This is a genomic window from Anaerolineae bacterium, from assembly GCA_035529315.1.
Lineage (GTDB): Bacteria > Desulfobacterota > Desulfobacteria > Desulfobacterales > ETH-SRB1 > Desulfaltia.
Map to the genome: position 1 here is coordinate 57,672 of DATKWZ010000001.1, position 54,013 is coordinate 111,684.

44 protein-coding genes, 1 tRNA gene, 1 other RNA gene, 2 pseudogenes and 1 riboswitch (1 of these 49 running past the window's edge) are annotated in these 54,013 nt (G+C 42.5%); of the genes and pseudogenes, 34 read left to right on the plus strand and 14 right to left on the minus strand.

Annotated features, from left to right (window positions below; genetic code table 11):
• The 9 genes from infB to VMW78_00340 all read left to right on the plus strand — a co-directional run.
• A protein-coding gene (gene infB, locus VMW78_00300; protein HUV49454.1) for a translation initiation factor IF-2 crosses the window boundary here: on the plus strand, nt 1–781 show its 3' portion. The gene continues 1,793 nt to the left of window position 1, outside the view; 781 of the gene's 2,574 nt are visible here — the last part of the coding sequence; its start codon lies off the left edge, out of view; its stop codon occupies nt 779–781.
• 82 nt (nt 782–863) lie between these two features.
• The gene (locus VMW78_00305; protein HUV49455.1) at nt 864–1,151 is read left to right on the plus strand and encodes a DUF503 domain-containing protein; all 288 of its coding nucleotides are present in this window, start codon (nt 864–866) and stop codon (nt 1,149–1,151) included.
• A complete protein-coding gene (gene rbfA, locus VMW78_00310) occupies nt 1,148–1,498 on the plus strand; it encodes a 30S ribosome-binding factor RbfA (protein HUV49456.1) in 351 nt (116 codons plus the stop codon). Before VMW78_00305 ends, rbfA begins: the two co-directional genes overlap by 4 nt.
• Complete coding sequence (locus VMW78_00315; protein ID HUV49457.1) at nt 1,491–2,459, plus strand: bifunctional oligoribonuclease/PAP phosphatase NrnA; 969 nt, start codon at nt 1,491–1,493, stop codon at nt 2,457–2,459. The genes rbfA and VMW78_00315 overlap by 8 nt, the downstream gene beginning before the upstream one ends.
• A complete protein-coding gene (gene truB / locus VMW78_00320) occupies nt 2,459–3,370 on the plus strand; it encodes a tRNA pseudouridine(55) synthase TruB (GenBank protein HUV49458.1) in 912 nt (303 codons plus the stop codon). Before VMW78_00315 ends, truB begins: the two co-directional genes overlap by 1 nt.
• Before the next feature lie 40 nt (nt 3,371–3,410).
• Complete coding sequence (gene rpsO / locus VMW78_00325) at nt 3,411–3,680, plus strand: 30S ribosomal protein S15 (protein ID HUV49459.1); 270 nt, start codon at nt 3,411–3,413, stop codon at nt 3,678–3,680.
• Nucleotides 3,681–3,853: 173 nt separating this feature from the next.
• The gene (gene pnp / locus VMW78_00330) at nt 3,854–5,941 is read left to right on the plus strand and encodes a polyribonucleotide nucleotidyltransferase (GenBank protein HUV49460.1); all 2,088 of its coding nucleotides are present in this window, start codon (nt 3,854–3,856) and stop codon (nt 5,939–5,941) included.
• Nucleotides 5,942–5,951: 10 nt separating this feature from the next.
• On the plus strand, nt 5,952–6,410 hold the full coding sequence (gene dut, locus VMW78_00335) for a dUTP diphosphatase (GenBank protein ID HUV49461.1): 459 nt from the start codon (nt 5,952–5,954) through the stop codon (nt 6,408–6,410).
• A 44-nt stretch (nt 6,411–6,454) separates the two neighbouring features.
• The gene (locus tag VMW78_00340; GenBank protein ID HUV49462.1) at nt 6,455–7,243 is read left to right on the plus strand and encodes an MBL fold metallo-hydrolase; all 789 of its coding nucleotides are present in this window, start codon (nt 6,455–6,457) and stop codon (nt 7,241–7,243) included.
• A 6-nt stretch (nt 7,244–7,249) separates the two neighbouring features.
• Here VMW78_00340 and VMW78_00345 read toward each other — a convergent pair whose 3' ends face one another.
• From VMW78_00345 to VMW78_00355, 3 genes are all read right to left on the minus strand, one after another.
• A complete protein-coding gene (locus VMW78_00345; protein ID HUV49463.1) occupies nt 7,250–9,061 on the minus strand; it encodes a chloride channel protein in 1,812 nt (603 codons plus the stop codon).
• Nucleotides 9,061–10,377 (minus strand): aminotransferase class I/II-fold pyridoxal phosphate-dependent enzyme, encoded by a 1,317-nt coding sequence (locus VMW78_00350; GenBank protein ID HUV49464.1) that lies wholly within the window; start codon nt 10,375–10,377, stop codon nt 9,061–9,063. The genes VMW78_00345 and VMW78_00350 overlap by 1 nt, the downstream gene beginning before the upstream one ends.
• A gap of 130 nt (nt 10,378–10,507) precedes the next feature.
• Nucleotides 10,508–10,786, minus strand: a complete 279-nt coding sequence (locus tag VMW78_00355) for a PxxKW family cysteine-rich protein (protein HUV49465.1) — start codon at nt 10,784–10,786, stop codon at nt 10,508–10,510.
• Between the two features lie 222 nt (nt 10,787–11,008).
• Here VMW78_00355 and VMW78_00360 point away from each other — a divergent pair, with 222 nt between their 5' ends.
• The 6 genes and pseudogenes from VMW78_00360 (at nt 11,009) to VMW78_00385 (ending at nt 15,154) form a co-directional block, all read left to right on the plus strand.
• Nucleotides 11,009–11,746 (plus strand): hypothetical protein, encoded by a 738-nt coding sequence (locus VMW78_00360; GenBank protein ID HUV49466.1) that lies wholly within the window; start codon nt 11,009–11,011, stop codon nt 11,744–11,746.
• On the plus strand, nt 11,730–12,500 hold the full coding sequence (locus VMW78_00365) for a TPM domain-containing protein (protein HUV49467.1): 771 nt from the start codon (nt 11,730–11,732) through the stop codon (nt 12,498–12,500). Before VMW78_00360 ends, VMW78_00365 begins: the two co-directional genes overlap by 17 nt.
• Before the next feature lie 46 nt (nt 12,501–12,546).
• On the plus strand, nt 12,547–13,122 hold the full coding sequence (locus VMW78_00370; protein ID HUV49468.1) for a LemA family protein: 576 nt from the start codon (nt 12,547–12,549) through the stop codon (nt 13,120–13,122).
• A 77-nt stretch (nt 13,123–13,199) separates the two neighbouring features.
• On the plus strand, nt 13,200–14,744 hold the full coding sequence (locus tag VMW78_00375) for an MFS transporter (GenBank protein ID HUV49469.1): 1,545 nt from the start codon (nt 13,200–13,202) through the stop codon (nt 14,742–14,744).
• Nucleotides 14,745–14,796: 52 nt separating this feature from the next.
• Nucleotides 14,797–14,913, plus strand: a pseudogene (locus tag VMW78_00380) (IS3 family transposase).
• 34 nt (nt 14,914–14,947) lie between these two features.
• A pseudogene (locus tag VMW78_00385) lies at nt 14,948–15,154 on the plus strand (M48 family metallopeptidase).
• 48 nt (nt 15,155–15,202) lie between these two features.
• Here the strand turns inward: VMW78_00385 and fliD are convergent.
• Together fliD and VMW78_00395 are read right to left on the minus strand one after the other, a co-directional pair.
• On the minus strand, nt 15,203–16,477 hold the full coding sequence (fliD, locus tag VMW78_00390; GenBank protein ID HUV49470.1) for a flagellar filament capping protein FliD: 1,275 nt from the start codon (nt 16,475–16,477) through the stop codon (nt 15,203–15,205).
• A gap of 73 nt (nt 16,478–16,550) precedes the next feature.
• A riboswitch (cyclic di-GMP riboswitch) is annotated at nt 16,551–16,640 on the minus strand.
• Between the two features lie 302 nt (nt 16,641–16,942).
• Entirely contained in the window at nt 16,943–19,531 is a 2,589-nt protein-coding gene (locus VMW78_00395; GenBank protein HUV49471.1) for a PEP/pyruvate-binding domain-containing protein, read from the minus strand.
• Between the two features lie 609 nt (nt 19,532–20,140).
• Between VMW78_00395 and VMW78_00400 the strand changes: the two genes are divergently transcribed.
• From VMW78_00400 to VMW78_00420, 5 genes are all read left to right on the plus strand, one after another.
• Entirely contained in the window at nt 20,141–21,451 is a 1,311-nt protein-coding gene (locus VMW78_00400) for a KamA family radical SAM protein (protein ID HUV49472.1), read from the plus strand.
• Nucleotides 21,452–21,534: 83 nt separating this feature from the next.
• The gene (locus tag VMW78_00405; protein ID HUV49473.1) at nt 21,535–22,533 is read left to right on the plus strand and encodes a D-alanine--D-alanine ligase; all 999 of its coding nucleotides are present in this window, start codon (nt 21,535–21,537) and stop codon (nt 22,531–22,533) included.
• A 10-nt stretch (nt 22,534–22,543) separates the two neighbouring features.
• The gene (locus VMW78_00410; protein ID HUV49474.1) at nt 22,544–24,172 is read left to right on the plus strand and encodes a GNAT family N-acetyltransferase; all 1,629 of its coding nucleotides are present in this window, start codon (nt 22,544–22,546) and stop codon (nt 24,170–24,172) included.
• A 214-nt stretch (nt 24,173–24,386) separates the two neighbouring features.
• On the plus strand, nt 24,387–25,361 hold the full coding sequence (locus VMW78_00415) for a KpsF/GutQ family sugar-phosphate isomerase (GenBank protein ID HUV49475.1): 975 nt from the start codon (nt 24,387–24,389) through the stop codon (nt 25,359–25,361).
• An 18-nt stretch (nt 25,362–25,379) separates the two neighbouring features.
• Nucleotides 25,380–26,714: an ATP-dependent 6-phosphofructokinase gene (locus tag VMW78_00420; protein ID HUV49476.1), complete on the plus strand. Its 1,335-nt coding sequence runs from the start codon at nt 25,380–25,382 to the stop codon at nt 26,712–26,714.
• On the opposite strand, the gene VMW78_00425 is transcribed toward VMW78_00420, so the two are convergent.
• Genes VMW78_00425 through VMW78_00435 form a run of 3 tightly spaced genes read right to left on the minus strand, consistent with a single transcriptional unit; the run spans nt 26,668 to nt 30,372 of the window.
• Nucleotides 26,668–28,020: a 3-deoxy-D-manno-octulosonic acid transferase gene (locus VMW78_00425; GenBank protein ID HUV49477.1), complete on the minus strand. Its 1,353-nt coding sequence runs from the start codon at nt 28,018–28,020 to the stop codon at nt 26,668–26,670. The genes VMW78_00420 and VMW78_00425 overlap by 47 nt on opposite strands.
• Before the next feature lie 15 nt (nt 28,021–28,035).
• Nucleotides 28,036–29,985, minus strand: a complete 1,950-nt coding sequence (locus tag VMW78_00430; protein HUV49478.1) for a penicillin-binding protein activator — start codon at nt 29,983–29,985, stop codon at nt 28,036–28,038.
• 45 nt (nt 29,986–30,030) lie between these two features.
• Complete coding sequence (locus VMW78_00435) at nt 30,031–30,372, minus strand: PilZ domain-containing protein (protein HUV49479.1); 342 nt, start codon at nt 30,370–30,372, stop codon at nt 30,031–30,033.
• A 207-nt stretch (nt 30,373–30,579) separates the two neighbouring features.
• Between VMW78_00435 and VMW78_00440 the strand changes: the two genes are divergently transcribed.
• The 5 genes from VMW78_00440 to VMW78_00460 all read left to right on the plus strand — a co-directional run bounded on the left by VMW78_00440 (nt 30,580) and on the right by VMW78_00460 (nt 39,006).
• On the plus strand, nt 30,580–31,131 hold the full coding sequence (locus VMW78_00440) for a DJ-1 family glyoxalase III (GenBank protein ID HUV49480.1): 552 nt from the start codon (nt 30,580–30,582) through the stop codon (nt 31,129–31,131).
• 113 nt (nt 31,132–31,244) lie between these two features.
• Entirely contained in the window at nt 31,245–34,649 is a 3,405-nt protein-coding gene (locus VMW78_00445; GenBank protein HUV49481.1) for a response regulator, read from the plus strand.
• Nucleotides 34,650–34,666: 17 nt separating this feature from the next.
• The gene (locus tag VMW78_00450; protein HUV49482.1) at nt 34,667–36,238 is read left to right on the plus strand and encodes a SpoIIE family protein phosphatase; all 1,572 of its coding nucleotides are present in this window, start codon (nt 34,667–34,669) and stop codon (nt 36,236–36,238) included.
• Between the two features lie 131 nt (nt 36,239–36,369).
• On the plus strand, nt 36,370–36,705 hold the full coding sequence (locus VMW78_00455; GenBank protein ID HUV49483.1) for an STAS domain-containing protein: 336 nt from the start codon (nt 36,370–36,372) through the stop codon (nt 36,703–36,705).
• A 57-nt stretch (nt 36,706–36,762) separates the two neighbouring features.
• A complete protein-coding gene (locus tag VMW78_00460; GenBank protein HUV49484.1) occupies nt 36,763–39,006 on the plus strand; it encodes an ATP-binding protein in 2,244 nt (747 codons plus the stop codon).
• Between the two features lie 76 nt (nt 39,007–39,082).
• On the opposite strand, the gene VMW78_00465 is transcribed toward VMW78_00460, so the two are convergent.
• On the minus strand, nt 39,083–40,357 hold the full coding sequence (locus tag VMW78_00465) for a glycosyltransferase family 4 protein (GenBank protein ID HUV49485.1): 1,275 nt from the start codon (nt 40,355–40,357) through the stop codon (nt 39,083–39,085).
• A 33-nt stretch (nt 40,358–40,390) separates the two neighbouring features.
• Nucleotides 40,391–40,573: a twin-arginine translocase TatA/TatE family subunit gene (tatA, locus tag VMW78_00470; protein HUV49486.1), complete on the minus strand. Its 183-nt coding sequence runs from the start codon at nt 40,571–40,573 to the stop codon at nt 40,391–40,393.
• Between the two features lie 405 nt (nt 40,574–40,978).
• Between tatA and ssrA the strand changes: the two genes are divergently transcribed.
• Both ssrA and VMW78_00480 read left to right on the plus strand, forming a co-directional pair.
• Nucleotides 40,979–41,327, plus strand: a transfer-messenger RNA (tmRNA) gene (ssrA, locus tag VMW78_00475).
• 136 nt (nt 41,328–41,463) lie between these two features.
• Entirely contained in the window at nt 41,464–41,793 is a 330-nt protein-coding gene (locus VMW78_00480) for a hypothetical protein (protein HUV49487.1), read from the plus strand.
• On the opposite strand, the gene ettA is transcribed toward VMW78_00480, so the two are convergent.
• From ettA to VMW78_00500, 4 genes are all read right to left on the minus strand, one after another.
• A complete protein-coding gene (gene ettA / locus VMW78_00485) occupies nt 41,765–43,450 on the minus strand; it encodes an energy-dependent translational throttle protein EttA (protein HUV49488.1) in 1,686 nt (561 codons plus the stop codon). The genes VMW78_00480 and ettA overlap by 29 nt on opposite strands.
• Nucleotides 43,451–43,674: 224 nt before the next feature.
• A complete protein-coding gene (locus VMW78_00490) occupies nt 43,675–44,868 on the minus strand; it encodes an anaerobic nitric oxide reductase flavorubredoxin (protein ID HUV49489.1) in 1,194 nt (397 codons plus the stop codon).
• A gap of 372 nt (nt 44,869–45,240) precedes the next feature.
• Nucleotides 45,241–46,407, minus strand: coding sequence for a Fic family protein (locus VMW78_00495; GenBank protein ID HUV49490.1), 1,167 nt, complete (start codon nt 46,405–46,407; stop codon nt 45,241–45,243).
• 265 nt (nt 46,408–46,672) lie between these two features.
• A tRNA-Leu gene (locus tag VMW78_00500) sits at nt 46,673–46,759 on the minus strand.
• Nucleotides 46,760–46,911: 152 nt separating this feature from the next.
• Here VMW78_00500 and VMW78_00505 point away from each other — a divergent pair.
• The 7 genes from VMW78_00505 to VMW78_00535 all read left to right on the plus strand — a co-directional run.
• Nucleotides 46,912–47,844, plus strand: a complete 933-nt coding sequence (locus VMW78_00505) for a bifunctional riboflavin kinase/FAD synthetase (GenBank protein HUV49491.1) — start codon at nt 46,912–46,914, stop codon at nt 47,842–47,844.
• A gap of 13 nt (nt 47,845–47,857) precedes the next feature.
• Entirely contained in the window at nt 47,858–48,949 is a 1,092-nt protein-coding gene (locus tag VMW78_00510) for a lysylphosphatidylglycerol synthase transmembrane domain-containing protein (protein HUV49492.1), read from the plus strand.
• Complete coding sequence (gene def, locus VMW78_00515; GenBank protein ID HUV49493.1) at nt 48,936–49,445, plus strand: peptide deformylase; 510 nt, start codon at nt 48,936–48,938, stop codon at nt 49,443–49,445. Before VMW78_00510 ends, def begins: the two co-directional genes overlap by 14 nt.
• A 14-nt stretch (nt 49,446–49,459) precedes the next feature.
• The gene (fmt, locus tag VMW78_00520) at nt 49,460–50,416 is read left to right on the plus strand and encodes a methionyl-tRNA formyltransferase (GenBank protein ID HUV49494.1); all 957 of its coding nucleotides are present in this window, start codon (nt 49,460–49,462) and stop codon (nt 50,414–50,416) included.
• Nucleotides 50,417–50,516: 100 nt separating this feature from the next.
• A complete protein-coding gene (gene rsmB, locus VMW78_00525) occupies nt 50,517–51,953 on the plus strand; it encodes a 16S rRNA (cytosine(967)-C(5))-methyltransferase RsmB (protein HUV49495.1) in 1,437 nt (478 codons plus the stop codon).
• A complete protein-coding gene (locus tag VMW78_00530) occupies nt 51,950–52,882 on the plus strand; it encodes a tetratricopeptide repeat protein (protein ID HUV49496.1) in 933 nt (310 codons plus the stop codon). The genes rsmB and VMW78_00530 overlap by 4 nt, the downstream gene beginning before the upstream one ends.
• The coding region (locus tag VMW78_00535) for a TraB/GumN family protein (GenBank protein HUV49497.1) at nt 52,863–54,013 on the plus strand (1,151 nt) is incomplete at its 3' end. The genes VMW78_00530 and VMW78_00535, both read left to right, overlap by 20 nt.

Consider the following 54,013-nt stretch of genomic DNA (forward strand, 5'->3'; position numbering starts at 1 on the left):
GCCTGATGCCGGAGACGATTTTATTGCTCTTTCCGATGATAAAAAAGCAAAGCAGGTCAGCCTGCATCGTATTCAGGAGCAGCGATCCAGAGAACTGGCAAAAACAGGCAGATTAAGCCTGAGCCTTGAAAAACTTTATGAGAGCATGCAGGAAGGCGAAACTAAGGAGTTGAATCTTATAATAAAGACAGATGTGCAAGGCTCTATCGAGGCGCTTGCGGATTCTCTCACAAAACTTTCCAATGATGAAGTTAAAATAAATGTCATCCATTCAGCTACCGGAACTATAAGCGAATCGGATATTTCTCTGGCAGCGGTATCAAAAGCGATAATTATCGGCTTTAATGTACGCTCAAACCCAAAGGTTCAGGCGTATGCAAATGAGGAAAATGTCGATATACGTTATCATAAGATTATCTATAATGTTATCAAGGAGATAAAGGATGCTATCCTTGGCATGATGTCTTCTGCTTTTGAAGAACGGATTTTGGGCAGAGCCGAAATTCGCGAAGTTTTTCATATCCCCAAAATCGGCAAGGTCGGCGGTTGTTATGTGACCGATGGGAAGGTTGAGCGAGGAAGATCCGCGCGTGTTCTTAGAGACGGCGTCATCTGTTATGACGGCAAGATTTCTTCACTGCACCGTTTTAAAGACGATGCCAAGGAGGTCCAGAGCGGCTATGAATGCGGAATCGGCATTGAAAAATACAACGATATTAAGGTCGGCGATATAATTGAATGCTACTACCTGGAAGAGATTAAACCTAAGATGGAAGAATAAACCATTATTTGCTAAGGCAGGTAGATTTGTCGGGACTAAAAAGCAAAGGATTTAAAACCGGCGAATAAAAAAATAAGAAACTATGGTTGTCGGTTCAGGGATTATTGTATTCAGGCTGCATGACTGTCGTTCTTTAAAAGGCAAAAGAACGATTGTCAAATCGATTATCAGCCGGTTGCGAAACAATTTTAATGCTTCGGTTGCCGAGGTTGGCTCAAATGATATCCATCAAAGAGCTGAAATAGGTTTTGTTCTGGTCGGCAACAACAAGGCAGTGATTAATTCTAAGATTGACAAAATATTCAACATGGCAGACGAGTTGGGGCTGGCCGAGATAATTGATAGCAAAATGGAGATTGTCAATTTATGAAATGCTTTTCACGATCCGATAGAGTAAGCGGCCAGATACAAAAAAATCTGTCGGAACTGCTGAAAAAAAGCATTAAAGATCCTCGCCTTGAGATGGTTACGATTACCAGTGTAAAGATGTCTCAAGACTTAAGGATTGCCCGTGTATACTTTGTTTCTTCAGGAGATAAAACAAGCAGAAAACAGGCAGTCCAAGGTTTTAAGAGCGCTCTTGGATATGTAAAACGGATTCTTGCCGCTAAACTGGGCTTGCGTTACATGCCTGATCTGCATTTTTTTTATGATGAATCTTTTGATTATGGATCGCACATAGACCATATGTTAAAATTAATAAAAACTGATGATTAATCAGATAATACAACACTTGAAAAACAGTAATAATATTTTTCTTTGTTCCCATATTAATCCGGATGGAGATGCGATAGCCTCTATGATTGCCATGGGGCTTTCACTTGCTTTATGGCAAAAAAAAATAACCCTTTATAACGAAAGCCCAATTCCTGCTGTTTATAGTTTTTTGCCTTCAGTCAAACGTATTGTGCGGCACATTGACAGACAAACCATATATGATACCGCAATTGTTCTTGATTGTGGCGATTTGCATCGTGTGGGGAAGGCAGCTTCATTTGTAAGCCGTATTCCGGTCCTCATCAATATTGACCATCACCTTTCCAATAACAGCTTTGGCGATTTTCAGTTAATAGATTTTTCTGCATGCGCCAGCGTTGAAATCATATATCGTCTTTTAGGGGAAATGGGGTTGCCAATCAGCAAGGATATTGCTACCCTGATATATACTGGGATTTTAACCGATACAGGTTCGTTCCGTTTTTCAAATACGAACAAATCTGCTTTTACAATTTGCAGGGAAATGATAAATATTGGTGTTGATCCCTATTATATTGCCAGGAATATATATGAAACTTTATCTCCGGGTTACATTAAACTTTTACATAAGGCGCTTGGCTCTATAGAGATATCAAAAAACGGTAAACTATCAATGATAACGCTTACGAAGGAGATGTTAGATAAAACCGGAGCTCGGCCTGAAGAGGTAAACGGTCTGATAGATTACGCAAAGGCTATAAAAAATGTTAAGATAGCGGTTCTTATTCACGGTATATCTGACACGAGAGAAGAAGCGCATGGCCGATTTCGTGTCAGTCTCCGTTCCGATGGAACCGTTGATGTCGCTGCATTTGCCTCATCTTTTGGCGGTGGTGGGCATTACAGTGCGTCAGGATTTGCTATTGAATCTTCAATTATTGATTTAAAAAACCTGATTTTTAATTTTGCCGAAAAAATTTGATGCAGCATCGATTAAACGGGATTTTAGTTGTAGATAAATCGCCAGATATGACTTCCGCCAAAGTTGTAGCCCATGTTAAAAAACTGCTTGGTGCAGAAAAAGTCGGACATGCCGGCACCCTTGATCCGTTTGCAACAGGTGTATTGGTCTGCTGCCTCAATGATGCTACAAAGCTTTGCAGGTTTTTATTGCACGACAAAAAAAAATATGTGGCGGTTATTCATCTTGGGGTTGAAACAGATACGCAGGATTTTACAGGAAATATAATTTCAACATCCGATAAAACGACATTTACGGATAAGAAGTTACGTCTAACATTTAAGCAATTTGAAGGGGCTATCAAACAATGGCCTCCGGTTTATTCGGCGTTAAAACATAAAGGGGTTCCATTATACAAGCTTGCGCGAAGAGGCAAGCCTGTTCAGAAAGAGGCAAGGAGTGTTTTTCTTTCATATATTAAAATACTTGAGATAAGTTTACCTTTGATACGTTTTGAGGTGTCCTGCTCTGCGGGAACATATATCAGGACGCTATGCGCAGATATTGGGGCGGCTCTTGGATGCGGAGGGTGCCTTGAAGAGCTAAGAAGGATTGAAAGCAGTGGATTTACAATCAGCCAGGCTTTAACACTGCCGGAAATGGAGGATCTTCATTTATCGCATAAGCTTTCAGATCGGTTAATAAGTATGTCAGACGTGTTGCAATATATGCCCAGGCATATCGCCGATAATCTTTTGACTGATAAGTTAAAACATGGCAGCATAATTACCAGGCAGGATATTATTTTACAACAAACGGATATTTATGAAGATTTCATCAAGATTATGGACACTGATGATAATCTTATAGCAATATTAAATCTGGAAAAAGATAGCGACAAATATCATTATTGCTGTGTTTTCCCAAAATAATATAATATAAAATATTTATTAAAAGGAGGAGGCAAATAAAGTGGTTCAGACATCGGAAATTAAAAAAGATCTTATTAATCAATATAAATTGCATGAAACCGATACAGGTTCACCCGAGGTTCAGATCGGGCTTCTGACACATCGTATCGTATATCTTACTGAACACTTGAAGGTTCACAAAAAGGATCATCATTCCAGAAGAGGTTTGCTGGTTTTGGTTGGAAGGCGACGCAGACTTTTAAATTACGTTAAAAACAATGATGTGAAGCGATATCGCTTGATCATTCAAAACATGGGGCTGAGAAGATAACATATTTATTCAGCCGCCTTTTTTTATTGATGAATTCGTAACAAGTCATTTTTTTACCACTGAGCCCACAGAGAACATATTGATATTTTAAATGGTGTTTCCGTGTTCTTTGCGGCAAATTTGTTTTTTGCGAAGCCGTCATTATCAGTTATTAGTCTTTATAAGGAGACAAAATGGAAAATATATATAAAGCCGAAGTAGGGGGAAGAACCCTAAGCATAAGTTCGGGCAAAATTGCAAAACAGGCTTCAGGTTCGGTTGTAGTCCAATACGGAGAAACCATTGTGATGGTTTCTGTTGTATCATCCAGAGAGGAACGGGAGGTAGCTTTTTTGCCTCTTTCAGTAGAATATCAGGAAAAGATATATGCAGCAGGCCGGATACCCGGTAATTATTTCAGGCGTGAACTCGGACGCCCAAGTGAAAAAGAGACATTAACAGCCCGGCTGATCGACCGCCCCATCAGGCCTCTTTTCCCAAAAGGCTACTGCAGCGAAACACAGATTATCGCTCTTGTTCTTTCCATGGATCAGGAGAATGATCCCGATATTCTGGCAATGATAGGTGCCTCCGCAGCTCTTGAAATATCTGACATCCCTTTTGCCGGACCTATTGCATCTGTTCGAGTCGGCAGAATAGACGGCAAGCTTTTAATCAACCCTTCAATAAGTGAATACGAACTCTGCGATATCAATATTATTGTAGCTGGTTCTGAAACCGGAATTGTAATGGTAGAAGGCGGTGGTAACGTAGTCAATGAAGCAGATATGCTGGAGGCTATATTTTACGGGCATGAGGCATTAAAACCGATAGTTGATATGCAAAAGAAGCTAAAATCAAGCAATGGAGTTCAAAAACGTTTATTTGTCCTTCCTGAAAAAGACAAGGATCTTGTCAATAAAATCGTTCCTGAAGCATCCTCGCAGCTACTTGATATCCTTATGATTCCCGGCAAACAAGACCGCAACAAATCTCTTAGCGTTTTCAAGTCTGATAGCTTTGCAAAACTCGGCGATGATTTTACTGAACGCAAGGATGAAGTATATGAGATATATAATGACTTAATTAAATCAATTATGCGAGATCTTATCCTTAAGGAAGGGCGCAGGATAGACAACAGAAGATTTGATGAAATAAGGTCTGTTTCCTGTGAAGTCGGAGTGCTGCCCAGGCCTCACGGAAGCGCCCTGTTTACCAGGGGGGAAACTCAGGTATTAGGAGTGTTAACCCTTGGTTCGGGTCGTGATGAGCAGCGGGTGGAAACTTTAAGCGGGGAAGAATCCAGACCGTTTATGCTTCATTACAATTTTCCCCCTTATTCAGTTGGAGAGGCAAAACGCTTTATGGGCCCAAGCCGTAGAGATATAGGCCATGGCGGGCTGTCAACAAGAGCTATTGAAAAGGTTTTGCCGCCCAAGGAAGAATTTGATTATACTATTCGAATTGTTTCAGAGGTGATGGAGTCTAACGGCTCTTCATCCATGGGGACCGTATGTGCGGGTATTCTGGCCCTGATGGATGGCGGGGTTCCCATAAAGGCCCCGGTTGCAGGCATTGCAATGGGCCTTGTAAAGGATGGAGATAATGTGGTTATACTGTCCGACATTCTTGGGGATGAAGATCATGCCGGTGATATGGATTTTAAGGTGGCCGGCACATCTGAAGGCATAACCGCACTTCAAATGGATATTAAAATTCATGAGCTGTCAAAGAATATATTGGAAAAGGCTCTTGAACAAGCCCGTTTGGGGAGGCTTTTTATTCTTGACAGGATGCTGGAAGCATTGGAAAAGCCCAGGGACAACACCTCTCCCTATGCCCCCAGAATAATAACTATAAATATCAATCCTGATAAAATCCGGGATCTCATAGGGCCGGGCGGGAAAATGATCAGGGCGATTCAGAGTGAAACAAACACGCAAGTTGAGGTAGATGATACCGGTCTTGTTAAAATCGCTGCTTTTTCTCGGGAAGAATCGGATGCAGCTTTACAAGCGATAAAAGCTATTACAATGGAACCGGAGGTAGGGGCAATTTACGAAGGCAAAGTAGTGAAAATCATGGATTTTGGCGCATTTGTCCAGATAATGCCCGGCTGTGACGGTCTTGTACATATTTCACAACTTGCCACGCAGAGGGTTGCAAAGGTTTCAGACATTGTTAAGGAAGGCGACATAATTAAAGTCAAGGTTCTCGAAGTTTCAAATGACGGGAAGATACGCCTGAGCCGCAAGGCTGTTCTGGAAGAAGAACAGGTTTAAGGTCTGTAACATGAACCACGCCCCTATAATTAAAATACTCTGGTTAAGGCAGGACCTGCTTGAGGATATTCCTCTTCCCTGCTATATGACACCCCAGTCAGCAGGGATGGATATATGCGCAGCTGTAGAAAAAGAGATCATTGTTGAAACAGGAGGGATTGCCCTGATACCCACCGGGTTTGCCATGGCCATCCCTACTGGGTTTGAAGCACAGATCCGCCCGAGAAGCGGGCTGGCTGTAAAGCATGGCATAGGGCTCATTAATTCACCAGGCACGATAGATGCTGACTATCGTGGCGAGGTGATGATTCCGGTTATTAATTTAGGTAAAAAGGATTACACTATTTATAGAGGCGACAGGATTGCCCAGATGGTCATTAAAAGGGTATATCAGGCCTGCTTGCAGGTTGTTGAGCACTTGGACGAAACAATCCGCAACAACGGAGGCTTCGGTCATACTGGATTGTAAAAGAAATTAAATGAGCCACCTCCTCCGGGGGTGATAATTTGACTATGTATGGTAACGGCCATAACCTTTCAGCATGTATGCTGGCGAGCGGCAGCAAGGGCAACGCAATATTTGTTTCCGACGGTTCCACCTCTATACTTATTGATGCCGGCCTTTCAGGAATAGAAATCGAACGCAGGTTAAAATCAAAAGGGCTTTGCCCTGACGATCTTGATGCTATTCTGGTATCCCATGAACATGCCGACCACATAAATGGTGTGGGGGTTCTTTCGCGCCGATTTGATTTACCCGTTTTTATCAGCAAGCAAACCTGTAAGGCCGCTTCATCACAAATAGGGAATGTCCGGGACATTGTAAACTTTGAAAGCGGCATATCCTTTTTGATAAACACACTGACAATCCATCCCTTTTCAATATCACACGATGCAGAGGATCCCGTTGGTTTTACTATAAACCGTGACAAAACAAAAATCGGGATCGCAACCGACCTCGGGATAGCAACCTCAATGGTTAAAGAGCATCTAAGAGACTGCTCATTATTAATCCTCGAAGCCAATCATGATACAGACATGCTGATAAACGGCCCTTATCCATGGGAATTAAAACAACGGATTAAAAACAGAACCGGTCACCTTTCCAACGAAGAGTCTAAAAATCTTTTAAAGGAGGTGCGGCACGACAAACTTCAACATGTGATTTTAGCCCATATAAGCGAAACAAATAATACCTCTGAAAAAGCCTTAAATGCTGTAGGGCCGGCGCTGACAAATTACAACAGCCGGATTAGCGCTGCAACCCAGCATGAGTCAGGAGCTCTTATACATCTCAAGTAGTTTCTTCTATTTTTTAGCTTTGTTTTTCATTTTTTGTATCAGCTCGTTGTAAAATGAAATAACCTCTCTCCTGTTCAGCATTCCGATAAGAATTTGATGATCATCATCTTTAACCACGGGAAGGCTATCGATATTTTTTGTGGTAAATTTTTGAAGCACTGTGTTTAAATCATCAGATTGAGTGGCTACGATGATATCGGAGTTGCCGATATCTTTCATCAGCACAAGATGCTCAATGTCCCTGGAAAAGAGTATGCCCCTGATATCGGTGCTGGAAAATATCCCGATAAGTCTTTCATTCTGATCAATAACCGGGAAATAATGCTGCTTTGTTTCTGAAAAGTACTTTTTAAAATCTAAAAAGGTCATATCCTGGGGTATTAGCTCGACCTTTTTTACAAGATGCATTAGCTCCTTGACCTTGATGGTCTGTAGAATATCTACAAAAAACTCGCCGGCATGAGCAGGAGAGTCGATTTTCTCTTTAACCTGCTTTTTGTAAATAGTCCATTTCTGAGCTGTCAGGTATGACAGGGAACATACAAGGAGGCTTGGCAGAAGCAGATGATATGAATTGGTCATTTCACTGACAAATATAATTGTTGAAATCGGTGTGTTTGAAACAGCGGTGAAAAAACCTGCCATGCCGACTATGACAAAAGCGCCCGGCTGTGTTACAATATTCGGCATGATTTGATGAAACAGATTTCCGACAGCGCCGCCCATGGCCCCGCCTATAACGATCGACGGGCCGAACACCCCTCCGCTTCCGCCTGATCCTATTGAAAATGATGTGGTAATTATCTTGCCAAAGGCAAGCAGTAACAGGAAGGGGATGGTTAGTTCATTATTAATGGCTTGCTGAGCAAAGCCATAACCAAAGGCCAGTGTCTGGGGTAAAAAGAAACCCACTATGCCGGTACAGAGCCCCCCTATGGCGGGCTTTATATGATTTGGGATCTTAAAGGACTTAAACAGATCGGTTACGCCGTAAAACAATTTAATATATAATATTCCTGTGCCTACAAGAACAAAGGCAAGAATAATATAAGGCCCAAGCTCCAATGGATTGCGAAACTGAAAATCAGGGGATTCAAATAAAGAGCCCCATCCAAAAACCAGGCAATACAGGCAGTAAGCCACCACCGAAGAGATTCCGGCAGGTATGATAACCTCGGATTCAAACTCGGGATCCCTGTAGAGCACTTCCGCGGCAAAGAGGGCGCCGGCCAGGGGCGCCCTGAAGATACTGCCTACACCCGCGCCGATTCCCGCGGCCATCATTATCCTTCGTTGTCTGTTTGAAAGCTTTAACTTTGTTGCCAGAAATGATCCAAAGCCAGCCCCTATTTGGGCTATTGGTCCTTCTCTTCCTCCGGAACCACCGGTTGTAAGGGTAATAGCGGATGCTATTGTTTTGATTATCGGGACTCTGCCCCGAATAAATCCTCCTTTTCTATGATATGCATCAATTGCGGCATCTGTTCCGTGCCCTTCGGCTTCCGGCGCAAAGGTATATACCAGCCATCCACTTAATAATCCTCCAAAAGCAGGCAGGAATAAAAGAGTATAACGGCTGAAAGAAGTGTTTGTCGGCGTGAGCAGATGATGTTCTCCGGCAGGGGAGGGAGGCCGGTAGCCAGCTATAAAATCCATGAAATAATGGAGCCCAAGCTGGCAGAGGTAATTAAAAACAATCGAGCCTAATCCTGCGATAATACCTATTAAAACAAAATAGAGGGTCCATTTGCCTGCATGGGCTATGTTGACAGAGTGGTTTTTTATGATAGTTGCTTCAAACCATTTTTTCAATCTCATCACTTTGTATTTTCCAGATCTTCTATTCCCCGCAGTATAATATCAAACAGTTCGGGGATATCCTCTTCTTCGAGGCATGAAAAGGCAATTCTTAAATTCCTGTTACCAATGGAAATAAGGCCTACTCCATATTTATCTAAAAGATGAAGCCTCAAGGTTTCGGCATCTGTTGATTTTAATTTTATACACATAAAATAGCCGGAATTAAACGGATAAACATCCCAGGCATCTTTATATTTCGGATCAGCCAGAACAGCTTTAACGCACTTTGCTCTGCTTTTAAGTATTTCAAACTTTTCCTTTTTTTCCGCGGGATAATTTTTATGCTGCATGGATCTTAACACAATGGATTGACCAAGATGGGAAGCGTTTGATATGGAACCCCTTACACTGCCCGCTGTCTTTTTTTCCAGGGCATCATATACCGGAGCAGGATCGCCATTGACTTTACAACCATAGGTAATAAAACCGACCCTTAAACCCCACACATAATTTTCCTTGGTGGCGCCGTCCATCTTTACGGCAAGCAGTCTGGGGTGTTTATCGCAAAGCCTGGCAAAAAGCGATTCTTTTATGGTTTTTTCTTCGTAAAAGAGTCCAAAATAGGCGTCATCTGCAACAGCAATAATGTTTGTGCCCTTGTCGGCCAGATCTGTTAGAATCTTAACAATGCTATTTCCTTCTTCCTCTGTTACTGTATAGCCGGTTGGATTATGCGGAAAGTTGAGCAAAACAATTATCTTGTCATGTTTTTTTGCTTCATCAGTGACCTTTTCCTCAAATGCCTTAAGATTAAATCGGCCATCATCCGAAAACATGGAATACTTGCTTATGTTTCCATCTTTTCTTATGTTTATAATCATGTTGTAGTTGCCCCACATCATGTCAGGCAATATGATCACGTCCCCTGGGTTTATCCAGAGATCTGCAAATACACTTACAGCATGAGTTATGCCGCAGGTAACAACAGGGGTGCTTATATGTTTATTTGCAAGGGAAGGGTTTTTCTCAAATATTGAATTTTGCCATACCTGCCTTAAATCGGTAATCCCAAATGATGGGGCATAGGTTAATGATTCCTTTGCCCGTATACCGGTAATTGCGGCCATAACCGAATTAAAACGCATGGTTTTACCCTGTTCCTTTGCAATTCCTATTGTTGCATTTAATCTAAACGCTTTTTCCTTTGCCTCTGCGCTCTGGCTTAAAATCCCTTTTGGGAAAAAGAGTTTTTTGCCGAGATCAGACAACATTTCCATGAGATGAGGATTGCCAGCAGTGATTGTGCTGTTAAGCTGTTTTGCAATGGGATTCATAGATATGATCTCCTTGAAAGCCGGGAAGAAAACAAAAATCTTAAAAATTTTATACAAAAATCTTATTTTTTACAATAAAAAAACCCCGCCACATAATTGGACGGGGTTTACCGGTAGATCGAAAACCGCATTACCTGTTCCCTCTCTTGGATGCCTTGAGTGGATTTATCTTTGTTTTTTTCGCAGCAGGAGCTGCGGAAAGATGAGAGGCAAAGTTGCAGGCCCCATTTCTCCATTTTAATGAAGGATCAGGACATGCAGTGCAGTACCAGCCGGATAAAAACTCAGCGCCGCGATTGCAGCCATTGCACTGGTCCACGATCTTATGGCAAATCCCGCCATTGTAAGAGCAGCCTTTTTTTGTCATAAAAGCACACTCTGCACCCTTCTTGAGCGTTGTACAAACCATTGGAATCACCCCCTTTACGAGTTAGTATAATATAAAACCTTCAAAATATAATCAAAGAGGTATTTATTGTCAATTGAAATTTTAAAAACGGGTCTGTCTTGCAAAAATCAATTATTATGAATATAGTAAATAAATTAGTTTGTTTCGCTCACAATTTGGATGTAACCCTAAACGGTGAACCCTGAACCTGTAAACAGTTGCCTGTAAAATTTAGGAGGTTTTATGAATGACCTGAGCATGAACGAGGAGGCTGCGGCTAAATTTAAACCGTTTCTGGATCTTATATTAAATAATTACAAAGACCAGCTCCATTCAATTCACATTACAGGCAGCGCTTTGACTGAAGATTTTAATCCCAAGACTTCGGATGTCAATTCCGTTCTTGTTCTTAATAAAATGGATTTGAAATTTCTTGAAAATTTTGCGCCTCTTGGGAAGAAATTCGGGAAAAAACAGGTTGCCTCCCCTCTTATTATGATTCCGGAATATATCTTTAGCTCTCTTGATGTTTTCCCTGTTGAATTTCTGACAATAAAAACACTTCATAAAACCGTTTTCGGCAAGGACATCTTCAGCGATCTTGAAATTAAAAGGGCTGATCTCAGGCGCCAGTGCGAACGGGAGCTGAAAGCCAAATTAATAGGAATCAGGCAGGGATACCTTTCCTCTTCAGGAAACAGAAAATTCCTTTCAGACCTGTTTATCGGTTCTTTTTCAGGATATATTCCACTTTTCAGGGGCATTATTGTTCTTTTTGAAAAACCAGCGCCAAGAGAAAATGAAGAAATACTGTCAACCCTGCAGGAAGTGTCCGGCGTTAGCGTAGATGTATTCAGAACAATTTTAAAGGCCGGAAAAGATAAAACTAAATTTTCTATTGAAGTTCTTAACTCAATTTTTGAAGATTATTATAAGACCATTGAAAAGCTGGGGGATATTACAGATGAAATTAAAGTATAATCTAATAACTTTTCTTTCAATCCTGTGCCTGTTTTTCCTGACGGGTTCCTTTTCACAGGCTGTAAGCATACCTGAAACCCCAGGCAATTATGTTGTTGATCTTGCGGGCATCATCGATAACTCTATTGAGGCCAAACTCAATCAATATCTAAAAGAGCTCGAACAAAAAACAACTGCGCAGCTTGCCATTCTTACCGTCAATAGCCTTGAAGGAGAATCGATTGAAGATTTTTCAATAACAATAGCACACAGTAAGTGGAAACTCGGCCAAAAAGGAAAAGATAACGGTCTGTTGCTGGTGGTGTCTCTCAAGGACAGAAAATATAGAATTGAAGTCGGTTACGGCCTCGAAGGCGTAATCCCAGACAGCCTTGTCGGAAGCATCGACCGCGATTATCTTGTGCCTTTTTTTAGAAAAGGGGACTATTCAAACGGCATTTTTGCCGCATCTACAGTGCTGGCTAATGTAATTGCCGAAGAGTCCGGGGTAAAAATAACCGGAATGCCGGAATTGAGACGCGCGGTTTCCCAGACAGGGAAAAATCAATCCCCCGGTATTTTTGGCAGTATGATTTTGCTGTTTTTTGTTGTAATTATGGTTATCCTGTTTATAAAAAATCCAAGACTCTTCCTTATGCTTCTTCTCCTGTCATCAATGGGCGGAAGGCGTGGCTCTTGGGGCGGCGGAGGCGGCGGCGGTTTCGGCGGAGGCGGCGGCGGTTTCGGCGGAGGTGGCGCTTCCGGCGGCTGGTAGCTAATTAATCATAAAACATATAGAAGCTGTTTTTATGGAGGGCATTATGTCAAAATCATTAAAAACCATTCTTATAATTACAGGTGTTGTTTTACTTGTCGGTATCCTTGTAACAGGAAAGCTTGTCAGTGGTTACAATGCAGTCGTTGCCATGGATGAAAATGTCAAAGGAAAGTGGGCTCAGGTTGAAAACCAGCTCAAGCGAAGATATGACCTTATTCCGAATCTGATTGAAACAGTTAAGGGTTATGCAAAACACGAAAAAGAGCTGTTTGAAAATATTGCGGAGGCCAGAACAAAATACTTCCAGGCAAAAACCGTAAAAGACAAAGTCGAAAGCGCAAACCGTCTTGAAGGCGTACTCTCAAAACTTCTTTTTCTTCAGGAGAGATACCCGGTACTTAAAGCAAACCAGTCGTTTCTGAAGCTTCAGGATAGCCTGGAAGGAACTGAAAATAGAATTGCGGTTGAACGTAAAAGATATAATGATGCAGTTCAGATTTTAAACACATATATCCGGACATTTTTTGGAAGGTTCTATGCTGCAATTGCCGATGTCTCTAAGGCCGAATACTATGAAATTCCAGAAGCAGAAAAAGCAGTGCCAACAGTAAAATTCTAATTTATCGAACCAAAAGATATTTCAATACACGAAAACTGAGACATGACAGTCTAAAGGAGATAGGCCGCCGGTTTCAGATGGAAAAACATAGCGTTGTAAGCAGCATCATAGAAAGAATGAAGAGGCAGATGCTGAAGCATAGAAACTTAAAGAAATGTGCGGACAGTATGGCTGACATGGTTAACAATAGCCAAGAGCAGGCTCCGATTCTTCCCAGGCAGCCTGACAAATGGCTGGTTTTTTCATTGGTGGCTGTAGGTGTGTTCATGTCCACACTGGACAGCAGCATTGTCAATATTGCCCTGCCGGTGATCATGGATGATTTTCAGGTCTCTTTATCCGTCATCGAGTGGGTTCCGGTGATTTACCTGCTGACTATTTCTTCTCTCCTTTTGACCTTCGGGCGTCTGAGCGACATAGAGGGGAAAAAGCTTGTCTACTGTCTGGGCTTCATCTTTTTTTCATTGGGATCTTTATTGTGCGGTCTGGCTGCCAGTGCTGAATGGCTGATTGCCGCCCGCTCTTTTCAGGGTGTCGGAGCTGCGATGATCATGGCATGCTCGCCGGCATTGGTGGTTGACACTTTCCCTGTAAAGGAAAGGGGCAGGGCACTCGGCATGGTGGGCACGGTGGTGGCCGCAGGGCTGACCACCGGCCCGGCCCTTGGAGGATTGATTCTCGAACATTTTTCGTGGCCTGTCATTTTTTTCATTAATATTCCCATTGGTGCGGCAGCGACGATCGCCGCTTCAATTATATTAAAACAGGTTGGGGAGAATCGATCAAAGGAACCGCATGACTGCACAGGGGCTGTCCTGCTGGTCGTGTGCCTCGGCTCGCTTTTGACAGGACTGACCCATATTTACGACTGGGGCTCCCTGTCATCCGGGACCGTCATCTGTTTTACCGTGTTTATCGCTACCGGTCTATTACTGGTCAGGATCGAAACCCGCACCACCTATCCTATTTTTGATCCATCACTCTTGAAAATCCGCCTGTTCTCGCTGCCGGTTCTATCAGCAATCATTATGTTTGACAGCCTTTTTACAATGACTTTTCTCATGCCGTTTTATCTGGTCCACCCCATGGGATTTCCCATGGACCGTGTCGGCGGTGTGTTGATGATTCCGTTTCTTTTTCTTTTTTTTGTGTCCCCGATCTCAGGAGCCCTATCAGACAGGATCGGCTCCCGGCTGCTTTGCACCCTGGGAATGGCGGCGATGAGTGCAAGTCTTTTCATGCTGTCTTGTCTCTCATCTTCCGCTACAATAATGGATATTGCCTGGCGTCTGGCCCTTGCCGGCATCGCCATCGGCATTTTTATTTCTCCCAACAGTGCCGTGGCCATGAGCGCAGTGCCGGCCCACAGAAGAGGCATTGCCTCGGGCAGTGTCGCCACGGCGCGCAATCTGGGTATGGTCATCGGGGTGGCGCTTTCCGGGCTGATTTTTAACAGTGTTTTTCGCAGCCTCAGCGGAGGGCTCGATTTGAAGGTCTATCGACCTGAGATGGAACCCTGTTTTATGGCGGCTTTTCAAACCGCCATGCGTGTCGGCGCCGGGGTGGCCGCTATCGGGGTTGTGGTGGCGTATTTGAGGGGAAATGAGCGGAAACAGGAATAGGGTCAAACGTAAATTTGACCCCTTATTTCCCGGGGAAAACTGACCTCTGTCGTCAATAGCGGAATATATTGAAATATTTTATAATCGGCAACGGTTACAGGCCCGGCTCGGCTACCTGTCTCCGGTCATCTTTGAGAAGCAGTTTTACGCGTTGCAAAAAGCTGCATGAAGAAGGGTTTGGTGTCTACTATTGACGACAGAGGTCAAAAAGTATCCAGCTGAATTTAGAGCTTGCCAAAAAACCACCCGAATGTCTGGAATATATTGTTGTGCATGAAATGGTTCATCTGTTGGAAAGAAACCACAATGACGGATTCATTGCGTTAATGACTAAGTTTATACCAAGGGGGCGATTTCATAAAGATGGATTGAATCGATTGCCAGTAAGTCATATAGGTTGGAATTACTAACTCGAAGAAAAAAGATTTTACTTTGACCCGAGATGAGATTATGAGGATTTATGCAAAGGTATTCAGTAAAGAACCTGTCAGCGCCTGCTGCAACATTCCTGCTGAAGCGCCATAGATATAATCGGCAAACTCCTTGCTTATGTTTTCGGCTTCTTTGGCATAATTGAGAGGGGAGTCGGTCGATATGCCGGAGGCATAGCTGTTAACCTGCACGGCCAAACCGTCAAGACCACCAAACAGATTTTTAATATTGTCCTTATCCTGGTCTGCTGCCTCGGATAACTGATCGTCATCTATCTCAAGATTTCCGTTTTCCCCCTGAGTGATACCAATAGATTCCAGGCCGGTTTTATTGTCCTTGATAAAAGAATTAACAGATGAAAGAACCTCATCCTTTATGTAATTACTATTTTTCCCCAGATTATCAATAAACGAATTCAACTCGGATACAAGATCAGTTATGGCATTTTTGACATTATCTTCATCAGGGGAGATTTTTAAAATCGATTCGCCTTCCCCTTTCAGATTGGCCGTAACCATGCCTTCATCAAGATAAATAGTGTTGGAGGTAGAGGTATTGCCGATTCCATTAACGCTGTATTCAGCATTCCGGGCTGTACTGGACACGTTAGCCGCACCTGTCTTAGCTATTGCGGTTCCTGATATATCAGAAATTGTGAAAGAGTTTCCCGCTCCGGTATTATTGGATGTCAGGGTTAATTTTCTGGTTCCTTCTTCACTGCCGTCAATGACTTTGGCGCTGACTCCTATATTCGACTCATTGATGGAAAAGGCTATTTTTTGCAGCGCTTCTTCATTGGTATCACCTTCTGCCACAGTAACGCTGAGTTCGTGGTCCTGACCTTCTATATTGACATTAAATGTATCGGTTCCAACATCAACGACGCTGGAAGTATCTTTATCCAGTGCCAAACCTTTATTTTCCTGAGCCTGAGCGATCTGTGCAACCGAAATGTCATAAGTGGCTTCGGTTGCCCCTGAATTAGCGGAAAAGGCGTTTATGGCCGTGGCCGTAAGCACACCTGCATTCGAAGAAGAAGCTGTACGGTCATTGAAAACAGAATTATAATCATCGAGTGTTAATTTTTTTGCTTTAGCAGTCAGATCCGATACATCACTGTAAATTTGATTGAGAGCTGCCTGTGAATCTTTGGTGAATATTTGCGCGTCGATTTTGTCCTGGAGATTTCCTACGGCTGATACAAAGACCTGCATTACCAAATCACCGGAACCTTTCACACCCATAGGCGCTAAAAGATTGGTCATTGTCAGATAATTGCTATAGGAACCGGTTATTTGCATGGTATTATCTCCTTTCCTCTAAATAACAAAATCCGCTTCTGAATTACAGAAAGGCGGATATGTATAGTAACTTCTCAGTAACCCCGCTACCCTATCCTCACCGTGAGGACTTGGGCCGGAAGTTTTGCGTCCCTGCCTTTCGAAAGGTTTGCCTTTTCAAAACTATGTATAAATTTTATCGGTATAAAAGCAAAAATACTTTAGACTTATTTTCTGGTAAACACAACTTTTGATGAACTCGTAAAAAGTCAAAAAGTTTTCTTTCCCGTCATTCCGGTAGATCCCGGATCAGGTCCGGGAGGAATCCAGTAAATTCAATGCGTTCTGGATGCCGGATCAAGTCCGGCATGACGATTTCGAGACTTTTTACGAAGCCGTCAACTTTTAATTATATCTCAAAAAATAAGGGTATCAAAATGACTATCGGGTTGCCTTGTTTTATGAGATATTCATGATGAATACGTGTTAACCGCCGGCAGCGAAAGTATAATTTTCTTTAAAAAACTCTTTCTCATACCATTCAAGTTGGCCGTCATCAGAAAGCACCATGTCCAGAAGGCGGACAGATCCGAGCAACCTGCCTATCATGTCCAGTTTTTCCTCAATAAGAGCCTGATCAAACTTTTTTAATTCGCCTCTTACCATATCCCCTTTTTGCTCTACCTTGAACAACAGCTTTTTGAGAATTAATGTAATGAGAGTTGCCCTTCTGGACCTCCTGCCTATGTCGGCAGCTCCTCCTTTAAAATAGAAGGTGATGTAGTTATCATTTACTACAGGTCCGCAATATGTATCGATTGTTGCGAAGTGATATCCCAGACGTGAATTGAAATTTAGGTATTCATTTGAAATAACAGCATAATTTGGTCCTCCCATGCGGCCTTCTTTTAATGGATCCCGAAAAACAGATTCTGCAACAATAGAAGTAAACCCCCGCCAGTTTATTCCTATATCGCCGGACCACTCTATGCCTTTGTGAGTCATTCCATTTAGCAATGCTTTGAAGGGCACGGAAATTACATCTTCTTTTTGCGCCTCGATCGCTTTATTATCAATCGAAAGGCCGCCCCCCAGGTCAATTACGTAAATGCTTAGCGGTAGAGAGGTATAAAGCCGGACAGCGATATTTTCTTTAGATTTAATATCATCGCTGATCCAGAACATTTTACGCATTGACATCTCATGCGCAAAACGGATTATGTCGTGAATTGTCTGACAGGAATCCGGATTAAAATTATCCTGTTTGGGGTCTAAAAGATTTAAGGGCGCAATCTTTTTCAGGGCAACCTGCGCGGCCTTGTATGTAGGGCTTCCCTTCATTGGATTTATAGCTTTTTTTTCCTTTAAAAGCTTTTCCACGCGGCCCTTATAAACAATCCTGTTGGTAGCGTCTACTGTAATCTCATCGCTATGTTCAATTAAAGAGGTGGCATTTTGTGTCCCTACGAGAGTTGGGATTTGAAATTCTCTGGCCACAGAAGCCATGTGCCCTGCAACACTTCCCACATCGGTAACGATTGCGCTGATACGTCCCATTACAGGAACATAGCGGGGTGATGTTTGATGGGCTATCAAAATGGCGCCCTTGGGTATATCATGAAGATTGTGATCTGATTTCAAAACATAGGCAAGACCCGAGGCGGTCCCCTCTGAAGCTGAAGCGCCGCCTTTAATCAGGACAGCGTGATCAGCAAGCTCCTTTTCAAAGGCATCTGGAGATGTTGTAGGCGTTTCCGCAGGAATAAACTTTAATGACTTCTTCAAGGGCCGTGCCTGTAATATGTAAAGCCTGTTTTGCTTGTCTATGGCCCACTCGATGTCCAGAGCAGCACCATAGTGACTTTCCAGTTTTAAACCATAGTCAAATAGAGCCTTTATCTGTTCAGGCTCAAGACACGCCTTGTCCTTCAAGTCATCGGATACAGCTTCATCCTTTGTTCCCCCTTCTACATCGATTTTGCAAACGGTTCCTTTTGTGGCGATTTCTGATTTTTCAATCAGTCCATTCTGTTTGTTTACCTGGTAAAAGTCGGTGTCAGTTGAGCCATCCACTGCGCTGATCCCTAATCCCCATACGGCACTGATCATAACGACTGCATGGCGGCTGTCATTCGGGTCAATAGTGTACATGACCCCGCTGGCCTGCGCATCTACCATTATTATACAGGCAACGCTCATTATTACATCCTGATCCATGTAGCCCTTTCTTCGGCGGTAGAAAAGAGCCCTTGGGTTAAAGGTGCTTGACACAACTTCTTTGTAAGCATGGACGAGATTTTTTTCGGTTACGTTTAAAACTGTGGAGTGCTGGCCGGCAAAACTGGCCTCAGAATCTTCACTGGTTGCGCTGCTTCTGACAGCAAGCCTGATATCTGATCCTGATTTATTTTTCAATTCAAGGGCTGCTTCATGCAGCCCTCTTTCCAGGTCAGCCGGCAGTTCGCAGTTCAATATAATGGATTGTATTTCTGCGCTGACCTTCATAAGTGTTTCAGTATCATTGACATCCAGTCCCCTTAATTTGCTGTCTATCAATTTTGAAAGATCGTTATGATCGAGAAAGTGCTGGCAAGCATAAGCTGTCACCGCAAAACCCTGCGGCACTGGAAGGCCGACTCTGTTATATACTTCGCCTAAATTGGCTGCCTTGCCTCCGACTTCAGCTATGTTCTCCCGGCTTAACATTACGAGTGGAATAACCAGGTTTGTTTTATCAAGTTTTTTCTTTTGCTCTAAATCTTTAAGGATGTTAGCGCCTATTTTTTCAACAGCATCAAAAAGCCGGGGATATTCTCCCCCTGACAGTGCATTAAGGTCTTCTACAATACTGAAAACCTCGCCTATTAATATTTCAGACTGGACAAGCACATAGGCCATGGTAAAAGGCTTGTCCCTGTAAAAGACATGCTCAAGATCGGTGATTATTTCAAGAGCCCGATTGTTTGAAATCAGTAGTCTTCTAAAATATTCATACTTTCGTTTAAATATGCTTTCGTCGGGCGAAATGCGGTCACTGATCTTACTCTTTTTGAACAGATCAAATAATTTGAACATAAAAAATCCTTTTATAGCTGGGGAAAAGGTACTCCGCGTTAATTTAATGTAGGGCCCTTTTTGTTATAAAATATTCAGCCAAACTACACCTGAATTGAGCGATTTTTTTACTCGACTTGCACCAATCTCTTGCGTATCAAGGACTTGCGAAAAGTCTCGACATGTTTATTTTAATGAAACCACATCAAAAGGTCAAAACATTTCTAAAATCAGATAAGCGAATTCTGGGTGATAGTGATTTTGTTGAACAGGTGCTTTCAGAAACCAAAGAACAAATGGATAAAAAGCACACAGGTTGCTTGACAAGGGTTATAATCTTGACAAAATTGCTTTAACGTGTTTGCTGTTAATGCAGCTTAAACCACCTGAGATCCGGGCACAAGGCAAGGAATGAAAACAGGTTAATGCACCATCTGGTTGTGGCAAGAAGCTTCATCATCGCTTTTTTATTATGGCCTGATATCTTTAATAATTCTAATGGATTATGTTTTTTTATTTTTTTTTCAATTCAACAAAAAAAAACTTGATATGCCTTTTTAAAAAGAATATTGTGTTTCACTTTTTATGGTGGCGACTTTCAAAACAAACCTAAATAATTAAGGAGAAAAAATGCAATCATCGTTAAGTTTAGATGTTAAGCAAAGCCAGGATATGGAAGATAAGGATGACGAACCACCAAGTGGTTATTTCCCTCTCATCGAAAATGCTTATCCCCCATCGGTTAGTTCTTTTATTAATCTATCAACTGCTTTAATTTCTTCAATTATCTCTAAAAAAACCAAATCAAAAATACTCCCGGTTACCTCCAGTTTTAGAAAATTTTTTTTTCCAACAATTTCAATAAAGAAATGGAATGATTGGCATTGGCAAATCAGCAACAGGATTTGCAGTTTAGAGCAATTAAAACGTTTTATTAAAGTTTCTCCAGAAGAAGAAAGCATTTTTAAACAACTTAATTCAAGATTACCGGTCAGCATTACACCGTATTACATGAGTCTTTTGTCACCAGATAAACCAGAACACCCGTTACGTCGAACAGTAGTTCCAACAATACATGAACTTTTTAAATCGCCTGAAGAGAAAGATGACCCGCTGGGAGAAGAACATCAAAGCCCTGTACCCGGACTCGTTCATCGTTATCCTGATCGGGTGCTTTTTCTAATTCTTGATTTTTGTTCTACTTACTGTCGCTATTGCACACGTTCTCGTGTCGTCGGCCAAGGATCAATTCTTCCTGCACGATCTCGTTTGGAAAAGGCAATTGAATACATAAAGAAAAATCCTTCAATTCGTGATGTTCTTATTTCAGGGGGGGATCCGCTTACCTTGAGCGATAACAGACTGGAATGGCTTCTTATACGTTTAAGAGAAATCCCGCATGTTGAAATCATACGTATTGGAACCAAGGTTCCGGCGGTATTACCCCAGAGAATTACACCTAACCTGGTAAAAATGTTACGAAAATACCATCCATTGTGGATGAGCTTGCATTTTACTCATCCTGAAGAATGTACCCCGGAAGCATATCGTGCCTGCAATATGCTTGCTAATGCCGGCATTCCTTTGGGTTCTCAAACAGTGCTGCTCAAAGGCATCAATGATGATGTGCCAACAATGAAAAACCTTATGCATCACCTCCTTAAAATGCGAGTAAGGCCTTACTATCTTTATCAGTGTGATCTTATCACAGGCTCAAGTCATTTTAGAACATCTATTGATAAAGGTTTGGAAATCATTCAAGGGTTAAGAGGACATACTAGCGGATATGCCATTCCACATTATGTTATAGATGCTCCTGGTGGTGGTGGTAAAATACCGTTAACGCCTGATTACCTTATGAGAAGAGAAGGACACGATTTATTACTCAAAAACTATGAAGACCGGATTTTCCGATATGCTGATACAGTAAGTTGTTGTTAGAGTTGTTAATATGATTGTAGCCGTTCACGGCTTGAAACTTGAAACTTGAAATTGGAAAATAGAAATTAGGAAGAAATTAAAACATGAATATTGGATTAACTTACGATTTGCGTTCAGATTATTTGGCTTTAGGATACACTGAAGAAGAAACTGCCGAATTTGACCATGACGATACAATTACAGCAATTGAAAGCGCCTTGCAAGTTCTCGGTTATAAAACCGAACGCATAGGAAATGCACGAAAGCTAACCGAGTATCTTGTAAAAGGAAAAAGATGGCCGCTTGTATTTAACATTGCAGAAGGATTAAATGGTATTGCACGTGAAGCTCAAGTGCCTGCTATTCTTGATCTTTATGATATTCGTTATACCTTTTCCGATCCTTTAATAATGAGTCTTGCGCTTCACAAGGGAATAACAAAAAAGGTGGTTTGCTACAGTGGTTTTTCGACACCGGATTTCTATCTTGTTGAGGACAAGGCCGATGCTTTAAAAATTTCTTTTGATCCTCCTTTTTTTGTAAAACCGGTTGCAGAAGGAACTGGAAAAGGAATTACTCAAAATTCCGTTGTCTGGGAACGAGAAAATCTTCAAAGCATATGTAAAGAACTTCTTTATCAATATCATCAACCTGTGCTTGTAGAAAAATATCTTTCCGGGCGCGAATTTACAGTCGGCATTGTTGGTACCGGCAAAAACGCGAAAGTACTTGGAACACTTGAAGTTTTACTGCTTGATGGTGCTGAAAAAAATGTTTACTCATATTTTAATAAGGAACATTATGAAAAATTTGTGGAATATCATCTTGTTTTTCCGGAAAATGACAACGCAGTCCAGGAAGCTGAAAATTTGGCGCTTAAAATATGGCGGGTTTTAGGATGCAGAGATGGTGGCAGAGTGGATTTGCGCTGTGATGAACATGGGAAACCGTTTTTTTTGGAAGTAAATCCACTTCCAGGCCTACATCCTGAGCGTTCTGATTTGCCCATTCTTTGTTATAAACTTGGCATTTCTTATGTTGAGTTAATTAATCAAATTGTCACTTCTGCTATTAGTCGGGTTCCTGTGAAAAAGGCATGGTAAAAAGAAAATTATGCTTAAAGTAGCAATTATACACAATCTGGTAACAAACGATAGTACACTTGATGAAGGTGATGTAATTATTCAAGCTCAAGCCGTTGCCGATGCATTAATTGAGCTGGGTCATCAGCCTGTTTCTGTTATGTGCGATTTAGACTTAAAGCAGCTCAAGAAAAGACTTGGTGAAATTCAACCCGATGTGGTTTTCAACCTGGTAGAGTCATTGGACGGATATGGAAATCTGATCCATTTGGTTCCATGTTTGCTTTATTCTATGGGAATTCCTTATACAGGTTCGCCATCTGAATCAATATTTTTAAGTTCACATAAGTTAATGGCTAAAGAACGAATGCAGACGGTAAATTTGCCGACACCTGCCTGGATTGGTCCTTATCCACAAGATGTTTCATCATGGTTTAGGGATGACTTTCCCCCTGAAAAAAAGGAAAAAACTACCTGGATTATTAAATCAGTTTGGGAACACGGTTCTATTGGATTAGACAACCAGGCAATATTTGACGAGAAAACTGACAATAAGAGTGTAAAAGAATATTTGCATGAACGAGCCTTACAATTAGAGGATATGTGTTTTGCCGAGCAATATATTGAAGGCAGAGAATTTAATATTTCGCTTTTGTCCGGGCCGGGAGGTCCTGAAGTCCTGCCACATGCTGAAATTTTGTTTGATGGATATGATGATAATAGCAGGTTTCGGATTGTAGATTATGCCGCCAAATGGGATGATAAATCTTATGAATATCATCATACACCCAGATGCTTTGATTTTCCTGCCATGGACAAACCTTTGTTAACAGAACTTTCAACAATAGCAATTCAGTGTTGGCAAGTTTTTGGGCTGGAAGGATATGCACGCGTTGACTTCCGGGTTGATGATAATAAAATGCCCTGGATACTCGAGGTTAATACAAATCCCTGCCTTTCTTCAGACGCAGGCTTTGCTGCCGCAGCGGAATATGCAGGCCTGTCTTTTGTAGATGTGGTAAAGCGAATTCTCGATAATGCAATCAGCAGAAAATCACCTGGCAGCCTCAGGTGTTTATTAGACAGGGAAAAACATATCATTGAACCGCAAAAACGAGCACATTCGCCGCTGCTTGCGGCGGGGTTAAAGTTATCTGATCCAAAAATAGTTTTTCGTTACAACCCTCTTCAAAAGGATATTGAAGATGTGCGACAATTAATTAGCGCAACCGGTTTCTTCAACCCTGCAGAAGTAGATGTGGCTGTTGAACTTGTTGCGGAACGATTAACAAAAGGTGAAAAAAGTGATTATCATTTTGTTTTTATAGAACAGGATAATCGATTGATCGGCTATTCCTGTTTCGGCCTGATCCCCTGCACTGTTTCCAGTCATGATATTTACTGGATTGCTATTCATCCGGATTTTAAAAGAAAGGGATTAGGGCGAATGGTATTAAATGAAACCGAACGTTTAATTTATGAATCCGGTGGAACACATATTTATATCGATACATCTCAGCAGTCACATTATTCTGGTACTCGTTCTTTTTATGAACAATGTGGTTATAATGTGGCATCAATACTTAAAGACTTTTATGCATTAGGGGACGGAAAGGTTATTTACAGTAAGACTATTGCTGACAAAAGAGCCCTTTTGTAAACGGGCTGTTGCCCAAAAGCAATTCTCCGGCATTTCGCTACTATATCGCATTATAACAAGAACCCGACTTATTGATTGAGATATAATCAAAAATTGTGTTTAATGGTTATCTTTGCAAAGCAAATCAAATAATTGACAAATTACATAATATTACCTATTTATTATAATCTTTGGTGCCTTAACTCTTACGATAAAACAAGGAAACAGATTGCAGATGATTATACAGGAAGCCATTGATGTCCTTAAAATAGAGGCGGCAGGGATACTTGAATTAACAAAGCGTATTGATGATAATTTCTCCAAAATGGTTGAAATTATATGCGATTCCAGCGGACGCCTTGTAGTTTCAGGTATCGGAAAATCAGGGATAGTAGGGCGAAAGATAGTAGCGACCTTAAACAGCACAGGAACAAGATCTGTGTTTTTGCATCCTGTTGAAGCCATGCATGGAGACCTGGGTATTGTGGGTCGTGATGATGTGTTTCTCGCCCTTTCAAACAGCGGTAAAACCGATGAACTTAATATGCTGATACCAAGCATCCGCAGGATAGGGTGTAAAATTGTAGCCTTTACAGGTGATAAAAATTCCCCGCTGGCAAAACAAAGCGATATTGTGATCGATGTCGGCGTGGAAAGGGAGGCATGCCCTTTAGGCCTTGCCCCTACTGCAAGCACAACCGCTCTGCTCGCCATGGGAGACGCTCTTGCCGTGGTATTAATTAATAAAAAGCATTTTAACTCAAGCGATTTTAAAAAGGTTCATCCCGGAGGCATGTTGGGCGGGCGCCTGACCGGCAAAGTTAAAGATATTATGTTAACAGGCAAAGCCATACCTTATGTTTTTGCCGGCTCATCCATGGAGGATGCTATTAACAAAATTGAGCGTCTTGAACTGGGAGTTACTTTTGTTTTAAAACCGGATTTCACACTTGCCGGCATAATAACCGATGGCGATATAAGGCGTTGTATTGTTAAGAAAAAGCCTATTTATGAATTAAAGGTCGAAGATGTCATGACAAAAAATCCGCGAACTATAACTTTGGATTCTCCGGCCTATGATGCTCTGAATATGATGGAGCTCTACCAGATTACAGTCCTTCCGATAACAGACTCTTTTGGTAAGGTTCAGGGGATTTTACATCTTCACGACATATTGGGCAAAGGTGAATTTAAGTTTAATGGAAGGTAAAGGTATTCATAGGGGATTATGAACTATAATAATATGGACACAAAAATACCGACTCTGGGAAAGTCAAAAATAACCTCTCCGATCCAGCAAACAGACAGAGGCTCATACGACCAGAACTTTATTTCCGATAACGACAGGGTATTAATCGACGTAAATTTATCTAATGTCACAAAGATGATTAAGGACGGCAAAAAGCTTTCCGCCTTTGAACTGGCCGGTCCCAGAAAAAAAATATACTTTGATCCGAGTAAGCTGCGGTGCGCACTTGTAGCTTGCGGCGGACTTTGTCCCGGTCTTAACGGAATAATTCGATCAATAGTTCTGGAGCTTTATTATGGATATGGAGTCCGGAATATCTATGGTATTAAGTATGGACTGCAAGGCTTTATCTCAGGATATGGCCATGATATCTTAGCCCTTACGCCTGAAACGGTTGAGAAAATTATTAGAAAGGGAGGATCCTTTCTTGGATCTTCCAGGGGCCCCCAGGATATTAATGAGATCGTCGATTGCATGGAACGGATGAATATCGGGGCGCTTTTTATGATCGGTGGCGACGGGACACTGCTGGCTGCATCAAAAATAAATGATGCCTTAAAAAAAAGAGGCCTTAAAATCAGCATCATAGGGATACCAAAGACCATTGACAATGATATTTATATGGTATCAAGGTCTTTTGGCTTTGATACCGCGGTTGACATTGCTACCCAGGCGATCAGGGCTGCGCATAATGAAGCAGAGGGATATCCCAACGGCATCGGTCTTATAAAACTGATGGGCAGGCATTCCGGCTTTATTGCGGCAACAGCCGCATTGGCACAGCAGGATGTGAATTTTGTTCTTATACCGGAGGTGGATATCGACCTTAAAGGGCCCGGCGGCTTTCTTGCAACCCTTGAAAAACGCCTTGAAATCAGAAGCCATGCGGTAATAGTCGTGGCGGAAGGGGCAGGCCAGAACCTGTTCACAACCGGTAAAAACAAAAAAAGGATGTACGATGAATCGGGAAATATCAGGCTGCATGATATCGGTCTGTTTCTAAGGGATGCAATCGCAACCTATTTCAAAGAAAAAAATATTTCCATAACCCTTAAATATATCGATCCCAGCTATATAATCAGGAGTCTGCCGGCCAATTCCAACGATCATGTGTTTTGTAGTTTTTTAGGACGTGATGCTGTCCATGCAGCCATGACCGGCAGGACAAATATGCTTATCGGCCACTGGAACGATCATTTTGTGCATATCCCCATCAGCCTGTCGGCAGGAAAGCGAAAACAGGTTGATCCTCACGGAAAGCTTTGGCTCAATGTTCTTGAAGCAACAGGGCAGGGCTCATTGAAGAATAATTAAGCAGCCGATATATTACATCTGCATGCTTGTCGGCGGCTCCTTTATGCGACATCACGGCTTGAGCCGCTAATTTGCCGACAGCAACTGCTTTGTCTGGATTGGCAAGATAGTATATCGCTTTTTCAGTTAGTTCCTGACCATCCTTTACCTGAATGCCACCGCCTGTTTTGTCGAGAAGATCCTTGGCATCAAGAAAATCCTCCATTGAAGGGCCATAGAAAACAGGTTTACCCCATACCGCGGCTTCCAGTATGTTTTGTCCCCCAAGCGGCACCAGGCTGCCCCCGCAAAATACTATTGAGGCGATGCTGTATGTGTTCATAAGCTCTCCGATCGTGTCCACTATAACTATGGGAGCTGTCCTTAAACAGTTTTGTTCATCAAGATCGCTTTTTAGCTGACACGCAAAACCTTGGTTTTTAACCAGCTTTTTTATGTGATGCACCCTTTCAACATGCCTTGGCGCGAGAATCAAAAGGGTTTCAGGGAAAGATTTAATGATTCTCCCATAAACATCAAGAATGATTTTTTCCTCAGACCTTCGGGTGCTTCCTGCCACAAAAACAGGTTTGTCTCCTTTAATATTATAGATGCTTTCCATTTTTGCTTTAATTTTTGCATCAGTCTGGTTTAACAAAAGATCATATTTCGCGTTTCCGTTTATTTCTATCCTTTTTCCTGGCGCGCCGATCATTTCTATGCGATGAGCATCAGCCTTGTTTATCATGCTAAAGGCGTCAACAAGGTTTAATATTGCCTTCATTAACGGCCTGATTTTTAAGTACCCCTTAATTGTTCTAACGGAAATTCTGCCGTTAACAAGGGCTGTTTTGATGCCAAGCCTCTGGGCCTCAACCAGCCAGTTCGGCCATATTTCAGTTTCAAGACATACCAGGACGTCCGGTTTCAGGATAGATAAAGCCTTGCGGGCAGATAGAATAAAATCAACCGGGGCATAAATACAGGTCGCCAGTGGTCGGTGCTCATGGGCGCTCAGTTTGTTTTTGGCAAAGGCCTGCCCATGTTCTGTTGTGGTCGAAAGTATAACAGCACAATCCGGCATTAAAGCTTTGAGTGATTTGATAATGGCTATTGCCGAGCTCACCTCTCCTACTGAAACCGCATGTATCCATATTCGCGGCGATCCGGAAATAGTCCGAACAAGCCGATCAGGGTATAATCCGATACGCTGGCTTATGCTTTGGCTATATCTGCCGGTTATGCGTGAATAAAACCAGAAAGGCGGGAAAAGTAATAGAAAAAGGGATGTGCTAAGAAATTTGTATGCTGTATATGCAATATTCATCTTCTTACAAAGCCATCAATATTCGAGTTCAACAAATTTTTCGCCCTTTACGCGAAGAAGATACAGCCTTTTTTTGATTTCTCCGTTATTATCAAACGATGTAAGGCCTGTTGCGCCCTGAAAATTGTTAAGATTAATTAATGCGTTTTTGATGGAGCTTCTGTATCGAATATCAGGCCTGCTTACAATCTGGAATAATATCATTGCCGAGTCATAAGCTACAGCCTCTATAAATCCCGGTTTCTCTTTAAAGGTTTGTTCAAAAACAGCCACAAAATCACCGACCTGTTTTAAAGAGCTTTCCGCAAAAAAAATATCAGGCATAATTGCGTTCTGAACATAACGCCGCGCCATTTTAATCAAACCGTCACAATGCCACAGATTGGTGCCTAAAAGATACACATTCTCAACATCATAAAATGCCAGCTGGGGTATAATTAATCCTGCCCGTTCCGGCGCATCGGGAATGAAGATAGCATCAAAATCGACAACTGCTTGAGGTTCTTGTTCCTCTTTGTCTTTGCTTATATTATCTTTTTTGCCTGCTTCTTCATCTATTTTTAGATCTTCAGGGACTTCATAATAAAGACCGACCAGTTTTTTGATGGGATCGGCAAAATCCGTATGTTCGATATTATATGATTCAACACCGACAACCTTTCCACCATAAGCTGTAACTTCATCCCAGAATAGATTCATAAATGTTGTTCCATAATTATCATCAGGATAAAGGATCGCGAAACTGCCAAGCCCCAGCTTTTCAATTACATAAGATACAAGAGTATGAACCTGCATCATGGGAGTGAAGAAATTCCTGAAAACATAGTCTCCAACATCGGCAATATTATTCTTTTGGGTTATGGTAATGATCGGAATGCTTTTGTCCTGCGCTACCAGGGCGGCGGATTCCGCTGTAAAAATCGGGCCGATAATTGCCGCAACATGCTCCTCGAATAATTCCTTTACAGCCTCGGCAGCCTTATTTGCATCGGACTCCGTATCTTTTATAATCAGCTTTACGGCAGGTTGAATGCCCTGTGAGCAAAATTGATTCATAGCCAGTTCAATGCCTTTTAATGCCATGCGGCCGAAACTTTCGTAAGGACCGCTTAGCGGGAGCAAACATCCTATTGTGTATTTACTGTATGCAGCCTTTTTTTTAATATTCTCTACCAGTTTTTGAGCCGTTGATGCGTTTTCGTGCCTTGGAAACCTTTCTATAAATTGCGACAATATCTTTTCAGCATCATCATATTTTTCTTTTTCAGCTTTGTCTTGCCCTAACCGGTACATAAGATAACCAGCCGGTGCTTTATCTTCCAGCTGATTTAAAAAAGATATGATATCGGCTGTGCCAAGCGGCCCGGCAGCTTCATTTATTTTTGCAATTATCGCCTCTTTTGCGGGGCCCTTTGCTTTGTTAAGCGCTAAGATATAGAAATTAACGGCATCTTTCGGGGAGCTTGTCGCAAGATGAGCATCGCCAAGAAGAACATATGTTCTGATAATATTAATCCCTGCAATATTGCTTTCTATTATATCGTTTGCCTGCTTGATTGCCTCATTGTATTTGCCCTGGTTGTACAGCTCAACAAGAATTTCGACCATGGTATCAGGAACAAAAGGACTTTTCGGATAATCGGCGATTAAACGATTATAATAATTGAGCGCTTTTGCATTATTGCCAAGACCAGACCAGATAATCCCTGTTTTCATCAGAGCTGCATCGGCCAGGCGCCCCTTTGGAAACACGGAAAGATATTCAGTGTACTTGATTATGGCTTTTTCATACGATTTTGCCTGAAACAGATCTTCAGCCTGTGCAAACAGGATGTCTCCTGGGCCAACATACACAGGCCTGGCGGGTTGAAGCTGTTTTGGCGCGCATGCCGCAAAGAAAAAGGTCGCGATAAGAAGTATAATCAGGAGGCCTTTGCAAAACCGAGCATTTTTTAAAGGTCGCATTGGGTTTTTTAAGCTCATATTAAACTATGTTGATTTTGTTCGTAGTTACTCAATTATGGACAAACCGACAAGACAATGCCCTTTGAATCTTCCCTGATCATCCTTTGTGATATGTTTTATTTTTGTTTTAAGCTCGTTAGGCTGGCTCGATTGTTCCTCTGTATAGTATTTCATATCCAGAATATCACCGACCTTTAATGATTTCAGAACATCAGAGCCTTCTTTAATCAGAATACACATTCCTTTTGAAGATATATCCCGTAGCTTAAAAGTGTAAAAATGGGTTAGCCCGCTCTTTGAGAATTCAACCCTGAAATATTTATCTGCCATTTTTCTGGGGTCATATCTTTTTTCAACACAGCCATTTTTGTTAAAAACATCCTGCATAGTCATATCTCCTTTTATGAGAGCATTGAAATTGACCGGTTTGAGGGGAGCTATGCAAAAATATTTAACTCCCCCAAATTTACTGCATGTCAATATAGAAGGATATTTTTGTAAAATCAACATGAAAGCTATTTAGATGTTGCAGAAATGGTTCAATTTGGTATTTTAAAACCATAAAGAAAAAATAACAAATGCAAGGAGAGATATATGTCTAAAAAAGTCCTTGTGCCGATAGCAGACGGCATCGAAGAAATTGAAGCAATGTGTATTATTGATGTTTTGAGAAGGGCCGGCGCTTATGTGACTGTTGCATCCGTGGACAAATTACAGGTTACCGCGGCCCATGGAGTAAAACTGGTCGCAGACAAACTTATTTCTGACTGCACGGAGATTGTGTATGACTTAATTGCTTTGCCGGGCGGTATGCCCGGAGCTGAGCACCTGCGTGACTCGAAAGAATTGGAGCTGATTTTAAAACGTCAGCAGCGCGAAGGAGGATTGTATGCGGCCATCTGCGCCTCTCCCGCGGTTGTTTTTCAGCACCATGGATTAATAGGCCTGAGAAAAGCGACCTGTTATCCTGCCTTTGTAAAGCAACTTGATAATATCGATGCAGTTGAAGACAGGGTAGTTGTTGATGATGAATGTATTACAAGTCAGGGGCCGGGCACGGCTCTGGAATTTGCAATAAAATTGGTAGAGCTGCTTTACGGCAGGCAAAAAGCAAAAGATGTAGCCTTGCCTATGCTGGCCATATAGCCAGTTCGTTTGAAAAAAGCGTGAGCTGTAAACCGACAACCGTCAACTGTTACATAAAACGTAGCTGTTAACGTTCCGTGAATGCTTACCATAAAACCGATGAGGTGAGACTTGTGAAAATTAAACATTTTTCAAGGCTCTCAGTATCTATAGCCTGCCTGATTGTAGCTTTATTCTTTACCTTGACGGCAGCGTGCATTGCTCTGGCAAATAACGATCAGGTAAAAATCGGAGTTCTTGCCAAAAGAGGATTTGAGCGATGCCTGGAAAACTGGTCGCCTACCGCAAAATATCTTACAGCCAGGATCCCCGGCAAAACCTTTGTTATTATACCCCTTGATCATGAACAAATTTACTCTTCTGTTGAAAAAGAGGAGGTCGATTTTATTCTGGCCAACTCATCCTTTTATGTAGAACTGGAACACCGGTATGGAGCAAACCGTATCGCTACATTGAAAAACCGGTGTCTCGATAGCTTTTATACCAAATACTGGGGGGTGATTTTCTGGAAGGCGGAGCGGAGCGACATGCGGCAGCTCAAGGATATCAAAGGCAAAACCTTCGCGGCCACAGCAGAAGGCTCTTTTGGGGGCTGGAGAATGGCTTGGCGGGAATTTAAGGAAAAAGGGATTGATCCGTACAGGGATTTCAAAGATCTTAAATTTATTGGCACACAAGATGCCGTTGTTTACGCGGTCAGAGACGGCGAGGTCGATGCCGGAACAGTAAGGGCCGATACATTCATAAGAATGCACGCTGAAGGAAAGATCAATCTTCAAAACTTTTATGTGGTTCATGAGCACGGCGGGAAGACAGTGGATTCCCCGCCATTTCCTCACTCAACCCGAGGATATCCTGAATGGCCAATGGCGGAACTCAAACACACTCCGAATGAATTGGCGGAAAAAGTTGCAATAGCGCTTCTTGAAATGCCTGCGGACTCCCCTGCGGCCATAGCAGCAGAATGCGGGGGATGGACCATACCCATGAACTATCAACCGATACATGAGTGTTTAAAGTATCTAAAGGTTGGGCCTTACAAGGATTTTGGCAAAATAACCCTGGCAGATGTTATTAAAAAATACTGGTACTGGTTTTTATTTGCAGCGATTATATTTGTTATTATGTCGGGTTTTATCATTGAAATCCTGAATCTAAACAGGGGGCTTTCAGTATCCCGTATCAGACTTGAGAAAGAGGTCTCCTTTCGTGAGCGGGCAGAGAAAGACCTGATTAAAGCAAAAAAAGCCGCGGAATCGGCCACTGAAGCAAAAAGTGTGTTCTTGGCCAACATGAGCCATGAGATCAGGACTCCGATGAACGGAGTAATCGCCGCCGCCGACCTGGCGCTGAGTGAAGATTTGCCTCCCAGAGTTAATCACTATCTGGAGATCATACAATCTTCAGCCTATTCTTTACTGGAACTCATCAATGATATTCTTGACTTTTCAAAGGTTGAAGCCGGCAGGATTGAGCTGGAATCACGGCCTTTTATGCTTGACGTGGTGCTGGATAGAGTAACCGATATGTTCATCAAAAAGAGCTCCGATAAAAACATCGAACTTCTTGTTGATATCGATCTGGAAACGCCAAGGGCTTTTACCGGTGATTCGTTCCGTCTCCAGCAAATTATCAAGAATCTGGTGGACAACGCAATTAAGTTCACCCCCAAAGGCGGCATTATCCTTGTGGGAGTAAAGGCTTTGGAGAAAACATCAGACCAGGCAACACTTGCATTTTTTGTAAAAGACACCGGTATCGGGATAGCGCCTGAATATGTCAGCAAACTTTTTAAACCTTTCAGCCAGGCTGATGTGTCCACTACGCGAAAATATGCCGGGACCGGATTGGGGCTTAGTATCTGCAAACAGCTTGTGGAGTTGATGCACGGTGACATCCGGGTCGAAAGTGAGTTGGGCAAGGGAAGCACTTTCCATTTTACGGTAACTTTCAAATGCCGGGCCAAAGAGTGCAAACGCAGGTTAATACCGCCGCCTGATATCCAGGGTTTAAAAGTATTGGTTGTTGACGATTGCCCTGACAGCAGAACTATTTTGCAAAGGATTTTAGAGTCTTTTGGTTTCAGGCCGGAATTGGTCTCATCAGGTAAAGAGGCGCTTGACGTGCTTCAAGAAAACCAGACCATGAAAGAACCGTTTGATCTGGTGATTATTGATTGGCGCATGCCGGAGATGGATGGAATTGAGGCTGCAAGAATAATCAGGGAAGATTTGAAGCTGAATATTCCGATAATCATGATGACCGCCTTTGGAAGAGAAGCCGAAAAGCTGGAGGCTAAAAAGGCAGGGATCAACGCTTTTCTGACCAAACCCATATTCCAATCAACTCTTTTTAATGCTATAATGGATGCATTTGGAAAGGAATCGAGGGAAACAAGACCCGGCAGAGAAATCACAACAAAGGCATCAATATACAAGAAACACCTGAAAGGGCTTAGGATCCTTGTGGCAGAGGATAACCCAACGAACCAGGAAATTGCAAAGGCAATACTGGAGGGAGCAGAAATTGTTGTCGAAATCGTCAATAATGGGGAGGCGGCGGTCAAGGCGGCAAGGAAAGGCCGGTTTGATGCCGTACTAATGGACATCCAGATGCCGAAAATGGATGGGTATGAAGCGACAGCCGGTATTCGAAAAATCCCGGAATTGAAATCGCTTCCGATAATTGCAATGACAGCCCATGCCATGAAGGGGGATGAGGAAAAATGTCTGGAGGCCGGAATGGATGGCTACATTAGCAAACCCATAAATCAGGACAGATTATTCCAGACAATATGGAGAACGATAAAATCACAAAAAGGGCTGCCGTACGACAAAGAAGCTGAAACAGTTGTCCCGGAAGAGGCTGTGGATACCCCTGTTATCGCAACCCAGGTTCTTCCGGCTAAACTGCCGGGGATAAACATACAGGATGCCTTGAAAGCGCTGGATATCGGCTCAGATGTTTTTAAACGTATACTGATGGGATTCCTCAGGAACAATAAGGATGTTCCCAGCAACATAAAGGATCTATTTGATAAGAAAGACTGGGAATCACTTGTGCATTTGGCTCACAGCCTCAAAGGGAGCGCCGGCAATATCGGAGCTGTTGATTTGCAAGAGGCGGCCTTTCAGCTTGAGAAAGCAAGCAGAAAAGGAGCTGTAAATCCACCAGGGGAAAACCTGGCAGATAATATGGTGGCGGCGCTGAACCGGGTACTGAAATCTTTGCAGACCCTTGCTGATACGGAAAAAAGTCCTGTCCGCGTGCAACTCACAGGCAGGGAGCCGTTGGATGTTAAAGTCGGCGCTGTTGATCCGGCAAAGGTCATACCCTTGTTGAAACAGCTTGCCGATGACCTTGAACTTGCCGATCCTGAAGAAATTAAGATGCATTTTAATGGCGTAAAGGAACATATTGACAAATCCATAATAGAAAAACTTGAAAATCAAATAAATAATTATGACTATGATAATGCTCTGAAAACACTCAAGGGGATTAAGGGACTGAGGGATTGAGGGATTGGGTGACAACCATGAAAAAAGTTAAGCCTTTAGTTTTAATTGTTGATGATAATTCGATCAATATCGACCTGCTGGTGAATACATTGAAAAATGATTACCGGTTGGGAATCGCCAAAAACGGGGCAAAAGCGCTTGAATACGCAGACAAATACCTGCCTGACCTGATCCTTCTGGACATTATGATGCCTGAAATGAACGGATATGAGGTATGCACCCGGCTGAAAGCTGCTACAAAGACCAAAGATATCCCGATAATTTTCATTACTGCAATGAGTGAAGAGGGGCACAAAACCAGAGGATTTGAAGTGGGTGCGCTGGATTATATCACCAAACCGTTTCATGCAGCTGAAGTAAAAGCAAGGGTTAAGACACATCTGGCTCTTAAAGAAGCGCGTGATCAGGAAATATATATAGCCTCCAGAATTCAGCAAACCCTTCTGATCGGCCAATCTCCACATAATATCCAGGGGATTCAGATAGCCCATTTAACAGCTGCTTCACAAAAGATCGACGGTGATTTTTATGATTTCTTTAAACACAGCGACCTGTGTTTTGACATTGTGGTTGGAGATGTTATGGGCAAGGGAATCCCTGCAGCTCTTTTGGGTGCGGCATTAAAGAGCCATCTTTTGCGTGTTCTGAATGAACTAAGCCTTTTAATCAACAAAGATAATCCGCCTGAGCCGGCTCAAATTATTTCATCTGTACACACACAAGTGATCGATCAGCTCGAAGATTTGGAAACCTTTGCAACCCTGTGTTATGCGAGATTCGATATGGCCCAATATATGTACAGCTTTGTTGATTGCGGGCATATGAGGACTATTCATTTTCACAATGATACAAACAACTGCAGTTTGCTCCGCGGGGTTAATATGCCGCTTGGTTTTCCGGAAAAGGAGCCATTCAGGCAGAAAACCGTTCGGTTCAAACCAGGAGATCTTTTTGTGTTCTATTCAGACGGCTTGACAGAATCCAAAGATCGGGATGGCAATCTTTATGGAGAGAAACGTCTGGTCGATTTTGTGCAGATAAACGCAAAAATCGAGCTGGAAAATCTTATAAACAGTATCTGGAACGATATTATCGCATTTTCAGAATCTGAAACCTTTGATGATGATGTTACCTGCGTTTTAGTCAAGATCGGCAAGAGGGCATCACGCCCCGCGCTGTCAACTGAATCAGAACTTGAGATAATAAGCGACCTGAAAGAGCTGGAGCGGGTCAGAGCCTTTGCCAGAGAGTTTTGTGCCCGGGTAAAGGATTATTCGCTGGATGCAAAGCGTATAAGCATGATCGAACTGGCTGTTACCGAAGTTACGGTAAATATAATTAAGCATGCATATAAAAGCCGCGGCAATGAAACGATTCAGATCAATGCCAAAGCATCGGCTGACGAAATTGAGATTCGGTTTTACGACCGGGGTGAAAAGTTCGAACTGAAATCGGTTCCACAGCCGGTATTTGACGGATCACGTGAAAATGGATTCGGTCTTCACATAATTGCTCATACTGTGGATGAAGTGGTATATTCTCGGGATGATCAAGGTAAAAATTGCACCTGTTTGAAAATTAAACTATAGACTTTCAGATAAATAATTTCACCGCGTTATCGGTCGGACTTCTCGACGACGTACTGACATGTACGCCTTAAAGCCTCCCTTTAGCCTTGTGAAATGAATTATCTGAAAGTCTATAACCGGAGGTAATTAAGATGGAATTAAGCACGGAAGAAATTAGTGACATTACTGTTGTAACGGTTCTAACAGAGGTTCTTGACGCCGGCAATACTGATGAATTCAAGACAGGCTTTGCTTCTATACTTAATGAAAGCAATAAAGTGATATTTGAAATGAGCCATGTTAAATTTATCGACAGTTCCGGGTGCGGAACACTGCTGTTTTGTCAAAAACAATTAAGTAAGCTGGGAGGCAACCTCAAGCTGTGCGGAGTGCAGGAGCCGGTTCGTTCACTGTTTGAGCTTGTCCGGATGGATAGAGTAATTGATATTTTTAACTCAAAAGAAGAGGCCATTAAGTCATTTCAATAAAATTGCCTGCGCTATTAACCCGGCCTGCAAGTTCCCGTTGATCCGGAGGTTAAGTTGATGAGAAACCTGATTAATAAACCTTTGAAAAGCATGAGAATGCGAACCAAGATGTTTATAGTCACCGTTGTTCTTGTGGGTTTCTTTATGGGTCTTAGTCTCTATCAGAGTCTTGTAATACATAAAAGGACCGCTATGGACCAGGTAGCGCACTTTTCGGACAGCCTCATGGAAAATATTTACAGCGCCATCAGGTTTCCCATGTCCATAGGGGACGAAAAAACAATAAGGGAACAGATGAAGGATGTCAAAGAGCGTATAGGCAATATCCAGGTCTATATTCTGGACTTTCGCAGGGGAATCTCTTATGCGTCAGAAAAGGAACGCGTTAACAGCAGCATGGAAAAGTACCTCAATGGGAACGATTCGCGCAAGGCTTTGGCTCAAGTGCTGGCAACCGGCAAAGCCCCTGGAGAATCATTTGCCGACATAGAGAACGAAAAATCTTTTCTGGTAACCATTAAGCCGATCCTTAATGAATCATCCTGCCGCCACTGTCATGGAGCCAGCAGAAAGGTCCTTGGTGCAATGGTTATTAAACAGCATGTAGGGGATGTGCTTGCGGCAATAGTTCAGACTAGAAACAGACTTATTATCTATTTTGCGACCGCTCTTATAGGCCTGGTGCTCTTCATCAATTTTTTCTTTTCCAGGATGGTTTCACAGCGTATCCGCCTGCTTGGGGAAAAAACCGGCCAGGTGGCTGCGGGTGATGTTACTGTAAAAGTTGTCGATGATCATCAAGACTCGATCGGAGCATTGTCTCACAACTTCAACCAAATGGTAAAAAGCATACGAGACAGGATGGAATATGCCAACAGCCTCAAGCTCGGGATTTCCGATCCCTTCTTCACGGTCGATCCGGAGATGAATGTGGCATTTATTAATGAGGCTGCAGCACGTCTGGCAGGCCTGTCACGCGAAGAGGCAATTGGAATGCCATGTTGCGAAGTGTTTAATAGTTCAATCTGCAAAGACGGATGTCCAGTAGAAAAGGCTCTGGAAACCGATGAGGCTACAGTGGGCCAACGGGCAACCATAAAAAATCGAAAAGGCCGCGAGATTCCAATAATGGCCAGTTCCGCTCTCCTGAAGGATTCTTCAGGAAAAGTTCTGGGAGGATTCGAGATCCTCCGTGATTTGACCGCCGAGGTGAAAGCAGAAAAGAGGCTTCAGAACGCGTACCTTCGGGAAGGGAAGGCTAAACGGGACGCCGAAGCCGCCACCAGAGCCAAGAGCGACTTTTTGGCCAATATGAGCCATGAAATTCGGACACCCATGAACGGGGTCATTGCCGCCACCGACCTGGCGCTGAGCGAGGATTCCCCTCCCAAAGTGAAGCATTATCTGGGAATAATTCAATCGTCAGCTTATTCCCTGCTGGGAATCATCAATGACATCCTCGATTTTTCAAAGATCGAAGCTGATAAGCTCGACATAGAAACACACCCCTTTTTGTTAGACGAGGTAATAGATAGAGTAACGGACGCGTTTATGACTAAGGCTGTTGAGAAGGGGGTCGAGCTTCATGTTAATATTGATTCTGAAGCGCCAAATGCTCTTGTCGGCGATTCTTTGCGTCTTCAGCAAATTATCACGAATCTGGTGGACAATGCAATAAAGTTCACAAAAAAGGGCGGCATCATCCTTGTGGGAGTAAAGGCTTTGGAGAAAACCTCAGACCGGACAACACTTGCATTTTTTGTAAAAGACACCGGTATCGGGATAACGCCTGAATACGTCGACAAACTTTTTAAACCTTTCACCCAGGCTGATACCTCCACCACGCGAAAACATTCCGGCACAGGATTGGGGCTTAGCATCTGCAAGCGGCTTGTGGGGTTGATGGGCGGCAGAATCTGGGTCGAAAGCGAATCCGGCAAGGGAAGCACTTTCAACTTCACAGTGCGCCTCGGCCGGCAATCTGAGGATCAGAAACGAAAGTTCGTGTTTCCTGGTGAAACAGTTGTTCAGGGAGAATCTATGGATACCCCGGTTATGGCAAAAGAGGTTCTTGCGGCAGAGGTCATGCCTTTGTTGAAACAGCTTGCTGATGCTCTTGAACTTGCCGATCCTGAAAAAATTAATATTAGTTTTAAAGCTGTTAAGGAACATCTGGATTTCTCAACACTCCAGAAGCTTGAAAATCAATTAAATGATTATGACTATGGCAAGGCGCTGAAAAGCCTGGAAGAAATTGCGGCAAAGATGGGCGGGTGGTTAAATCAAGAGAAGAGGCGGTAAAGGCATTTTAATATTGGTCGAGTGGGAAACTCCCCGACTCGACCAATTTCCTACTCGACTACTCAACATTAATTTATCATGACCCGTAATAATTAATTAAAATCTGTTCAATCTTTTCTTCTAACATTTCATATGAAAGATAACGCCATCCAAGCATATAGTTTTTTTCAGCCATTTGAGCCATCCGCTCAGGGTTTTTTAACAGATCGTTTATGTTGTCGATAGTATTTTGTGTTATATAGCTGTTAAAAGAAATTACATCAAAACCTTTTGGCTCAATATCTGACACAAAAATTGAATACCTGTTAATAGCTATCGGCTTTCTGAAATATATGGCTTCAACAAAGGCATTGCCGTACCCTTCATATGCAGATGGATAGGTTATAAGATTTGCGTGTTGATACACATCCCACAATGTGTATATTTTCCTCCCGTTTTCATCAAAACCCCTTTTTAACCCGATCCTGTCGGATATTATTTTAAGATCAACATTTATTAATTTTACGAACTCTTCAATGCGCATTAAATAATCCCGCCCTTCATCTCCTGCCTTGTGGCTTATAACAAGTGATGCTTTTGGGTGGTCAAGCCTTTTTACAATTTCAGCAGCGGTTTCTATCCCTTTTCTTGAAATAACCCTTGTTGGTTGAAGCACCAAAAGAGCATCTTCATCAAGGCCGATTTCTTTTTTTAAATCGCGATTATAATCGTCTATTTGTGGAGGGAGAATTTTAAAGTCGACAACATTTGGAATTAATGTCCAACTGGCTCCTGTAAAGCTGCCAAACTTTTGTCCGGCTATAGAATTAATTACCACATGTTGTATCTTTGGATGAACCGGCGGAAATGCGGCTCTTAAATAGTCTGTAGCAATCGGGCTGTAGAATCTTTCCCTTTCCCAGGGGAAGTCATGATGATGAGCTATTGTGGGCATTCCTGTTTCAATTATAAATTCTGTTATTGCAAGACCGAGCGGGATATTTACAGGAATTGCCAGAGCATTTTCTACAACCAGGATTTCGAAACCAAAATTTGAATGAAATTTTGCGATCTCAACTTTCAGCTCTTCTTTCAGCTGCTGAATTCTTCTGCTGATTTCAGGTGTGCGTTTTTTTTCTACGAAAATAGCCTGTTGTATTTCAAGGATTTCTTCGTGATTAAAGAATGCCTTAGGCACAAGATGAGAGATTGCGGGATCGGTGTCAAGCATTCCTGCCATAAAATATACAGGACAACCCTTTGAGGCAAGCATCTCAGCCCATTTTTTTGTTTCAAGCGAAACTCCGTCCAACCCGGCAAATCTTGTAGAAATAAAACCGAATGAAGGTTTCTTGCGATCCCAAATGCTCATAATAAGTTTTTTAGCATGAATAATAAAAACAGATTAGGATTTATTTCCTTCATCAATTTTTTCTTTCTTTTTTTCCTCGTTTTCTGATGTGGCACCCTTGAAGTTTTTTATGGCCTTGCCTACACCTGCTCCAATTTCAGGAAGTTTACCAGCTCCAAAAATTATCAGAATGATAACGAGAATAATGATTAGTTCCGGCATGCCGATTCCAAACATATAATCCTCCTCTTTGTTTAGTCTCATTGTTTTATTGGTTAACGCAAAAAAGCTGAAAAACACATTATATGTTAAACAGCGGACTCATATTGATTTTTTACTTATAAAATATAACACCAGCTTATTTATGTGTCAATCATTTACAGCCATTTATGGTTATATCCAGGAGCCCGAATGCCCGAACTAAAACTATCCAAAACTGTCATTTCGAGCGGAGCGAGAAATTCTATCATATTATTGATATTGAAATTTAAGATTTCTCCCTTTGGTCAAAATGACAAAAAAAGGGGTTTTCGTTCAGGCACTATCTATTATGTTTCAGCGAAAAGATTGACAAATTGAACATGCTGGTTTAGTATATAAAATAAGATTTTTTAAACACGTCTGTTTTTTCACCCTTTTCATGGGGGCGAAACGGTTTCGACGGGGATAAGGAAGCTAAGGTTGCATATCGAGCTCCTGTCAGCTCGTAAAAATGATGGGGACTTAAAATAATCGCAGATGATTATAACTACGCTTTAGCCGCTTAGGCTAACGTCCTGCCGGATTATTCCTGCGCATCCGGTAAGGGCGCCGATTAGTGGGATAGCCGTCCGGATTGCCTGTTAAAGGATTGGCGAAATTTTACAGGATAGCCTTTTAAGTAGCCTGCCTGAGGGGGACTTGAAAGGCGAAAGCTAAAGCTTGGGCTAAATATGTAGATGCCTTTGTGGAATATTACCGGACGCGGGTTCGACTCCCGCCGCCTCCACCACGCTTCGCCCTTCGGGCTTCGCGTGGCAGGCCACGATTAATATCCAATATATTCTGGTTATCATTTTGGGATGCCCTTTATAAAGATACCTTTTTCCAAACTGTTCGCCAGCCCTGCAACCTGATATTCCGTTAGGATGTCTAAAAAAAATACAATTCAGGCAGGGCTTTTGGAAATGAAGCTAATATATCAATATCCTCCTGAATTAAAGGAACAGCCGTTTTTGGACAAGGGCGCATGCCCTGCGGTGAAGAACATCGGAAAGCCGTGTGCGGGAAAACCGCATGCACGGTTTGATGAGGGAGGGCTGTCCAAGGTAGCTACGGCACGGCTATTAAGGCACTGCCAGACGAAACGGGCGGAAACAGATATGCCAAACCTAAGGTCGCAGCAACCAGCTCTCTACTCTGCCAAGAGTCCTCACAAGTCCCCTGTATTTAGCCTCTTGTCAAATGTCTGTATTTGATTCTATGGGGCTGTTCAGCGGCCTTTCCAAGCCTCTTTTTTCTGTCAGCTTCGTAATCTGAATAATTGCCTTCAAACCACATGACAGCACTGTCTCCCTCAAAAGCAAGAATATGGGTGGCGATGCGATCGAGAAACCAGCGATCATGAGTGATAATAACCGCGCAGCCTCCAAAATGTTCCAACGCTTCTTCAAGGGCACGCATTGTATTCACATCAAGATCATTTGTAGGTTCGTCTAAAAGCAACACATTGGCGCCCTCTTTGAGCATACACGCAAGATGGACTCTATTACGCTCGCCGCCTGAAATCATGTTTACTTTTTTCTGCTGGTCTGATCCCGAAAAATTAAAACGAGCAACATAGGCCCTTGAGTTCACTTCTATTTTCCCAAGCTCAACCATATCCCTGCCACCGGAAATCACTTCCCATATAGTCTTGTCGGGTTTAAGAATATCGCGTTCCTGATCAACGCAAGCGAGTTTAACAGTGTCCCCGATGTTAATAATCCCGGAATCAGGTTTTTCCAAACCGGTTATAATTTTAAAGAGTGTTGTTTTGCCCGCGCCGTTAGGACCGACAACGCCGACAATACCTCCCGCAGGTAAAGCAAATGTCAATCCCTCAAAGAGAAGGCGATCGCCATATGCTTTGCTCAAGTTTTCTGCTTGAATAACTACCTTTCCAAGACGTGGTCCTGGTGGAATATATATTTCAAGATCTTTGGCCCCTTTTTCATAATTCTGGCTTAAAAGAGTTTCATAAGCATTAATGCGTGCCTTTCCCTTTGCCTGGCGGCCTTTTGGTGACATGCTGATCCATTCCAATTCCCGCTGCAAGGCCTTCTGCCGTTTTGATTCCGATTTTTCTTCCTGGTTAAGCTGTAATTGTTTTTGTTCAAGCCATGAAGAATAGTTGCCTTTCCACGGGATGCCGTGTCCTCGATCAAGCTCTAAAATCCAACCCGCTACGTTATCTAAAAAATAACGATCATGCGTGACGGCAATCACCGTACCCTTATACTGCTGAAGATGATGTTCGAGCCAGGCTATGGTTTCGGCATCAAGATGATTTGTCGGTTCATCCAACAGCAGGATATCCGGCTTCTGCAATAAAAGTCTGCATAAAGCCACACGTCTTTTTTCACCACCGGAAATAACATTAATTGGAGTATCTCCCGGAGGGCAGCGCAACGCATCCATTGCCATTTCTAAACGCGCGTCAATATCCCAGGCATCAAGATGATCGATTTTTTCCTGCAATTCGCCGTGGCGCTCAATAAGTTGATTCATTTCATCGTCAGACATTGGCTCAGCAAATTTTTCACTGATTTTATTGTATTCCGCAACAAGATCTACAACCTCCAGCAGGCCTTCTTCAACTACAGCTTTTACGGTTTTATCTGAATCAAGCAAAGGTTCCTGCTCAAGAAACCCTAAAGTGTATCCCGGGGAAAGTACGGCTTTTCCGTCATATTCCTGATCAACACCTGCCATAATACGTAAAAGAGAACTTTTCCCCGAGGCATTTAATCCTAAGACGCCAATTTTGGCACCAAGAAAATAGGAAAGGGATATGTCTTTTAGCACAGGTTTGTTCTGGTATGCCTTGCTGACTCTTGACATTGTATAAATAATTTTTTCTGGTTCAATACTCATTGGAAGTTTCTTTCAATTTGATATTATTTTTTAGTTTTTCTCTTTTCCCGGTTTCCAAAATCATTCTCACTATTTCTTAAAATTAAAATAAGGGTTCAGTTATTCATTGTTAATATTTTGATACATTAACAAAAGTATTAGCCGAAGACAAGGGCGGAATCGTGAGGTTCTGTCTGAAGGCGGAGCCAGGCGGAAGGCCTGATTATGTTTTCCTAAGATTCTCTTTAGGATAAAAGTTCAGAAAGTGTTTTTCCATATTCGATACAGCTCTTAATATCTTCCTCATCCGGATTCCACATTACCTTCAAGCCTTGATCTACTATTTGAAACCCCGAGTTTTCCAAAATATCCAAAATTACTTTTACTGATTCCCCGCTCCAGCCATAGCTTCCAAAGGCCGCCGCTTTTTTACCAGCAAATCTTAGTCCCTTTATTTCTTCGAGAATCCCTGCAACAGAGGTGAGGATACCTTTGTTGATGGTCGGTGAACCAACAACGATTCCCTTAGACCTGAAAACGTCTGTAATTATATCACTTCTATCTGTTTTGGAAATATTGTAAAGTTTAATATTAACTGAACTGTCCGAAGATTTAATGCCTGTTGCGATATTCTCAGCCACTACCCGTGTTCCATTCCACATCGTGTCATAAAGTATGGTAATCTGATTTTCTTTGTAATCATTAGCCCATTCTAAATATTTATTCACTATCTGCACGGGATTATCTCGCCATATGACACCATGGCTTGGGCAAATGATTTCAACAGGCAGATTAAAAGACAAAACCTCTTTAATTTTTTTATCTACAAGTTTACTGAACGGAGTCAATATGTTTGCATAATATTTAATACATTCCGTCATCAGCTCAAACTGATCAACCAAATCGTTAAACATGTGTTCAGAAGCATAATGCTGACCAAACGCGTCATTACTGAATAAGATATTGTCTTTTGTAAGATAACAGAACATGCTGTCAGGCCAATGGAGCATCGGTGCTTCAATAAAGATCAGTTCCTTTTCACCCAAACTCAGCCGATCTCCGGTTTTGACAATCTTGAAATTCCAGTCCTTGTGATAATGTCCCTTTAATGATTTGACGCCGTTTTTGGTACAATATATCGGTGTTTCAGGGATATGACGCATCAGCTCCGGCAATGCACCGCTATGATCACTTTCTGCATGATTTGCAATAACATAATCAATTTTGGACAGGTCAATCTCATTGGTAAGGTTTTCACAAAACTCTTTTGAAAAAGGCACCCATACTGTATCAATTAATGCAACTTTTTCTTCTTTGATTAAATAAGAATTGTATGTTGAACCCCGGTGCGTTGAATATTCATTCCCATGGAATTTCCTTAACTCCCAATCAATCTTGCCAACCCAGGCTACATTATTTTTCACATTAACTCGATTCACCTTGTCCCTCCTCTGCAAAATTATTTTTAAGATCTGATCATGGTTAACAACACTTTAAACTGTCTGACAGCTTTTAAGACTAAAAACACATCAACATAAATGTTTTGAATGTGAAAGCTTATGTTTTGTTGTCTGAAACAGCTCTACCATAAGCTTTTGCGTCAGCCAGACAGTTTTATTTTCAAGGCGCACCTCAATTTTCGTTTTTTCGCCTTCGGTTTGATAGATTGTGTGACATACAACTGGTTTTTACTCAGAAGTTCAGCGAACAGTTTCTTCTTTCTTTCCGGAGTTTAACCGGTTTTTTATTTAGCCATTGTGTTTAACGTCCCGGACAGATTGCTCCGCTTCTGTCCGGTTGTTATTTCCAACTTAACCAGGCAGTTCCGTCCCCTGGTTTATTATTTCTACATACCCGGTATAACTAAACAGCCTGTTGCGCTTTGCGCCCGTCAATTCCCGAACAATACCGAGGCTCTTCAGAGACACAAGGCAATTGTTGACAGTGGCCGGGGTGATACCTGTCTTTTTCACCAACCACTTAGCAGTAGCTATCGGTTGCTCCATTAACACCCGGTGAACGCGCAATGTTGACGCTGCTGCCCGCCCAAGGCTACTGATTTTGTTACGGTCCTCACCGGCCAAATCGACAAGCTGTTTAGTCGTGTCCACCGCCTGGGTGGCAGTGACAATGACCGCCTCTGCGAAAAAATCGAGCCAGGCTTCCCAGTCACCGGTCAGGCGCACCTTATTAAGCAATTCATAATAATACTGCCGGTGCGTTTTGAAATAGAGGCTCAGGTAGAGCATCGGTTCTCGAAGCACTTTTTGTTCACACAATAGTAAGGGGATCAAGAGTCGCCCAAGACGACCGTTACCATCTAAAAACGGGTGGATGGTTTCAAACTGTACATGGGCCAGAGCGGCCTTGAGCAACGCTGGAACAGGTTCAGGCTGGTCGTGCAGAAATAATTCCAGCTTTCCCATGCACTCCAGTACTTGCTCGGCCGGCGGCGGAACAAATGCCGCGTTGCCGGGTCGGGTGCCGCCGATCCAGTTCTGGGTTCTGCGAAACTCACCTGGAGCCTGATTACTGCCCCGTCCCTTGGAGAGCAACACACCATGCATTTCTTTGACCAGACGCAGGGACAGCGGAAACCCCTCGGACAACCGGTTCAGACCATAATTCAGGGCAGCCACATAGTTGCTCACTTCCCGAACATCATCCAGCGGCACGCCGGGCTCCATATCCAGTTCAAAAAGCAAAAGGTCGGAAAGCGATGACTGCGTCCCCTCGATCATGGAGGAGAGAACCGCTTCTTTGCGTACATACATATAGAGAAATAAGGAGATATCTGGCAGAAAGGTGGAGATGCTATCCAGCCGCCCGAGTGCGAGCAGCGCCTGGTCAAACTTGCCGCGCAGCTCCGGCGTCCACTCAATCGGCGGTTTTGGCGGCAGCGGAGCGGGGACAAAGGCCTTGGCCTTTTCGCCCACTGTTGATATTGTAACGTAATGTCCCTGGAGATCTCGTTTCATTGTCCCGTCGCATCCTAAAATAAGACCCTCTGTTATTTTAACTTCATGCTATATCCTAAAATAGCAAAACAGAAATCAAGGGTCAAGTGAATTTATCTAAATTAGCGGCGCTACATATTTTATGTTTATCCACTTCTCTAAAATAAGGTGCATGGAAAAAAGGCGGAGCGAAGCGGAAGGCTCGCCGCAGGCGAGAGTGAGTGAAGCGAGACAAGGAATAAACAAAAAAGGCTGTAATCAATTATGATTACAGCCTTTTTTGTTTTGGTGCCGAAGGGGAGACTCGAACTCCCACAGGCATGCGCCCACTAGGCCCTGAACCTAGCGCGTCTACCAGTTCCACCACTTCGGCACAAAGAAACCTTTGAAAAATTAAAAGGATTGATTTTTTAATAGAATTAATTTAACTAAATTCTTTTTTGTTTGTTGTCAAGATTTATTGACGGCTTTCTCTATGATCTCTGTGCGCTCCGTGTTAAAAATGAAAGGCTGGAAAAAATTAAAATGCAAGTTGTTGAACAGATTGAAAAAATTGACCATCCATACAAAAATGCCGTTATTACCATCGGAAATTTTGATGGTGTGCATATAGGGCATCAAGCCCTTTTCCAAAAGGTGATTGAAAAGGCCAAAGAGCTTGACGGCACATCTGTTGCCATGACCTTTGAACCTCATCCGATCAGGGTGTTAAAACAAAACAACCATCCACCCCTTATAACCCTGTATGAACAAAAAGCAGAGCTTATCGCAAAGACCGGAATTGATATTCTTATCTGTATACCCTTTACACGTGAATTCGCCTCAATACCGGCAAAGGAATTTATAGAGGAAATTCTGGTTGATCGTATCGGCATGAAAGCCATTGTTGTTGGAGAAGATTATGCTTTTGGCAAAAACCGTGAAGGCAACCTTGATTTACTTAAAACATATGGAAAACAAATCGGTTTTGAAGTAATCGTTGTAAGTGAACTTCAAATATCAAATAATTCGGAAGATAAAATCAGCAGCACCAGGATACGCGAACTGATCTCGGAAGGGAAAGTTGCTGAATCCCAAAAACTTTTAGGCAGGCATTACCAGATAAGGGGCACGGTTATGACCGGGAGAGACAGAGGGGGCAGGCTCCTCGGCTTTCCTACCGCCAATATAAAACTTTATGATGAGCTGAGCCCTAAAACCGGTGTCTATGCGGTTATTGTTGAATGCAAAGGAAGTAAATATAAAGGGGTTGCCAATATCGGATACAGCCCGACTTTTGATGACCACATTTTTACGGTTGAGGCTCATATCCTCGACTTTAATGATGATATATATGGGCAGAAAATCCGCGTAAATTTTATAAAACGGCTCAGAGATGAAAAAAAGTTTTTAAATATTTCAGAATTATCAGATCAGATAAAAAAGGACATTGACAAGGCACGCGACATCCTTTCCTGACAACCCGTGGGTTATGCATATAAAAAAAAACATAATTATTTCTCTGGTTCTGGGAATATTATTGTCAGGATTAGCCCTTTATCTGTCATTTAGAAAGGTTCCGTTTGCCGATCTTGCAACCTATTTGACAACAATAAATTATTTTTGGATATTACCATCTGTATTTATCGCCATAATTAGTTTTGTTATAAGAACCATTAGATGGCGGTTTATCCTTGGGGCGGCTCACACAGTAAGCTTTTGGCAGGCATTCCATCCGATGATGATTGCATTTATGTTAAACTGCATCCTTCCCGGCAGGATAGGCGAGTTGGCAAGGCCGGCAATTCTGCGGAAAAAGGATAATATTCCATTTTCTACAGGCCTTGCAACGGTCGCGGTAGAAAGGTTGTTTGATATAATTCTTCTGATACTGCTTTCAATAACTGTATTCGCGTTTATTCATATAGATCCGGCGCTTGATATTTCCTTTGGCAAGTATCATCTGAACAGAGAAACACTGGTAGCTATCGGCGCGGGCATCTTCAAACTGAGCGTAGCCTTAATTGCCGGAATAATAATAATCAGCTTTTCCGCTTTCCGAAAGATTTTAAAAAGATTGATAATGGCATTGCCGTCTCTATTTTTTTTTATGGGCAGTGATTTTAGAAACCGGATGCAGGAAAGAATTTGTACACCTCTTACAGGTTTTTTAGAAAATTTTGCCTTAGGTTTTGTTCTGATTAAGAATCCAAAAAAGGTGGGTATTTGCATTGTGCTGTCAATTATTATATGGAGCCTTGCAGCTTTATCATATTATGTAATGGCGCTTGGCTGCCCAGGCATACGGCTTTCATATTTTGAGATCATGGTGGTCATGATAATTATCTGCCTGTTTATCGCTCTTCCGTCCGTACCCGGTTACTGGGGGCTCTGGGAAGCAGGAGGAGTGTTTGCCCTTTCTCTTTTCGGGATTTCGGCAAAGGACGCCCTCGGCTTTATACTTGTAAACCATGTAATCCAAATAGCCCCTATAATAATTATAGGTCTGGTATCTGCAATGATAATGGGTGTTAATGTATGGCAATTACAAAAGGTCTCAAGCTGTCACGATGACGATACTTAACATATTAACATATCCGGATAAATTTCTCAGTCAGCCTGCAAAACCCGTAGAAAATATCGACGGCAAAATTCAGGATATGATTGAAGACATGTCTTCCACCATGTATGAAGCTCCAGGCGTGGGACTGGCCGCCATACAGGTGGGGTTTGACCAAAGCATTATTGTTTACGACATTTCGCCAAGGGATGAAAAGCGATCCTTGCATGTTCTTATAAATCCAAAAATTATTTCCAGTGAAGGAACCACTATTTCCGAAAACGAAGGATGCCTGAGCGTTCCTGATTACAGGACCGATGTAAAACGTTCAGTCTCTGTTCTGGTTGAAGGGTTTGACAGGAAAGAGAAGCCATTGAGGATAGAGGCCCATGGGCACCTTGCCGTTGTCTTGCAGCATGAAATTGACCATTTAGACGGCATCTTATTTATAGACCGGATAAGCACTTTAAAAAGAGGTCTTTATAAAAACCGTATCAAGAAGATATTAAGGCAAAAGTAACGGCGTTGTAAAAAATGACAAATTCAAAGACAGAGAAAAAAATTAAAATCATATTTATGGGTACTCCGGATTTTGCCGTACCCGCATTAACCGCCCTTCACAAGAATAAATATGACGTGGTTTTAGTGGTAACCCAGCCTGATCGGCCAAAGGGAAGGGGCCGCAAGCCTGTTTCTCCTCCTGTCAAAGAGGCGGCCGTGCGTCTGGGATATGATGTAATTCAGCCCATGTCGATTAAAACAGACGAGTTCGCAAATAATGTGTTAAGATTAAAACCAGACATGTTTGTTGTGTCGGCTTTTGGGCATATTCTTCCAAAAAGTATTTTAGAAATACCTAAAATCGGCGCATTAAATATACATGCTTCACTTCTTCCAAAATATCGTGGGGCAGCACCGATCCAGTGGGCCGTCATAAACGGCGAAAAGGAGACCGGAGTTACCACCATGCTTATGGATGAAGGTCTGGATACAGGAGACATCCTCTTTACATCAAAAATTCAAATCTCTCCTGATGACACATCAGCCACCCTTCACAAACGTCTGGCCGATCTTGGCGCTGATCTTCTTATAAAAACCCTGAAAGCCATAGAGGCTGATAACATAAATCCCACTCCTCAAGACCACACAACAGCCACATATGCGCCCATACTTAAAAAAAATGACGGCCATATAAACTGGGAAATGGCGGCAGATAAACTTGAGGCTTTTATACGCGGAATGACACCATGGCCCGGAGCATTTACTTTTTGCAGGGACATACGTCTCAAGATATTCGGTTCAAAGCCCATTATTATGCCTGTTGATACCCCCCCCGGTACTGTATTAAAAGGGTTTCCTGATGAACTGCGCGTTGCCACCGGAAAAGGGGTGCTGTCCATCCTGGAGATACAGGGGGAATCCGGAAAGCACCTTTTGATTAAAGATTTTCTACGCGGATTTAAACTGCCTGTCGGCACTGTCCTGAATTAATATGAAACGAGACTTTTGAAAAATGCTCAATTTTGTTCAAGTTCAAGGAAGGCGAAACTTTTAACCGGAGGAATATGTTGAATATTTCGAGGATTAAAATTTGAGTCTGACGCAGAAATTGGGCAAAAGGGGGTGTTTTGCAAAGGTCTCGAAAGATGATCCTCGCAAGATAGCGTTGTTTGTCTTGAATTCTCTGGATAAAGGACGCCGTACTCTCGATAGAATACTGGAAGATATTCAAAACAAAGAGATGGCTCTTTCAAGAAGAGATCAGGCCTTGTTTTCCGCGCTGGTTTACGGGGTTTTAAGATGGCGCGGCCAGCTTGACTGGATAATCAGTCACTTTTCAAAGATCCGCATCCATAAGATAGAGCCCGCAGTTATGAATATTCTTCGGCTTGGTCTTTTTCAAATTATTTATTTAAACAGGATACCTGTTTCCGCAGCGGTCAATACATCTGTTGAAATTGCAAAATCATTCGCATCTTCCCCTGCCGCCGGGTTTACAAATGCTCTCTTGCGCAAAGCCGCCGGAGAATATGAAAAAATCCCTTTCCCTGACCCTGATAAAAATCCTGTCTGCAGTCTTGCCGTTAGAAAGTCGTTTCCAGAGTGGCTGATAAAACGATGGCTGAAACAATTTGGACTAAAAGAGACAGAAGCGCTCTGCGATGCAATAAATACAATTCCCCCAATTACTGTCCGTACAAACAGCCTCAGGACAACCCGTGATGACCTGGCTGAAAGGCTTGCATCTGATGTGCGGCAAATTGAAAATACAACTTATTCTCCTGACGGCATACGTTTTATCAAGCCGGACAGATCAATTCCTGAAATAAAAGCCTTTAAAGACGGCTGGTTCCAAGTGCAGGATGAAGCTGCGCAGCTTGTTGCCCGCCTGTTAAACCCCGGGCCCGGAGATACTGTTTTAGATGCATGCGCAGGTTTTGGAGGGAAAACAGGGCATATCGCACAGATGATGAAAAATACAGGCAGGCTGCTTGCCATGGATAATCAGGCTGATAAACTGCGACAACTTGAGTCTGAAATGAAAAGGCTTGGGATCTCAATTGTAACGACCTGCAATTACGATCTTACCATCCCGTTTGACAGGAAATTCTCATACATGGGCTTTTCCGGATTTGATCGTATTCTTTTAGACGCGCCATGTTCGGGCTTGGGCGTTTTAAGGAGAAACCCTGATGCAAAATGGTCAATATCAGCTAATAGATTCAATCGTTACAAGGCAAGGCAGATAAACTTTCTGAATAATTTAGCGCAACTTGTCAAGCCGTCAGGCACCATGGTTTATGCGGTATGCAGCACGGAACCGGAAGAAAACGAAGAGGTCGTTAAAGGGTTTTTAAATAAACACCCGGAGTTTATTGTAAATAATAAGCTTGAAGGTCTGCCCGAAAATGTATATTCTCTTGTAAATAAAAACCAATATTTAAAAACCTATCCGCACATAAATAATATGGATGGTTTTTTTGCGGTTTGCTTTAAACGGCTACCTGTTTCGGAAGGATTATTATGAAACAATTTAATACTTTTGTGATTTTGATCGCGGTTCTTTTTTTCTTTGGATGCGCCGGCGGCAACGCTGCTAAGAAGAAACCCGACCATATTATATCAGGCATGAAAGAAATAAAGAAAGGAACCACCTGGTATCAAAAAGGATGTTATAATCGTTCTCTGGAACACTTTTTCAGGGCGCATGAACTTTTTGCCGCATCCGACCAATTAGACGGAGTTGCCATGAGTATGAACAATATCGGCAATATTTACAGAATCATGGAAGACATTGATAACTCCCTGCTCTTTTTTGAAGAATCCATCAGCATATATCAGGATATCAAGGATTACAGCGGGTTAGTACAGGCGCTCTCGAATAAGGCCGCCGTGCTGATAGACAGCGGCAGGCTCGAAGAGGCTGACGGCGTGTTAAGGTCGGCTGAAGATATTGCAAAAAAAAATTCTATTCCGACCAATCACATATTAAACAAGTTAGGCATCCTCTTTATCAGGAAAAAGGAATACAGCCGCGCGGAGGAGATATTGAACTCAGCCCTCGCTAATACTGATCCCGTCAATCATTCAGAATATGCGACAATAAATTTTGCTCTGGGCACCCTGATGCGTGAAACCGGGTCCTATGAAAAAGCTGTTTATTTTTTTAAGACAGCGCTGGATACCGACCGTTTATCAGGATTTCACAAAGGCATTGCCGACGATCTGGCCGCTATTGGGGATATCAATTTCAGCCAGGGCAAATACGAACCCGCGGTAAATTATTTTAAGCGGAGTATAAAGATTTATGCTCTTATCGAAAACAGAAACAAAGTATCTGAAATCATGGACCGGCTTGTAAAGGCTGCTGAAAAGGCCGGCCTGGATATCAGCATTACAGAACATTTTGTAAAAAACTGGCTTGAAGGAAAAGCTTTTGAAACCCCCTGTAATTAATAGCAACATACATCTCCTTTCCTTTGAAGACAAAGAGGTCATACTTTTAGGCACGGCGCACGTATCTAATGAAAGCGCAAAGCTTGTAGCCTCTGTTATCGAGGAGGAAAAACCTGATACGGTCTGCATCGAACTTTGCCAGGCAAGATACCAGTCTATACGGCAAAAGAAAAGATGGCAAAATATGGATATTATCAAGGTTATTAAGGAGAAAAAAGCTTTTCTCCTTCTTTCCAACCTGCTTATGGCATCGTTTCAAAAAAGGATAGCTCAAAAACTCGATGTTAAACCAGGGGCGGAAATGATAGCGGCCATTGAAACAGCGGAAAAGGTTGGAGCACAGGTACATCTTGCGGACAGGGATATCCGTATTACTTTGTCAAGAACCTGGCGCGTTATGTCTCTTTGGGACAAGCTGAAAATACTGTTTCAAGTTATTTTATCCGCAGGAGAAATTGATGAAATTTCCGAAAAAGATATTGAAAAAATGAAACAGGAGGACATGCTGGAAACTCTTCTCGCAGATGTTAAAAAAGCGCTTCCTGCTTTAAGAGATATCGTTATTGATGAAAGGGACAGATATCTTGCTCATAAGATCAGAACAGCGCCTGGCAAAAGAATAGTGGCAGTTGTCGGCGCGGGTCATGTGCCGGGCATAAAAAAATACTGGGAAGTAAATACAGATATTAACGCTCTTGAAAAGATCCCCCCAAACAGCATGTTCATGCGCATTTTTAAATGGATTTTGCCTTTATCCATACTGGCTCTTTTTATTTTTGGATTTTTCTCCGGCGGCTCTACGGCAGGTACTCAGATGATAATCTGGTGGATAGCGGCAAACGGTCTGATGGCAGGGCTTGGAGCAACAATAGCTTTTGCCCATCCATTGACGATTCTATCTTCGATCCTGGCAGCTCCTGTAACATCCTTAAATCCAATGATAGCCGCGGGATGGGTTTCAGGACTGGTTGAGGCTTTTTCAAGGAAGCCAAAGGTCAAAGATTTTGAAAACCTGGCAGAGGACATTCTTTCCATAAGGGGCTTCCGGCAAAACAAGGTAACTAAAATCCTTCTGATAGTGGTATTGACAAATTTAGGCAGCGCAATAGGTACCTTTGTTGCTATCCCGCT

Excerpts from the sequence above, each read along its gene's own strand:
- VMW78_00415 (HUV49475.1), top strand. The coding sequence starts at position 24,387 with ATGATTATACAGGAAGCCATTGATGTCCTTAAAATAGAGGCGGCAGGG.
- VMW78_00370 (HUV49468.1), top strand. The coding sequence starts at position 12,547 with ATGTCAAAATCATTAAAAACCATTCTTATAATTACAGGTGTTGTTTTA.
- VMW78_00450 (HUV49482.1), top strand. The coding sequence starts at position 34,667 with ATGAAAAAAGTTAAGCCTTTAGTTTTAATTGTTGATGATAATTCGATC.
- VMW78_00400 (HUV49472.1), top strand. The coding sequence starts at position 20,141 with ATGCAATCATCGTTAAGTTTAGATGTTAAGCAAAGCCAGGATATGGAA.
- fmt (HUV49494.1), top strand. The coding sequence starts at position 49,460 with ATGACAAATTCAAAGACAGAGAAAAAAATTAAAATCATATTTATGGGT.
- VMW78_00405 (HUV49473.1), top strand. The coding sequence starts at position 21,535 with ATGAATATTGGATTAACTTACGATTTGCGTTCAGATTATTTGGCTTTA.
- VMW78_00460 (HUV49484.1), top strand. The coding sequence starts at position 36,763 with ATGAGAAACCTGATTAATAAACCTTTGAAAAGCATGAGAATGCGAACC.
- VMW78_00530 (HUV49496.1), top strand. The coding sequence starts at position 51,950 with ATGAAACAATTTAATACTTTTGTGATTTTGATCGCGGTTCTTTTTTTC.
- VMW78_00305 (HUV49455.1), top strand. The coding sequence starts at position 864 with ATGGTTGTCGGTTCAGGGATTATTGTATTCAGGCTGCATGACTGTCGT.
- VMW78_00435 (HUV49479.1), bottom strand. The coding sequence starts at position 30,372 with ATGCAGGATGTTTTTAACAAAAATGGCTGTGTTGAAAAAAGATATGAC.
- ettA (HUV49488.1), bottom strand. The coding sequence starts at position 43,450 with ATGAGTATTGAACCAGAAAAAATTATTTATACAATGTCAAGAGTCAGC.
- tatA (HUV49486.1), bottom strand. The coding sequence starts at position 40,573 with ATGTTTGGAATCGGCATGCCGGAACTAATCATTATTCTCGTTATCATT.
- VMW78_00480 (HUV49487.1), top strand. The coding sequence starts at position 41,464 with ATGTCTAAAAAAAATACAATTCAGGCAGGGCTTTTGGAAATGAAGCTA.
- VMW78_00510 (HUV49492.1), top strand. The coding sequence starts at position 47,858 with ATGCATATAAAAAAAAACATAATTATTTCTCTGGTTCTGGGAATATTA.
- VMW78_00395 (HUV49471.1), bottom strand. The coding sequence starts at position 19,531 with ATGTTCAAATTATTTGATCTGTTCAAAAAGAGTAAGATCAGTGACCGC.
- truB (HUV49458.1), top strand. The coding sequence starts at position 2,459 with ATGCAGCATCGATTAAACGGGATTTTAGTTGTAGATAAATCGCCAGAT.
- VMW78_00340 (HUV49462.1), top strand. The coding sequence starts at position 6,455 with ATGTATGGTAACGGCCATAACCTTTCAGCATGTATGCTGGCGAGCGGC.
- VMW78_00375 (HUV49469.1), top strand. The coding sequence starts at position 13,200 with ATGGAAAAACATAGCGTTGTAAGCAGCATCATAGAAAGAATGAAGAGG.
- VMW78_00350 (HUV49464.1), bottom strand. The coding sequence starts at position 10,377 with ATGAATCCCATTGCAAAACAGCTTAACAGCACAATCACTGCTGGCAAT.
- VMW78_00420 (HUV49476.1), top strand. The coding sequence starts at position 25,380 with ATGAACTATAATAATATGGACACAAAAATACCGACTCTGGGAAAGTCA.
- VMW78_00315 (HUV49457.1), top strand. The coding sequence starts at position 1,491 with ATGATTAATCAGATAATACAACACTTGAAAAACAGTAATAATATTTTT.
- VMW78_00440 (HUV49480.1), top strand. The coding sequence starts at position 30,580 with ATGTCTAAAAAAGTCCTTGTGCCGATAGCAGACGGCATCGAAGAAATT.
- VMW78_00355 (HUV49465.1), bottom strand. The coding sequence starts at position 10,786 with ATGGTTTGTACAACGCTCAAGAAGGGTGCAGAGTGTGCTTTTATGACA.
- dut (HUV49461.1), top strand. The coding sequence starts at position 5,952 with ATGAACCACGCCCCTATAATTAAAATACTCTGGTTAAGGCAGGACCTG.
- VMW78_00465 (HUV49485.1), bottom strand. The coding sequence starts at position 40,357 with ATGAGCATTTGGGATCGCAAGAAACCTTCATTCGGTTTTATTTCTACA.
- fliD (HUV49470.1), bottom strand. The coding sequence starts at position 16,477 with ATGCAAATAACCGGTTCCTATAGCAATTATCTGACAATGACCAATCTT.
- VMW78_00345 (HUV49463.1), bottom strand. The coding sequence starts at position 9,061 with ATGAGATTGAAAAAATGGTTTGAAGCAACTATCATAAAAAACCACTCT.
- VMW78_00365 (HUV49467.1), top strand. The coding sequence starts at position 11,730 with ATGAAATTAAAGTATAATCTAATAACTTTTCTTTCAATCCTGTGCCTG.
- def (HUV49493.1), top strand. The coding sequence starts at position 48,936 with ATGACGATACTTAACATATTAACATATCCGGATAAATTTCTCAGTCAG.
- VMW78_00425 (HUV49477.1), bottom strand. The coding sequence starts at position 28,020 with ATGAATATTGCATATACAGCATACAAATTTCTTAGCACATCCCTTTTT.
- rbfA (HUV49456.1), top strand. The coding sequence starts at position 1,148 with ATGAAATGCTTTTCACGATCCGATAGAGTAAGCGGCCAGATACAAAAA.
- VMW78_00495 (HUV49490.1), bottom strand. The coding sequence starts at position 46,407 with ATGAAACGAGATCTCCAGGGACATTACGTTACAATATCAACAGTGGGC.
- VMW78_00455 (HUV49483.1), top strand. The coding sequence starts at position 36,370 with ATGGAATTAAGCACGGAAGAAATTAGTGACATTACTGTTGTAACGGTT.
- VMW78_00430 (HUV49478.1), bottom strand. The coding sequence starts at position 29,985 with ATGCGACCTTTAAAAAATGCTCGGTTTTGCAAAGGCCTCCTGATTATA.
- pnp (HUV49460.1), top strand. The coding sequence starts at position 3,854 with ATGGAAAATATATATAAAGCCGAAGTAGGGGGAAGAACCCTAAGCATA.
- VMW78_00410 (HUV49474.1), top strand. The coding sequence starts at position 22,544 with ATGCTTAAAGTAGCAATTATACACAATCTGGTAACAAACGATAGTACA.
- VMW78_00505 (HUV49491.1), top strand. The coding sequence starts at position 46,912 with ATGCAAGTTGTTGAACAGATTGAAAAAATTGACCATCCATACAAAAAT.
- VMW78_00360 (HUV49466.1), top strand. The coding sequence starts at position 11,009 with ATGAATGACCTGAGCATGAACGAGGAGGCTGCGGCTAAATTTAAACCG.